The sequence below is a fragment of the Stenotrophomonas sp. 05L413 genome, from assembly GCF_056397945.1.
The window spans coordinates 1-57,671 of the sequence record NZ_JBFTOL010000008.1; the positions used below are offsets into that span (position 1 = coordinate 1).

General features: G+C 66.8%; 48 protein-coding genes, 1 tRNA gene and 1 pseudogene (1 of these 50 running past the window's edge). 34 read left to right on the forward strand and 16 right to left on the reverse strand.

All coding sequences use genetic code 11. The annotated features are described in order from the left end of the window. Positions 1-40 precede the first annotated feature (40 nt). Positions 41-127, forward strand: a tRNA-Leu gene (locus tag AC1DIQ_RS17550). Positions 128-275: 148 nt separating this feature from the next. Further along, positions 276-926 (forward strand): hypothetical protein, encoded by a 651-nt coding sequence (locus AC1DIQ_RS17555; RefSeq protein ID WP_121041535.1) that lies wholly within the window; start codon positions 276-278, stop codon positions 924-926. A gap of 52 nt (positions 927-978) precedes the next feature. Here AC1DIQ_RS17555 and AC1DIQ_RS17560 read toward each other — a convergent pair whose 3' ends face one another. Genes AC1DIQ_RS17560 through AC1DIQ_RS17575 form a run of 4 tightly spaced genes read right to left on the reverse strand, consistent with a single transcriptional unit; the run spans position 979 to position 5,684 of the window. Then, positions 979-2,550, reverse strand: a complete 1,572-nt coding sequence (locus AC1DIQ_RS17560; RefSeq protein ID WP_478050505.1) for a DHA2 family efflux MFS transporter permease subunit — start codon at positions 2,548-2,550, stop codon at positions 979-981. 7 nt (positions 2,551-2,557) lie between these two features. Then, complete coding sequence (gene emrA / locus AC1DIQ_RS17565; RefSeq protein ID WP_121041531.1) at positions 2,558-3,739, reverse strand: multidrug efflux MFS transporter periplasmic adaptor subunit EmrA; 1,182 nt, start codon at positions 3,737-3,739, stop codon at positions 2,558-2,560. Positions 3,740-3,750: 11 nt separating this feature from the next. Further along, positions 3,751-5,235: an efflux transporter outer membrane subunit gene (locus AC1DIQ_RS17570; protein WP_152151786.1), complete on the reverse strand. Its 1,485-nt coding sequence runs from the start codon at positions 5,233-5,235 to the stop codon at positions 3,751-3,753. Positions 5,236-5,240: 5 nt separating this feature from the next. After that, positions 5,241-5,684, reverse strand: a complete 444-nt coding sequence (locus tag AC1DIQ_RS17575; protein WP_121041527.1) for a MarR family winged helix-turn-helix transcriptional regulator — start codon at positions 5,682-5,684, stop codon at positions 5,241-5,243. Between the two features lie 143 nt (positions 5,685-5,827). On the opposite strand from AC1DIQ_RS17575, the gene AC1DIQ_RS17580 reads away from it, so the two are divergent. Further along, positions 5,828-6,706, forward strand: a complete 879-nt coding sequence (locus AC1DIQ_RS17580; protein WP_121041525.1) for an AraC family transcriptional regulator — start codon at positions 5,828-5,830, stop codon at positions 6,704-6,706. A 58-nt stretch (positions 6,707-6,764) separates the two neighbouring features. Then, a complete protein-coding gene (parC, locus tag AC1DIQ_RS17585; RefSeq protein WP_121041523.1) occupies positions 6,765-9,008 on the forward strand; it encodes a DNA topoisomerase IV subunit A in 2,244 nt (747 codons plus the stop codon). Positions 9,009-9,625: 617 nt separating this feature from the next. Here parC and bfr read toward each other — a convergent pair. After that, positions 9,626-10,114 carry a bacterioferritin gene (gene bfr, locus AC1DIQ_RS17590; protein ID WP_121041522.1) on the reverse strand — a complete coding sequence of 163 codons (489 nt, stop codon included), beginning with the start codon at positions 10,112-10,114 and terminating at the stop codon, positions 9,626-9,628. A gap of 153 nt (positions 10,115-10,267) precedes the next feature. On the opposite strand from bfr, the gene AC1DIQ_RS17595 reads away from it, so the two are divergent. After that, positions 10,268-12,610, forward strand: coding sequence for a penicillin acylase family protein (locus AC1DIQ_RS17595; protein WP_461770883.1), 2,343 nt, complete (start codon positions 10,268-10,270; stop codon positions 12,608-12,610). A gap of 16 nt (positions 12,611-12,626) precedes the next feature. Here AC1DIQ_RS17595 and AC1DIQ_RS17600 read toward each other — a convergent pair whose 3' ends face one another. Both AC1DIQ_RS17600 and asnB read right to left on the reverse strand, forming a co-directional pair. After that, positions 12,627-14,009, reverse strand: coding sequence for a cation:proton antiporter (locus tag AC1DIQ_RS17600; RefSeq protein ID WP_478050506.1), 1,383 nt, complete (start codon positions 14,007-14,009; stop codon positions 12,627-12,629). 89 nt (positions 14,010-14,098) lie between these two features. Beyond that, the gene (gene asnB, locus AC1DIQ_RS17605) at positions 14,099-15,790 is read right to left on the reverse strand and encodes an asparagine synthase B (RefSeq protein WP_461770882.1); all 1,692 of its coding nucleotides are present in this window, start codon (positions 15,788-15,790) and stop codon (positions 14,099-14,101) included. A gap of 368 nt (positions 15,791-16,158) precedes the next feature. Between asnB and AC1DIQ_RS17610 the strand changes: the two genes are divergently transcribed. Both AC1DIQ_RS17610 and AC1DIQ_RS17615 read left to right on the forward strand, forming a co-directional pair. Beyond that, positions 16,159-17,037 (forward strand): tetratricopeptide repeat protein, encoded by an 879-nt coding sequence (locus AC1DIQ_RS17610; protein ID WP_478050507.1) that lies wholly within the window; start codon positions 16,159-16,161, stop codon positions 17,035-17,037. A 90-nt stretch (positions 17,038-17,127) separates the two neighbouring features. Beyond that, entirely contained in the window at positions 17,128-17,811 is a 684-nt protein-coding gene (locus AC1DIQ_RS17615) for a pentapeptide repeat-containing protein (RefSeq protein WP_282262698.1), read from the forward strand. Between the two features lie 25 nt (positions 17,812-17,836). Here the strand turns inward: AC1DIQ_RS17615 and dapE are convergent, their stop codons facing one another. Genes dapE through map form a run of 6 tightly spaced genes read right to left on the reverse strand, consistent with a single transcriptional unit; the run spans position 17,837 to position 24,742 of the window. Further along, positions 17,837-18,976, reverse strand: a complete 1,140-nt coding sequence (dapE, locus tag AC1DIQ_RS17620) for a succinyl-diaminopimelate desuccinylase (RefSeq protein ID WP_478050508.1) — start codon at positions 18,974-18,976, stop codon at positions 17,837-17,839. Further along, complete coding sequence (locus AC1DIQ_RS17625) at positions 18,973-19,335, reverse strand: arsenate reductase (protein WP_478050543.1); 363 nt, start codon at positions 19,333-19,335, stop codon at positions 18,973-18,975. The genes dapE and AC1DIQ_RS17625 overlap by 4 nt, the downstream gene beginning before the upstream one ends. A gap of 43 nt (positions 19,336-19,378) precedes the next feature. Then, the gene (locus AC1DIQ_RS17630; RefSeq protein ID WP_478050544.1) at positions 19,379-20,251 is read right to left on the reverse strand and encodes a hypothetical protein; all 873 of its coding nucleotides are present in this window, start codon (positions 20,249-20,251) and stop codon (positions 19,379-19,381) included. Then, positions 20,248-21,327: a 2,3,4,5-tetrahydropyridine-2,6-dicarboxylate N-succinyltransferase gene (gene dapD / locus AC1DIQ_RS17635; protein WP_152151772.1), complete on the reverse strand. Its 1,080-nt coding sequence runs from the start codon at positions 21,325-21,327 to the stop codon at positions 20,248-20,250. The genes AC1DIQ_RS17630 and dapD overlap by 4 nt, the downstream gene beginning before the upstream one ends. Continuing rightward, on the reverse strand, positions 21,327-23,948 hold the full coding sequence (locus tag AC1DIQ_RS17640; protein ID WP_478050545.1) for a [protein-PII] uridylyltransferase: 2,622 nt from the start codon (positions 23,946-23,948) through the stop codon (positions 21,327-21,329). The genes dapD and AC1DIQ_RS17640 overlap by 1 nt, the downstream gene beginning before the upstream one ends. A gap of 20 nt (positions 23,949-23,968) precedes the next feature. Continuing rightward, positions 23,969-24,742 (reverse strand): type I methionyl aminopeptidase, encoded by a 774-nt coding sequence (gene map / locus AC1DIQ_RS17645; RefSeq protein ID WP_121041504.1) that lies wholly within the window; start codon positions 24,740-24,742, stop codon positions 23,969-23,971. A 271-nt stretch (positions 24,743-25,013) separates the two neighbouring features. Here map and AC1DIQ_RS17650 point away from each other — a divergent pair, with 271 nt between their 5' ends. From AC1DIQ_RS17650 to AC1DIQ_RS17765, 24 genes are all read left to right on the forward strand, one after another. Continuing rightward, on the forward strand, positions 25,014-25,538 hold the full coding sequence (locus AC1DIQ_RS17650) for a Csu type fimbrial protein (protein WP_121041502.1): 525 nt from the start codon (positions 25,014-25,016) through the stop codon (positions 25,536-25,538). Positions 25,539-25,547: 9 nt separating this feature from the next. Next, entirely contained in the window at positions 25,548-26,288 is a 741-nt protein-coding gene (locus AC1DIQ_RS17655) for a fimbrial biogenesis chaperone (protein ID WP_478050509.1), read from the forward strand. 13 nt (positions 26,289-26,301) lie between these two features. Beyond that, positions 26,302-28,647 carry a fimbria/pilus outer membrane usher protein gene (locus AC1DIQ_RS17660; RefSeq protein ID WP_461770942.1) on the forward strand — a complete coding sequence of 782 codons (2,346 nt, stop codon included), beginning with the start codon at positions 26,302-26,304 and terminating at the stop codon, positions 28,645-28,647. Further along, complete coding sequence (locus tag AC1DIQ_RS17665; protein WP_478050546.1) at positions 28,647-29,693, forward strand: Csu type fimbrial protein; 1,047 nt, start codon at positions 28,647-28,649, stop codon at positions 29,691-29,693. Before AC1DIQ_RS17660 ends, AC1DIQ_RS17665 begins: the two co-directional genes overlap by 1 nt. 132 nt (positions 29,694-29,825) lie before the next feature. Then, entirely contained in the window at positions 29,826-30,041 is a 216-nt protein-coding gene (locus AC1DIQ_RS17670) for a hypothetical protein (protein ID WP_226956597.1), read from the forward strand. Beyond that, entirely contained in the window at positions 30,041-30,757 is a 717-nt protein-coding gene (locus tag AC1DIQ_RS17675; RefSeq protein WP_461770878.1) for a fimbrial biogenesis chaperone, read from the forward strand. Before AC1DIQ_RS17670 ends, AC1DIQ_RS17675 begins: the two co-directional genes overlap by 1 nt. 214 nt (positions 30,758-30,971) lie before the next feature. Continuing rightward, positions 30,972-31,826, forward strand: a complete 855-nt coding sequence (gene rpsB / locus AC1DIQ_RS17680) for a 30S ribosomal protein S2 (protein WP_152151762.1) — start codon at positions 30,972-30,974, stop codon at positions 31,824-31,826. A 127-nt stretch (positions 31,827-31,953) separates the two neighbouring features. Next, positions 31,954-32,832: a translation elongation factor Ts gene (gene tsf / locus AC1DIQ_RS17685; RefSeq protein ID WP_088433310.1), complete on the forward strand. Its 879-nt coding sequence runs from the start codon at positions 31,954-31,956 to the stop codon at positions 32,830-32,832. Positions 32,833-33,024: 192 nt separating this feature from the next. Beyond that, a complete protein-coding gene (locus tag AC1DIQ_RS17690; protein ID WP_152151760.1) occupies positions 33,025-34,524 on the forward strand; it encodes a GGDEF domain-containing protein in 1,500 nt (499 codons plus the stop codon). 133 nt (positions 34,525-34,657) lie between these two features. Next, the gene (gene pyrH, locus AC1DIQ_RS17695; protein WP_121041486.1) at positions 34,658-35,386 is read left to right on the forward strand and encodes a UMP kinase; all 729 of its coding nucleotides are present in this window, start codon (positions 34,658-34,660) and stop codon (positions 35,384-35,386) included. A gap of 99 nt (positions 35,387-35,485) precedes the next feature. Beyond that, positions 35,486-36,043 carry a ribosome recycling factor gene (frr, locus tag AC1DIQ_RS17700; RefSeq protein ID WP_121041484.1) on the forward strand — a complete coding sequence of 186 codons (558 nt, stop codon included), beginning with the start codon at positions 35,486-35,488 and terminating at the stop codon, positions 36,041-36,043. A 5-nt stretch (positions 36,044-36,048) separates the two neighbouring features. Then, positions 36,049-36,819, forward strand: coding sequence for a polyprenyl diphosphate synthase (gene uppS / locus AC1DIQ_RS17705; protein WP_121041482.1), 771 nt, complete (start codon positions 36,049-36,051; stop codon positions 36,817-36,819). After that, positions 36,816-37,640, forward strand: coding sequence for a phosphatidate cytidylyltransferase (locus tag AC1DIQ_RS17710; protein ID WP_152151758.1), 825 nt, complete (start codon positions 36,816-36,818; stop codon positions 37,638-37,640). Before uppS ends, AC1DIQ_RS17710 begins: the two co-directional genes overlap by 4 nt. Positions 37,641-37,642: 2 nt before the next feature. After that, complete coding sequence (locus AC1DIQ_RS17715) at positions 37,643-38,833, forward strand: 1-deoxy-D-xylulose-5-phosphate reductoisomerase (protein ID WP_121041478.1); 1,191 nt, start codon at positions 37,643-37,645, stop codon at positions 38,831-38,833. 34 nt (positions 38,834-38,867) lie between these two features. Next, positions 38,868-40,226: an RIP metalloprotease RseP gene (rseP, locus tag AC1DIQ_RS17720; RefSeq protein WP_102789229.1), complete on the forward strand. Its 1,359-nt coding sequence runs from the start codon at positions 38,868-38,870 to the stop codon at positions 40,224-40,226. 73 nt (positions 40,227-40,299) lie between these two features. Continuing rightward, positions 40,300-42,666: an outer membrane protein assembly factor BamA gene (gene bamA, locus AC1DIQ_RS17725; protein ID WP_121041476.1), complete on the forward strand. Its 2,367-nt coding sequence runs from the start codon at positions 40,300-40,302 to the stop codon at positions 42,664-42,666. Between the two features lie 343 nt (positions 42,667-43,009). Then, on the forward strand, positions 43,010-44,032 hold the full coding sequence (gene lpxD, locus AC1DIQ_RS17730; RefSeq protein ID WP_121041474.1) for a UDP-3-O-(3-hydroxymyristoyl)glucosamine N-acyltransferase: 1,023 nt from the start codon (positions 43,010-43,012) through the stop codon (positions 44,030-44,032). Continuing rightward, a complete protein-coding gene (gene fabZ / locus AC1DIQ_RS17735) occupies positions 44,029-44,484 on the forward strand; it encodes a 3-hydroxyacyl-ACP dehydratase FabZ (protein ID WP_019184406.1) in 456 nt (151 codons plus the stop codon). Before lpxD ends, fabZ begins: the two co-directional genes overlap by 4 nt. 19 nt (positions 44,485-44,503) lie before the next feature. Next, positions 44,504-45,295 carry an acyl-ACP--UDP-N-acetylglucosamine O-acyltransferase gene (gene lpxA, locus AC1DIQ_RS17740; protein WP_478050510.1) on the forward strand — a complete coding sequence of 264 codons (792 nt, stop codon included), beginning with the start codon at positions 44,504-44,506 and terminating at the stop codon, positions 45,293-45,295. A gap of 59 nt (positions 45,296-45,354) precedes the next feature. After that, a complete protein-coding gene (gene lpxB, locus AC1DIQ_RS17745; RefSeq protein WP_478050547.1) occupies positions 45,355-46,572 on the forward strand; it encodes a lipid-A-disaccharide synthase in 1,218 nt (405 codons plus the stop codon). After that, on the forward strand, positions 46,569-47,231 hold the full coding sequence (locus AC1DIQ_RS17750; RefSeq protein WP_121041468.1) for a ribonuclease HII: 663 nt from the start codon (positions 46,569-46,571) through the stop codon (positions 47,229-47,231). Before lpxB ends, AC1DIQ_RS17750 begins: the two co-directional genes overlap by 4 nt. A gap of 548 nt (positions 47,232-47,779) precedes the next feature. Then, complete coding sequence (dnaE, locus tag AC1DIQ_RS17755) at positions 47,780-51,361, forward strand: DNA polymerase III subunit alpha (protein ID WP_478050511.1); 3,582 nt, start codon at positions 47,780-47,782, stop codon at positions 51,359-51,361. Between the two features lie 31 nt (positions 51,362-51,392). Then, the gene (locus tag AC1DIQ_RS17760; protein ID WP_152151749.1) at positions 51,393-52,265 is read left to right on the forward strand and encodes a hypothetical protein; all 873 of its coding nucleotides are present in this window, start codon (positions 51,393-51,395) and stop codon (positions 52,263-52,265) included. 113 nt (positions 52,266-52,378) lie between these two features. Then, a complete protein-coding gene (locus AC1DIQ_RS17765; protein ID WP_121041462.1) occupies positions 52,379-53,338 on the forward strand; it encodes an acetyl-CoA carboxylase carboxyltransferase subunit alpha in 960 nt (319 codons plus the stop codon). A 115-nt stretch (positions 53,339-53,453) separates the two neighbouring features. On the opposite strand, the gene AC1DIQ_RS17770 is transcribed toward AC1DIQ_RS17765, so the two are convergent. Continuing rightward, on the reverse strand, positions 53,454-53,909 hold the full coding sequence (locus tag AC1DIQ_RS17770; protein ID WP_121041460.1) for a CopD family protein: 456 nt from the start codon (positions 53,907-53,909) through the stop codon (positions 53,454-53,456). Between the two features lie 158 nt (positions 53,910-54,067). Between AC1DIQ_RS17770 and AC1DIQ_RS17775 the strand changes: the two genes are divergently transcribed. Together AC1DIQ_RS17775 and AC1DIQ_RS17780 are read left to right on the forward strand one after the other, a co-directional pair. After that, positions 54,068-54,664 (forward strand): class I SAM-dependent DNA methyltransferase, encoded by a 597-nt coding sequence (locus tag AC1DIQ_RS17775; RefSeq protein ID WP_121041458.1) that lies wholly within the window; start codon positions 54,068-54,070, stop codon positions 54,662-54,664. Between the two features lie 57 nt (positions 54,665-54,721). Continuing rightward, complete coding sequence (locus AC1DIQ_RS17780; protein WP_183073770.1) at positions 54,722-56,077, forward strand: polyhydroxyalkanoate depolymerase; 1,356 nt, start codon at positions 54,722-54,724, stop codon at positions 56,075-56,077. A gap of 73 nt (positions 56,078-56,150) precedes the next feature. Here the strand turns inward: AC1DIQ_RS17780 and AC1DIQ_RS17785 are convergent. Continuing rightward, a pseudogene (locus AC1DIQ_RS17785) lies at positions 56,151-57,047 on the reverse strand (sensor domain-containing protein); the annotation flags it as partial. Beyond that, positions 57,044-57,409: a PadR family transcriptional regulator gene (locus tag AC1DIQ_RS17790; RefSeq protein WP_121041452.1), complete on the reverse strand. Its 366-nt coding sequence runs from the start codon at positions 57,407-57,409 to the stop codon at positions 57,044-57,046. The pseudogene AC1DIQ_RS17785 and the gene AC1DIQ_RS17790, both read right to left, overlap by 4 nt. A gap of 150 nt (positions 57,410-57,559) precedes the next feature. On the opposite strand from AC1DIQ_RS17790, the gene AC1DIQ_RS17795 reads away from it, so the two are divergent. Next, a protein-coding gene (locus tag AC1DIQ_RS17795; RefSeq protein WP_121041450.1) for a peptidylprolyl isomerase crosses the window boundary here: on the forward strand, positions 57,560-57,671 show its beginning. Its footprint extends 788 nt past the window's final position; the window shows 112 of its 900 coding nt (coding positions 1-112); the start codon lies at positions 57,560-57,562; its stop codon lies off the right edge, out of view.

The window sequence follows — 57,671 nt, forward strand, 5'->3', positions numbered from 1 at the left end:
ATTCTCCTCCTGAGTCGCCCAGGTATTCTCCTCCTGAGTCGCCCAGGTGGCGGAATTGGTAGACGCACTAGCTTCAGGTGCTAGCGGGGGCAACTTCGTGGAGGTTCGAGTCCTCTCCTGGGCACCATGACTCAGAAAATGATCAAACCCGCGCAAGCGGGTTTTTTCGTTTCCGGGCCAGTCAAATGACCGCCGTAGGTTGCTAAGGAACCACTCTCCTCAAGTTGCAACCTTCCATGCCGTCATTGGACTGCAGATCTGGATGGAAACTTGAGATGGTTAGCACTGAAAAGACGCACCTGCTTTCTACATCGGATGTTCTTAAGCACCTGCGGCCCGTGCCTCACCCTAAGTCCTGGTATGACTCGTTTGAGAGGATCTCGATTGCGAGCATCGTAGGCTGGTTCGCAATTCTTATCGTCGTGACAATCATCAAACTCGTAAGTGGAAACGAGGACACATCCTTATGGTTTCCCATGGGCTTGGGCATACTCTCGCTGATGTACCTCATGGCCGCCTTATGGCTTGCTGCTCTCGCCATCTTCATCACCATGCCCACGCGATCGTTCCTATATGCGCATATGGACAAAAGGCATGAAGCAGATGAGCAAGTTGCGAAGGGCTTGTCCCACCTTGGGCGAACAGCGCTGCAGAACAAGGCCCGTCATCTAGAGCTTGAAGCCAAGTACGCGGCCACCCGCTTCAATATCGTGGCCATTCTCACCGGCGTCCTGGCAGCGCTTGCTGCGATTTCTCAGGAAGCCACTCAGCTCGAGCTCCTTGATCGCGGCCCGCCTTACAGCATCATCTTAGGCATTGTCGCGATCTGCATACTGCTTGGGGGAGTGAGATCGCTAGGACTAATCTTGCGCCTCACTAGAGGGGCATCTGTCGTCAGTTGGGCAGCGGAGCATGCACAAGTCTGACAAAAAACCCCGCACTGGGCGGGGTTTTTCGTTTCAGCTCACCGCAAGCACTTCAATGCCCACCGGCCGAGGCAGCGCCCGCCCCCGCGCCAAACGGCGGCTTGGCCAGCCACAGGAAGGCGATGATGGCCAGGAAGATCCAGCCCAGCAGGAAGAAGATGTCGTTGAAGCCCATCTGCGAGGCCTGGTGGTTGATCATGTTGTTGAGCGCCGCCGCGCCATGCTGCAGGTCGCCCTGCCCCATCGCGGTCACCTGGTCCTGCATGCCCGGGGTGTAGCCGGAGATGTGTTCGGTCAGATGCGCGTGGTGTTCCTGGGTACGGCGTGCCCACAGCCACGTGGTCAGCGAGGCGGCGAAGCTGCCGCCCAGCGTGCGCAGGAAGGTGGCCAGGCCGGAGCCCGCGGCGATTTCGCGACCGTCCAGATCCGACAGCAGGATCTGCAGCACCGGCATGAAGAACAAGGCGACACCGATACCCATGATCAGCTGGATGCCGGCCACATGGCCGAAGTTCACCTGCAGGTTGAAACCCGAACGCAGGAAGCTGGTGAAGGACAGGAAGATGAAGGCGATCGTGGCCAGCATGCGCATGTCGAACCGCGAAGCGTACTTGCCCACGAACGGCGTCATGATCACCGGCAGCACGCCGATCGGTGCGGTCGCCAGACCGGCCCAGATCGCGGTGTAGCCCATGTCACGCTGCAGCCATTGCGGAATCAGCAGCGCCACGCTGAAGAACGCCGCGTAGGCCACCACCATCGCCAGCGTCCCGGCGCGGAAGTTGCGGTGCCGGAACAGGCGCAGGTCGACGATGGGGTCCTTGTCGGTCAGTTCCCAGATCAGGAACACCGCCAGCGCCACCACCGACACACAGGCCAGCACGATGATCTTGGTCGAACTGAACCAGTCTTCGTCGTTGCCCAGATCGAGCACCAGCTGCAGCGCGCCCACGCCGATCACCAGGGTGATCAGGCCGACGTAATCCATCTTCGGCTTTTCGATCTGTTCCGGGCGCCCCTTGAGCTGGTTGCCCACCACCAGCGCGGCGAAGATGCCCAGTGGCACGTTGATCAGGAAGATCCATTCCCAACTGTAGTTGTCGGTGATCCAGCCACCGAGGATCGGGCCGGCGATCGGCGCGACCACGGTGATCATGGCCAGCAACGCCAGCGCTTGGCCGCGTTTCTCACGCGGATAGAGCGAGACCAGCAGGCTCTGCGTGATCGGGTACATCGGGCCGGCGACGAAACCCTGGATCGCACGTGAGACGACCAGCATGCCCATGCTCTGGGCCAGGCCGCACAGCAGCGAGGCCAATGTAAAGGCCAACGTGGCCCACACGAACAGCTTGGTCTCGCCGAAGCGCCGGCTGAGGTAGCCGGTCAGCGGCAGCGCGATCGCGGTGCTGACCGCGAACGAGGTGATGACCCAGGTGGCCTGCTGCGAACTGGCACCGAGATTACCGGCGATGGTCGGCAAGGAGACGTTGGCGATGGTGGTGTCCAGGACCTGCATGAACGAGGCCATCGCCAGGCCTGCGGTGCACAGGGCGACGTTGGCCGGCCGGAAGGCCGTGCCCGGGGCCGCGGGGGCGCCCGGTGCGGCGGGAGCTTGTGCGGACATGGTCGCCTCAGCTCGCCTTGCCCTGCTGCGGCAAGTTGCGCTGGATGATCTGGTGGATCACATCGTCGGCGCTGTGCAGCTGCTTGGCGTAGACGTCGGTGTCGAACACCTGGCCCTTGGCGATCTCGGTCGGCAGCACGGTGCCCTTCTGGTCACGCAGGCTGACTTCGGCCTTGATCGACAGACCAATGCGCAGCGGATGCTCGGCCAGCTGCTTGGCATCGATGGCGATACGCACCGGCACGCGCTGCACGATCTTGATCCAGTTGCCGCTGGCGTTCTGCGCCGGCAGCAGCGAGAACGCCGAACCGGTGCCCAGGCCGAGGCTGTCGATGCGGCCCTTGTAGGTCACATCACCGCCGTACAGGTCCGAACGCAGCTCCACTTCCTGGCCCAGGCGCATGTGGCGCAGCTGGGTTTCCTTGAAGTTGGCTTCCACCCACATCTGCTCGGTCGGCACCACGGCCATCAGGGCATTGCCCGGCTGCACGCGCTGGCCGACCTGCACCGAACGACGCGCCACGTAACCGGTGACCGGCGCGACGATGCCGGCGCGGGCATTGTTGAGGTAGGCCTGGCGCAGCTGCGCGGCAGCGGCCTGCACGTCCGGCTGGGTGGCGATCACGGTGTCATCGACCAGCGCGTTGCTCTGCTCGAAGGTCTCGCGCGAACCGGCCACGGCGGCTTCGGCAGCCGCCAGTTCGGTGCGGGCGTGCGCCAGTTCTTCATTGGAGATCGCGCCGCTGCTGGCCAGATCCTTACGACGGTTGAAGTCCTCGCGCACGCGCTTGAGGGTGACCTGGCGCGCGTTCAATTCGGCCTGGGCACCTTCCACGCTGCGGTACAGACCGCGCACCTGGCGGACCGTCTTGGCGAGGTTGGCTTCGGCCTGCTGCAGGGCCACTTCGGTGTCGGCCGGGTCCAGCTGGACCAGCAACTGGCCGCGCTCGACGCGCATGCCGTCATCGGCGTTGATCCCGACCACGGTGCCGCTGATCAGCGGGGTGATCTGGACCTGGTTGCCCTGCACGTACGCATCGTCGGTTTCTTCGAACCAGCGGCCGAACATGAAGTACCACAGGGCCAGCGCGGCCAGCAGCAGCACTACGATGACCAGCAGGCCGCGCAGCAGCTTGCCGCGACGGGAGGGAGCTGCCTTCTCGGCAGCGGGGGCGGAGGTCTGACTCATGGGGATGACTCTCAGGAATGCGAGGATTCGGGGGTGGCGGCGACCGTGGCGGCATCGCTGGTCGGGGTGAAACCACCGCCCAACGCCTGGCTCAGGCGGACCGAAACAAGGATCTGACGCGACTGCAGTTCGGCCAGCCGCTGCTGGGAGACCAGCAACTGCTCTTCGACGCTGAGCACATCCAGGTAGCTGCCGATGCCGGCGCGGTAGCGCTGTTCGGCCAGATCATGGGCGGCACGCGCCGTGCTGACGGCCTGGGCCTGGGCATTGGCCTGGTCGGCCAGCGAGCGCACCGCGTTGACCTGGTCGGCGACATCGCGCAGCGCGTTGAGCACGGACTGGTTGTAGTCGGCCACGGCCAGGTCGTACTGCGCGTCGGTCTTGCCCAGATTGGCGCGCAGGCGGCCACCGTCGAAGATCGGCAGGCTCAGTGCCGGGCCGAGGAAAGCGAACGTCGAGCCACTCTTGAGCAGCTGGTCTACTTCACTGGAGACCACGCCGCCCAGGGCGGTCAGGTTGAGACTGGGATAGAACGCGGCCTTGGCCGCGTGGATCTCGCGGTTGGCTGCTTCCACGCGCCAGCGCGCGGCGACGATGTCCGGGCGACGGCCGAGCAGTTCGCTCGGCAGCACGCCGGGCAGCTGCAGGGCCAGCGGGTTCAACACCTGCGGGCGCACGATCTGCAGGCCCCGGTCGGGGCCCTGCCCGACCAGCGCGGCGAGCGCGGTGCGGGCTTCGTCGATCTGCTGCTGCGCGGCCTGCTGTTGCTGCTGCGCGGCCGGAATACGGGCTTCGGCCTGGCGGGTCTGCAGGTCACTGTCGATGCCAGCGGCACGTCGCTGACGGGTCAGCTCCAGCGTCTTCTGCGATCGGGCCAGTTCTTCGCTGGCCACGTCATGCAGCGTCCACGCGTAACCGAGCTGCGCATACGCCTCGGCGATGGCGGCGGAGAGATTCAGGCGTGCGGCCTGGGCGTCCACTTCGGCGGCATGACCGCTGTCCACGGCCGCTTCCCACGCGGCGCGCTTGCCACCCCACAGGTCGATGCCGTAGCTGAAGCTCAGATAGGCCTGGCCGCTGCCGGCATAGCTGCCGCCGAGTTCGTCGCCGACCATCGATTCGGGCAGGCGTACGCCGGTGTAGCCACCGGAGGCGGACACGCTGGGCAGGCGGTCGGCGCGGGCGGTGCCGATCTGGGCACGCGCCTGGCGCAGGCGTGCATCGGCCGCGTCCAGCCCCGGATTGCGCTGCAGGCCTTCGGCGATCAGCGCGTCCAGCTGCGGATCGCCCAGCGCGCGCCACCAGTCCGTGGCTGGCCAGCCGGGCTGGCTCAGGCCGGTGCCGGCCAGGGTGCGCTGGGTCTGCAGGCTGTCGGCATCGAGCAGGCGGCCCTGCGGCTCCAGGCCGCGGCTGCTGGCACACGCGGCCAGCGCAAGCGCCAGCGCGGAGACCAGCACCGGCCGCAGTGGGCGCAGTGAATAAGAACGTTCAAACATGGAAGTCATGGCGTTACCAGTGAGTCGCGTACACGGGTCATGAGGGAAAGCAGCTGCGCGCGTTCGTCCGCAGACAGATCACGCATGGCGTCGTCGATGGTCTGGTCGCCCCGCTGTTTGAGGCGGGCCCACAACTGGCGGCCCGGCTCGGTCAGCACGATCTGCAGCGCCCGCCGGTCCTGGGCATGTGGCTCGCGCCGCACGCAGTCCAGGGCTTCCAGCTTGTCCAGCAGGCGGGTGACCGCGCTGGGCACCTGGTCCAGGGCCTGGGCCAACTCGTTGGCGGTGCACGGGGCACGTGCCGCGAGCACCTTCAGGCCGAGATAGTGGGTGAAGCCAATACCGAGGTTTTCCTCGGCCATCGACGTGTCTAGCTGACGGACCAGGCCATCGCGCACTTGGCGCAGCAGGAGTCCGAAGCTGGGGGGATGGGCATCAGGGCAGATCATGGGTGAGCATTCTCTTCCAAAAAATATATTTCTCAATAGAAATATTTAATTTGGAACCAAATGCTGTGTTGCAGCAATCAGAACAATGGGGAGGTCGCTACCTTAATGGCGCCCGCCACTGGCCGGGTATTACAATTTGGACAATGGATAACACTTTCAGGCCAGCGCTGGAGACCGAGGCCACCCAGATGATCCGCAACCAGGTCCTGGACTGGTTCGAGCGGGATGACGGACTGGGCGTGCTCGGCTTCCGCATCGAGAGCCCCAAGGGGCTGGAACGCGAGATCGACTGGCACCAGCACCGGCGCGCCCAGCTGATCTGCGTGGAGGCCGGGCTGCTCACCACCCGCACCCGCCACGGCACCTGGTCGCTGCCACCGGGCTGTGCCGGCTGGATGCCACCGGGCGAGCCGCATACGGTGGATATCTGCGGGCCGCTGCGTGGCTGGGGCGTGATCGTGAGCGCGCCGATGGCCTGTGATCTGCCCGACGAACCTTGCGTGCTGGCCATTTCCGATCTCCTGCAGGCGCTCTCGCTGCGCGTCACCGCGTGGGTGCCCGCGGCCGAGCCGAGCCTGCGCCAGCAGCACATGATCGAGGTCCTGCTGGACGAGATCCGCAATGCGCCGCGCCAGCGCATGCACCTGCCGATGCCGCAGGACCGGCGCCTGCTGAGGATCGCCTCGCAGCTGATCGCCGACCCGGCCGACGGCCGCAGCCTGGAGCAATGGGCCCAGTGGGCCGGGCTGTCGCCGCGTACACTGACCCGGCACTTCCGCGATGAAACCACGCTCAGCTTCGCGCAATGGCGCCAGCAGGCCCGGCTGGCCGAGGGGCTGCGCCGGCTCTCCGATGGCCAGAGCGTGTCCGATATCGCGCACGAACTGGGGTTCAGCAGCCCCAGCGCCTTCGTTACTGTCTTCCGCCGCCACTTCGGCAGCCCGCCCGGGCGCTATCTGGCGCGCAGCGGACACCCCCTGAACCCATCACGCGGCTTGGCATCCCCGGCCGCATCCGGATAATCATCCGCCTGCGAGGGCGACAGCCGTCGCCGTCCCTTGCCACAGGTAACAATCCCGCATGACCGATCTTGCCCGCCCCGCGTTCCACGGCTTTGAACAGCTGCCCCTGCGCGAGTACGCCGAACGGGCGTACCTGGACTATTCCATGTACGTGGTGCTCGACCGCGCACTGCCGTTCCTCGGCGACGGCCTGAAGCCGGTGCAGCGCCGCATCATCTACGCGATGAGCGAGCTGGGTCTGAACGCGTCCTCCAAGCCGAAGAAGTCCGCGCGTACCGTCGGTGACGTGATCGGCAAGTACCACCCGCATGGCGACAGCGCCTGCTACGAAGCGCTGGTGCTGATGGCCCAGCCGTTCTCGTACCGCTACCCGCTGATCGAAGGCCAGGGCAACTTCGGCTCGACCGATGATCCCAAGTCGTTCGCGGCCATGCGTTACACCGAGTCCAAGCTGACCCCGATCGCCGAAGTGCTGCTGGGCGAGATCAACCAGGGCACCACCGACTGGACCCCGAACTTCGACGGCACGCTGGAAGAGCCGACCTGGATGCCGGCGCGCCTGCCGCACCTGTTGCTCAACGGCACCACCGGCATCGCCGTGGGCATGGCCACCGATGTGCCGCCGCACAACCTCAACGAGATCGTCAGCGCACTGCTGCACCTGCTCGACGACCCCGATGCGACGGTCACCGACCTGTGCGAGCACGTGAAAGGCCCGGACTACCCGAGCTTCGCCGAGATCATCACGCCGATCGCCGATCTGCGCACCATGTACGAAACCGGCTACGGCAGCGTGCGGGCGCGTTCCACCTTCCTGAAGGAGAACGGCAACATCGTGGTCAATGCGCTGCCGTTCCAGGTGTCGCCGTCGAAGGTGATCGAGCAGATCGCCGCGCAGATGCGTGCCAAGAAGCTGCCGTGGCTGGAGGACATCCGCGATGAGTCCGACCACGCCAACCCGGTACGCGTGGTGCTGGTGCCGCGCTCCAACCGCGTGGACGCCGAGCAGCTGATGGGCCACCTGTTCGCCACCACCGATCTGGAGCGCAGCTACCGGGTCAACCTCAATGTGATCGGCCTGGACGGCCGCCCGCAGGTGAAGAACCTCAAGACCCTGCTCAGCGAATGGCTGCAGTTCCGCAGCACCACCGTGACCCGCCGCCTCAACCATCGCCTGCAGAAGGTCGAGCGCCGCCTGCACATGTTGGATGGCTTGCTGATCGCCTTCCTCAACCTGGATGAAGTGATCCACATCATCCGCACCGAGGACGAAGCCAAGCCGGCGCTGATCGCGCGCTTCGCGCTGAGCGAGGAACAGGCCGAGTACATCCTGGAAACCAAGCTGAAGCAGCTGGCCCGCCTGGAAGAGATGAAGATCCGCGGTGAGCAGGACGAGCTGGCCAAGGAGCGCGACAAGATCGTCGGCATCCTGGAGAGCAAGGCCAAGCTGAAGAAGCTGATCCGCGATGAGCTGGTGGCCGATGCCAAGAAGTTCGGGGATGACCGTCGCTCGCCGCTGGTGCAGCGTGGCGCGGCGCAGGCCATCGATGAAACCGAGCTGGTGCCGAGCGAGCCGATGACGGTGGTGCTCTCGGAGAAGGGCTGGATCCGTGCGGCCAAGGGCCACGACATGGACCCGTCCACCCTGTCCTACCGTGATGGCGATGCGCTGCTCGGTTCGGTGCGCGCACGCAGCACGCAGCAGGTGGCGTTCCTGGACAGCGAGGGCCGGGCGTATTCGACCCTGATCCATACCCTGCCCTCGGCCCGTGGCAATGGCGAACCGCTGACCGGTCGCTTCTCACCAGCGCCGGGCAGCGCCTTCATGACGCTGGCCAGCGGCGAGAACAACACGCGCTTCGTGCTGGCCTCCACGCACGGCTACGGCTTCGTGACCCGCTTCGAGAACCTCACCGGCCGCAACAAGGCCGGCAAGGCGATGCTCAACCTGACCTCCGGCTCCAAGGTGCTGACCCCGGCCGTGGTCGCCAATCCGGAAACGGACCGCATCGTGGCCGTGACCAGCTCGGGCAACCTGCTGGCGATCGCGGCCAGCGACCTGCCGGAACTGGACAAGGGCAAGGGCAACAAGATCATCGACATCCCCAAGGCCAAGCTCGCCACCGAGCGCGTGGTCGCGGTGGTGTCCGTTGCGCCGGGCAACACGCTGCTGGTCCGCAGCGGCCAGCGCACGATGAACCTGTCGTTCAAGGATCTGGACACCTACCTGGGCACCCGCGCCACCCGTGGCCATCTGCTGCCGCGTGGCTGGCAGAAGGTGGAAGGGCTGGCGGTGGAGTAAGCGTCGCGGTGTTGACGTGAATCGGAACGGCCGGGGAAACCCGGCCGTTTTTTTGTTCTTCTCCCAACGAAGGGAGCGCCTGCGGTGCATGTTGGATCTGGCGGTGTCTCCGCTCGGGTCTGCCGCGACCGTGAGGCGCCCCGTAGCGACCGGCAGGCCCCTCGGCAAATGTCCCCCGGCCGCCGCCTGACGGCGACGTCCTCCTCCTTGATTTTGCCCAGGAGCCTGCCGGCCGCTACGGGGCTCGGCTCGCGGCGCGCAGGCGTAACACCGGGCATTGCTGTGAAGCGCCAGTGGTCTCTATACGTGGGTCGCGATGCCCTTGTGGGCGAAATAAAGGAGGAGGTGGCGGCCGCAGGCCGACGCCGGGGGACATTCGCCGGCAAGGGCATCGCGGCCCAGCGCTCGACCCACCTGCGGCCGCGACTGAAAGGTTCAGAGCGCTTCAGGCTTGCCACGTGGACGGAGGGAGAACCTTTTTGCCCACAGAAAAGGCCGGGTTTCCCCGGCCTCTCTGTTCGAATCAACGTCAGCTGGCTGGCAGAGGCTGGCGGGCGGACGGGGGTTCAGCAGCTGGCTGGCGAAGGCTGGCTGGCGTGCGGAACCCGATGCCGCACTCAGTGCGCAGCGGTGCCTTTCGCATCCATCTTGCTGGTCTGGTACAGCGCCAGGCCGATGCGCTTGATCAGGCCCAGCTGCTGCTCCAGCCACCAGGCGTGGTCTTCTTCGGTGTCCTTCAACTGCACCAGCAGCATGTCGCGGCTGACATAGTCCTGGTGCTGTTCGCACAGCTTCATGCCGGCGGCCAGGTTGTCGCGGACGCTGTACTCGGTCTCCAGGTCCTTCTGCAGCATCTCTTCCACGGTCACGCCGGGCTCGAACACATGCGGGCGCATGTCCGGGTCGCCGCCGAGGAAAAGGATGCGGCGCAGCAGCGCGTCGGCGTGCTGGGTCTCTTCTTCCATCTCGTGGTTGAGGCGCTCATAGAGCGCGAACAGGCCCTGGTCTTCGTAGCGGCGCGAATGGATGAAGTACTGGTCGCGCGCAGCCAACTCGCCGCGCAGCAGTTCCTTCAAGCAGGCGATGACGTCCGGGTTGCCTTTCATGGGGGGTGCTCCTGATGAATCAATGCGCGCATGGTGCCCTATCTGGAATTCCGGTGATCTAATCGGAATCAGTTGCAGTTGCGCTTCGGTCGGCGTGCACAGGGCGTTCACGCCTCCCTACAATCGAACCACACCTACAGGGGGACGCGCGGGATGCGGCATTGGCTGAAGCGGTTGGTCTGGGGAGTGTTGATACTGACGCTGGCGGCGGTTTTGATGGTGTGGTGGCTGCTGCGCGGCAGCCTGCCCCGCCTGGAAGGCGAACAGCCCATGACCGGCTTGGCGGCGCCGGCGAGCATCACCCGGGATGCCTTGGGCGTGGTTACCATCGAGGCCGGAACCCAGGCCGATGCGATGCGGGCGCTGGGTCTGGTGCATGCGCAGGAGCGCTACTTCGAGATGGACCTCATGCGCCGTACTGCCGCTGGCGAGCTCGCCGAGCTGTTCGGCCCGGCGGCGATCGAGATGGACAAGCGCATGCGCGTGCACCGGCTGCGGGCGCGCACCGAGGCCCACCTGGAGGTTGCCACGGGCAGCAGTGCCGCTGCCCTGCAGGCCTATGTGGACGGCATCAACCAAGGTGTCGCGGATCTTCGGGTACGGCCTTGGCCCTATCTGCTGCTGCGCCAGGCGCCCGCACCGTGGCGGACCGAAGACAGCGTGCTGACCGGGCTGGCGATGTATGCCGACCTGCAGGACCCCACCAATCAGAACGAACTGGCGATGGCGCGGATCCGCGCGGTGGTGCCACCGGCGCTGTATGCACTGCTCAGCCACGAGGGCAGCGAGTGGGATGCCCCCCTGTTTGGCGGGGCGCGCGGCAACGCCCCGCTACCGGACGCCACGGCGCTCGATCTCCGACGGCTCGATGCGGCGCAGGCAACCGGTGCCGCCGCCGGTCATCTGGACCCGGACGTGCTGGGCAGCAACAACTTCGCCGTGTCCGGTGCACTGACCACGGACGGCCGCGCCATCGTCGCCGACGACATGCACCTGGGACTGCGCGCGCCGAATCTCTGGTTCCGGGTACGGCTGCGCTATCCCGATCCGCAGGCGCCCGACGGGCGCGTCGATGTCAGCGGCTTCTCGCTGCCCGGCCTGCCGGCCATCGTCGTCGGCAGCAACGGACACGTTGCCTGGGGCTTCACCAACAGTTACATCGACACCGCCGATTTCCGCAGCGTACCCGCCGATGCCCAAGGCATCACCACGCATGAAGAGCGTATCCGCGTCGCCGGTCAAGCGCCGGTGACGCTGCGCGTGCGCGAGACCGCCTGGGGTCCGGTACTCCACGAACGGCCGGACGGCAGTGGCGAGGCACTGCGCTGGACAGCGCAGCTTCCCGGTGCGGTCCGTCTGGACTTTGCCGAGATGGCGCGCGCAAGGGATCTTGACCAGGCGTTCCAGGTCGCCGACCGCAGCGGTATTCCCGCGCAGAATCTGGTGATCGCCGACCGTAACGGACGCATCGCCTGGCGGTTGATCGGCACACGCCCGGATCGCGCTGCGGGCTGCCCGCCAGACGGCAACACGATCACGGCGCCCGCGAGCTGCACGCCGTGGGCGATCCGCAGCGATAGCGCGCCCGCATTGATCGATCCCCCCTCCCATCGGCTGTGGACCGCCAACGGCCGTGTACTCGATGGGGACGCGCTGGCCATCGCCGGGAACGGGGGCTACGACCTGGGTGCACGCGGGCGGCAGATCCGCGATGGCCTGATGGCGAAAGAGCGCTTCACCGAAGCCGACCTGCTGGCGATCCAGCTCGACGATCGCGCCCTGCTGCTCACGCGTTGGTGGCACCTGCTGCGCGAGATCGTCACCACCAGCGATGACCCTGCCCTGCAGCGGCTTGAGGTCGCAACCCGGCGATGGGAGGGCCATGCGGGCGTCGATTCGGTCAGCTACCGGATCACCCGCGGTTTCCGCGGCATGTTGATCGACCGCGTTGGCGAAGGCCTGCTCGCGCCAGCGAAAGCACAGCTCGGCGAGGCCTATCTGGAGCCGCGACTGGGGCAGTTCGAGGGCGTGTTGTGGCCATTGGTGAGCGAACGGCCGGCGCATCTGCTGCCGCCTCCGTACTCCAGCTGGCATGCGCTGCTGGCCGATACCGCCAAGGCGCTGGAGGCAGACCTGAGCAGTCAGGGACCGCTGGAGGCGCGTACGTGGGGCGAACGCAACACCGCCTCGATCTGTCACCCGGTCAGTCGCGCCCTGCCCAACGTCGCCCGACGATGGCTGTGCATGCCCGCCGATCGGTTGCCCGGCGACCGCGACATGCCCCGTGTGCAGGGGCCCGCATTCGGGGCGTCGCAGCGGATGGTGGTCTCGCCCGGCCACGAAGCCGAGGGATGGATCCACATGCCCGGTGGGCAGAGCGGTCACCCGTTGTCACCGTTCTGGGGCGCCGGACACGACGCCTGGGTGCAGGGAACACCCACCCCGTTCCTGCCGGGCAAGACCGCGTACACGCTGACGCTGGTCCCCGTGGAATGATCACGGGGTCAACGCCCTACTGCCGCTTCCAGCGCTCCATCCCGTTGAGCAGCGGCCCGGTCATGGCCGTGGTCACCAGGGCCATGATCACCAGCACGGCAAACAGGCGGTCGCCGAGGAAGCCCAGCTCGTAGCCCAGGTTGAGCACGATCAGCTCCATCAGGCCGCGGGTATTCATCAGCGCCCCCAGCTTCCACGCCTCATGGTTGTCCATGCCGGCACTGCGCGCTGCGCTCCAGGTGCCGATCAGCTTGCCCAGCGTGGCCACCACGATCACGATCAGGCACAGCGCCAGGTCGCTGGCCTGCAGGGCATCGGCGCGCATGCGCAGGCCGGTCATGGCGAAGAACAGCGGCAGCAGCAAGGTGACCGCGAACGGCTCGACGCGCTCGGCCACGGTATGCCGCAGGGTGGCGTTGCCGGACACCGCCACCCCCGCCGCGAAGGCGCCGAACAGCGCGTGGATGCCCAGCATCTCGGTAACCAGCGCGCAGGCCAGCGCCATCAACAGCATGATCAGCAGCCAGCGTCCTTCCTGGCCCGGTGCGATCACCAGGCGCGAGAACCACGGGCGCACCACGCCCAGCATCAGCGCGACGAAGGCGACCACGCAGACCAGATTGATCGTCGCGGGCACCCAGCCCTGCGATTGCGCAGCCGCCACGATCAGGGCCAGCAGGCACCATGCAGTGGCATCACCGAGCGCGGCGCAGGCGATGGCGGTCTGGCCCAGCGGCGTGCCGGTCATGCCCCGGTCGGCCAGAATGCGCAGCAGCACCGGGAAAGCGGTGATGCTCAATGAAATACCCACGAACAACGCGAAGCCGGTGAAGCCCACGCCCGACGGCGCGTGTGCACCGTACAGCCAGATCGCGAGCAGCACGCCCAGCACGAAGGGCACCGCGATGCCGGCATGGCTGACCACGAAGGCAAAACGACGTCGCCCCCGCAGTCCGCCCAGATCCAGCTCCGCCCCGGCCACCAGCAGGAACATCAGCACGCCGAGCTGGCTGAGCAGACCGAGCGGACCGAGCGATGCCGGCGGGAACAGCACGCCATGTACCTGCGGCAACACGGCGCCCAGCACCAGCGGCCCCATCATCAGGCCGGCCGCCATCTCACCGATCACCCCCGGCTGGCCCAGGCGGCGGAACACCCAGCCCGCGCCCTTGGCGACCATCAGCAACACCAGCAACTGCAGCAGGAACAGACCGAGCGGCGCATGCAGATGCCCAGCCCAGTCGGCCCCCAGCGAGGACTCTGCACGTGCCACCTGCGCGGTCACGGCCGGGCCGGCAAACCGCGCCAGGCCCAGGCCGATCAACAGCGGCAGCGCCACCCAGCCCAGGTAGCGCCAGGCCAGCCCGCTGCGGCGCATGCCGGTGGTGTCAGAGTCCATGACCGATCCCCATCGATTGAAGGGGCGATTCTACGGGCTGCACGCGTCGCCACACCACCGCGGACGACGCGGCGGTGTGGCACATCCGATCAGGCCAGTGCCTGTTCGTGTACGCCGGCGATGGCGCGCCCGGAGGGATCGGCCATCGCGGCAAAGCTGGCGTCCCACGCGATCGCCGCTGGCGAGGAGCATGCGATGGATTTGCCACCCGGTACGGTCTCCGCCGCGGCCTGGGTGGGGAAGTACTGCTCGAACACGTGGCGGTAGAAGTAGGCTTCCTTGGTCTGCGGCGGGTTGTGCACGAAGCGCTTGTCCGCCGCGGCCATCACCCGGTCACTGACCTGGGCTTCGGCATGGGCCTTGAGCCCGTCGATCCAGCCATAGCCGACACCGTCACTGAACTGCTCCTTCTGGCGCCACAGGATCGAGTCTGGCAGGTAGCCTTCGAAGGCCTCGCGCAGCACCGCCTTCTCGATCCGGCGTGCACCGGCGGGGCCCTGCCCGACCATCTTGTGCTTGGCATCGATGCGCATGGCCACATCGAGGAACTCGCGATCCAGGAACGGCACGCGCGGCTCCACGCCCCAGGCCATCATCGATTTGTTGGCGCGCAGGCAATCGTAGTTGTTGAGCGCGTCGAGCTTGCGCACCAGCTCCTCATGGAACTCGCGCGCGTTCGGCGCCTTGTGGAAGTACAGGTAGCCACCGAAGATCTCATCGCTGCCCTCACCGGACAGCACCATTTTCACGCCCATCGCCTTGATCCGGCGCGCCAGCAGGAACATCGGCGTGGAGGCGCGGATGGTGGTGACGTCGTAGGTTTCCACGTGGCGGATCACTTCCGGCAGCGCATCCAGCCCCTCTTCGAAGGTGTACTCGAAACCGTGGTGTACGGTGCCCAGGGCTTCGGCCGCGATGGCGGCGGCCGCCAGATCGGGCGAGCCCTTCAGGCCGATCGCGAAGGAGTGCAGGCGCGGCCACCAGGCTTCACTCTGATCGCCATCTTCGACACGGTGGCGGGCATAGCGCGCGGCGACGGCCGCGACCAGCGACGAATCCAGCCCCCCGGAGAGCAGCACGCCGTAGGGCACATCGGTCATCAACTGGCGGTGCACCGCGCGCTCGAACGCCTCACGCAGTTCGACGCGATCCGCCTCCACGCCTTCGACCGCATCGTAGTCGCGCCACGGGCGCTCGTAGTAACGGGTGAGCGTGTCGGTGGCGCTGTCATACCAGTGCCCCGGCGGGAACTGCGCGGCGTCGGCGCAGATGTCCACCAGCGACTTCAGTTCGGAGGCCACCACCAGGCGGCCATCCTTGTCGTGGCCCCAGTACAGCGGCACCACGCCGATCGGATCACGGGCGATCAGCACGCGCTGCTCGGCGCGGTCCCACAACGCAAAGGCGAAAATGCCGTTGAGGCGGTTCAGGAACGAGGCCGGGCTGTCTTCGCGGTACAGCGCATTGATCACCTCGCAGTCCGAGCCGGTCTGGAAGGCGTACGGCTGGGCCAGCTCGGCCTTCAGCTCGCGGTGGTTGTAGATCTCACCGTTCACCGCCAGCGCCAGCCCGCCGTCTTCGGAGAGCAGCGGCTGTGAACCACCGGCGGGATCGACGATGGCCAGGCGCTCGTGGACCAGGATGGCGCCGTCATCGACGTACACCCCGCTCCAGTCCGGGCCGCGATGGCGCTGGCGCTGCGACAGGTCCAGCGCATGGCGGCGCAATGCGGCGAGGTCGTCGCCGGCCTGGAGGCCGAAAATACCGAAAATCGAACACATGGGAACAGCTCCTGATGATGGGGGAATACACGTATTGCAGGCATTCGACCGGCCACCCAGGCCCGGAAGGGGTAAACCCGGGCCACAAAAAAACCCGCATCGGACGATGCGGGTTTTCTGGGGTCCGGGCGTGTTGCTTGTACTAGCCCTGGTCGCAGTCCCGCATCGGCCGCGCACGATTATTCGCGCGCAGATCAGTGCGGTTGGTATTGCTGACAGCGGTGGCCGGGAACGAGGACATGGACCGACCGTAACCGGGTTTGGGCGGCGGTGCAACTGTTTCGATGGCAACCAAACCGACCGCCGCGGACAACCCGGGGCTGTTGGGGCGGGCGATAATCACCGCCCTTGTGTACCCCCTGGCTGGCATGACCCCTCGCATCGGACGCATCGCTTCACGCCTGGGCGGCATCGCCCTGCTCCTCTTCCTCATCGCCTGCAGCAGCGCCCCCTCGCGGACGCCTCCGAGCATCGTGCAGTCGCTCGAGACCAAGGCGGCCGATGGCGGCTTCGACAGTGCCTGGGACGCCGCGAGAACCTACGAAACCTTCAACGACCCGCGCGCGGTGACCTGGTACGAGCGTGCCGCCGCCGTCACCCCGTGGAGCTTCCACAACCCCCAGGCCGAAGAGGCACTGGGCCGGATCTGGACCCACGGTGAGCTGCTGCATGGCACCGGCCCGAACATCCTCCAGGGCCCTGCGCTGCGCGCGTCACCGCGCAAGGCAGAGCGCTGGTACCGCGCTGCCGCCGACCACGGCAACCCGATGGCGATGCTGATGCTGGCCAAGTTCCATCGCGAACGCGGTGACACGGCCAGCGCGCTGCGCTGGGACCTGCGCGCGACGATCTACCACCACATGCCGTCCGAATCCTCGCGGCTGCCGCAGGCGATCGCCGCGCAGCCGGATGGCACTCTGCATCCGCTGGTCGTCGACATCCAGCGGCGTGCGCAACGTGGCGATGCCGATGCCCAGGTGGATCTGGGTGCGATGTACGAACTGGGCATGGGCCTGCCGCGCGATGGTGCCGAGGCATTGCGCTGGTATCGGCGTTCGGCCGACCAAGGCAACGTGTATGGCCAGTATTTCAGCGGTCTGCTGCTCGGCCGCGGCCGCGCCGGTGTGACGCGTGATCTCGACGCGGCCGCGGGTTGGTTTGCCAAGGCCTATGCGCAGAAGTTCTACCTCGCTGGCGAAACCTATTGGCGCGAGCGGATCAAAGCGCCGTTCTGGACGTTCGGGTAGTGCCGGGCATTGGCGTCGATCCGTTTTGTACACATTCTGCAGCGACCTTCAAGTCTGCCCCTGGTCCGGCCCATCACCCAGAATGGACGCATGAACACTGTCACCTTCCGCGATGAAATCCTCACCCGCGAGCGCATGCAGGCCATCATCGCCGCGCATCCGCGGGCAGCCGTCTTCGAGAGCTGCACGTTCGATCACGGCGACTTCTCGCGGCTGGACATGGATGGGTTCCAGTTCAACCAGTGTTCGGTCACCGGCACGAGCTGGTTGGCGGCCTCGCTGGAAGAAAGCCAGTGGACGAAGTGCCGCGGCAGCCAGTGCGATTTCAGTTCGGCCCTGCTCAGCGATGCACGCTTCTCGCACTGCGATCTCAACAACAGCCACTGGCGCCGCGCGACGCTGTCCTCGGTGCAGTTCCAGGACTGCAAGCTGACCGGCGCGCACCTGCAGGAAGTGACCGGCTGGGCGCTGGAATTCCGCGATTGCCTGCTGGTCAGTGCGGACCTGCGCGGGATGTCGTTCCGCAAGGCGCAGCTGGAGGGTATGGATTTCTCCGAGGCCGAGCTGTCCGGCTGCGACTTCCGCGATGCGGTGTTCAACGGCGGCAGCCTGCGCAATGCACAGACACGGCTGACGCGGTTTGAAGGCGCTGACCTGCGCGGCACTGACATCAGCGGGCTCAACGTGATGGACGCCAAGCTGTTCAAGAAGGCAGTGATTTCACAGCGCCAGGCAGCGGCCGCCTTGGCGTCGTTCGGGTTGATCGTGGCGTAATGGCGAACCGACCAACGGTCGGTTGCTACCTGACGCGGTAGGCGAGCAAACGCTCGATCAACCGCTGGTACAACGCCGGCAGCGCCTCCAGGTCCGCGACGCGCACGTTTTCGTCGACCTGGTGGATGCTCGCATTGACCGGCCCCACTTCGATGCACTGCGCGCCCAGCGGCGCGATGAAGCGCGCATCGGAGGTGCCACCGCCGGTGCTCTCTTCCGGCGGCGCACCGGCAAACTCACCGAGCACGTCACGCGCGACACGGCGCAGCGTGCCTTCCGGGGTGTAGAACGGCTCGCCACTGCGATGCCACTTGAGCGTGTACTCGAGCGCATGACGCTGCAGCAGCGCGGCGATCTCCTGCTCCAGCGCCGGCGCATTCCAGTGCGGGTTGTAGCGCAGATTGAACAACACCTGCAGCTCGCCGGGAATCACATTGTTGGCACCGGTGCCGGCATGGATGTTGGAGACCTGCAGGCTGGTCGGCGGGAAGCTCTCGAAGCCATCATCCCAGTGCCGTGCGGTCAGTTCGGCCAGTGCCGCGGCGGCCAGATGGATCGGATTGCGCGCCTTGTCCGGATACGCGACATGGCCCTGCACGCCCTTCACCGTCAGCGTAGCCGAGAGGCTGCCGCGGCGGCCCACGCGCAGCAGATCGCCGAGCACCGCGGTGGAAGACGGTTCACCGGTGATGCACCAGTCGATGGCCTGGCCGCGTTCGCGGAAGATATCGGCCACGCGACGCACACCATCGATGGCATCGCCTTCCTCGTCACTGGTCAGCAGCACGGCCAAGGTGCCGGGATGGTCCGGATGGGCGGCCACGAACTGCTCGGCGGCCACCACGAAGGCGGCCACACTGCCTTTCATATCGGCCGCGCCACGCCCGTACAGCACGCCATCACGGATCTGCGGATCGAACGGATCACTGGTCCAGGCCGCGACCGGGCCGGTCGGCACCACATCGGTATGCCCGAGCAGCACCAGCACCGGCGCGCCCTGCCCGTGTGTGGCCCACAGGTTGTCGACCTCGCCCAGGCGCAGGTGTTCGCAGTGGAAGCCCGCACGCTCGAGACGGCCGGCCAGCAGTGCCTGGCAGCCGGCATCCTCGGGCGTGACCGACGCACGCGCGATCAGGTCGCAGGTCAAGGCAACGACATCGTTCACGCGCCCACTCCGAACCGCTGCTTGAAGCCGTTGTCCGAGAAGCCCTGCGTCATCATGCCATCGGCGCTCACCACCACCGGGCGCTTGATCAGCTGCGGGTACTCGCGCAGCAGCAGCTTCCATTCGGCCTCGGAGTCGGCCGCTTTGCGGTTCTCCGGCAGTTGCCGCCACGTGGTGGAGGACCGGTTGATCAACGCAGGAAAGCCACCGGCCTGGCCGGCCCAGTCGATCAGGGTCTCCGGCGTCGGCGTGTGGTCGCGGTAGTCGACGAAGGTGTACGGCACCTGGAAACGGTCCAGCCACTTGGTGGCTTTCCTGCAGGTGTCGCAGTTCTTCAATCCGTACAGAGTGGTGGTCATGGCGCGGCGTGCAGCATCGATCAGGAAGGACGCCATGAGGATGTCACAACAGGCGTTCGGACACGACCCGGAATGGTACCTGCGGCACCCGGAAACAGAACGCATCGGCCAGATCGACGCCCATCGCGGCCAGGTGCGGGCAGCACACCGCCCCCTCCAGCCGCAGCGGCTGCACCTCGGCCAGGGTGATCGGCAGATCGATATGGGTCAGGACCAGCCGACCATCCGGGGCGACCGCGAACGCGGCCTCCTGGCAGGCCAGGAACGCCATGGCCTGCGCTGCATCGGTGAACGCCCCGGCCGCCCACGCCGCCGCCAAGGCCGTTGCCGGACGCAACTGCGCCTGCAGTGCGGGCGCACTGCCCTGCCCTGGCTCGATCACGGTGTGCCCGCCGTTGGCATCCACGGCATGCTCGAAACGCGCGGCCAGATGCGGCTGCATGGCGTCGCTCCACAGCCGTGCACCGACTGCGTACACCCCGCTGTCGATCACATTGCGGTCGAACAGGACCCGCGGCGTGGCGGCCCCGGCCGCTGCATCGTCCGGCACCACATACCAGCGCCAGTTGCTCTGCAGCGGCGACGGAAACAGGCCACGCAACGGCCCCGCCAGCGCCGGCCCGAAATGGCCGTGGCGGTAGGTCAGGATCGTGTAGGGCGTGCGCCCGTCATGCACGAACAGGCGATGCCCGGGCGGCGGCGGCGGCGCATGACGCACGTCCACCCACCAGCTCAGGTACACCACCTCACGCACATCACTGATCAACGCCGGGACCGGCAGCACGCGGGTGAGCGCGCGCCGGGCGGCGATCAGGTGCGGGCAGTCCAGCAGTCGCTGCAGCGCGCGTCCCGGCCACCCCGCGAACGGGTGCCGGTAGCGCGCCGCCTGCGCCAGCGCGGGCTGCGGCGTGCTCAGTCGGCCAGGCCGCGCAGCAGCTCGTTGACGCTGGTCTTGCTGCGGGTCTTGGCATCGACCTGCTTGACGATCACGGCGCAGTACAGCGAGTGCGAGCCGTCCTTGGACGGCAGCTGGCCGGACACCACCACGCTGTACGGCGGTACCGAACCGTAGCTGATCTCGCCGGTGGCGCGGTTGTAGACCCGCGTGCTCTGGCCAAGGAACACGCCCATGCCGATCACGCTGTGATGGCCGACCACGAAGCCTTCCACCACTTCCGAACGCGCACCGATGAAGCAATGGTCTTCAATGATGGTCGGGCTGGCCTGCAGCGGCTCCAGCACGCCACCGATACCGGCGCCGCCGGACAGGTGGCAGTGCTTGCCGATCTGCGCGCACGAACCCACCGTGGCCCAGGTGTCGACCATGGTGCCCTCGCCCACGTAGGCGCCGATGTTGGTGAAGCTCGGCATCAGCACCACGTCCTTGCCGAAGTAGCTGCCACGACGCGCGATCGCACCGGGCACCACGCGCACGCCGGCGCGGCGGAACTTGGCTTCATCGAAGCCGGCAAAACGCGATTCGACTTTGTCCCAGAACGGCGCCGGGCGCGCATCGACCACGGCCATGTCGTTGACGCGGAAGTACAACAGCACGGCCTTCTTCAGCCATTCGTTGACCTTCCAGCCACCGTGGCCGTCGGGCTCGGCAACGCGGAATTCACCGGTTTCCAGGCCATCGATGACGCGGCCGACCAGCGGCTTGGTCGAGCCTTCGATCTCGTGCAGGGTCAGCGTGGCACGGCGCTCGAACGCGCTCTCGATGCCGAACTTGAGCTCTTCCACGCCCGGCGTGGCCGGCTTGCGCAGCGACTTGCGCGCGATGGTGGCATCACGGCTGGCACTGCGCTTGGCGGCGCTCTCGGCCGGCGTGGCGGCAACCTTGCGGGCCGGCGCCTTCTTCACGGCAGCCTTCTTCACTGCGGGTGCCGCCTTTTTCGCTGCGGCAGCAGTCTTCTTTACCGCAGGCGCGGCAGCAGGGGTCTTGGCCGCCGCGGTCTTCGCGGCAGTCTTCTTGGCAGGCTTGGTGGCCATCAGTGGGGGTCTCCGGCGTTTCGATCAGGGTCCAGGCAGGCGAGCATCGCGTCTTGCAGCTGCTGCCTGGCGGATTCGGTCAGGGCGTGATCATGCTCATCGCTGATCACGAACATATCTTCGGCGCGCTCGCCGAACGTGGCGATGCGCGCATCATGCACGCGCAGCCGCTGGTTGCGCAGCACGAACGCCACGTCGGCCAGCAGGCCGGGGCGGTCGGGTGCGACGAGGCTGAAACGGGTACTGGTGGTCTGGCCATCGGTGACATCGCGGAACTCGATGCGTGGGGCGAAACGGAAGTGCCGCAGCTGGCGCGGAATGACACGGCGCGACGGGCGCAGCCGGGTCAGATCGCCGGCCAGCGCCTCACGCAGGCCAGCCTCCAGGCGCAGCGCATCGCCATCGGCAAAGCTGTCGGCCGGGGTCACTTCGAAGGTATCGAAAATGGTGTCGACCGGGCCGTCCAGCACACGCGCGCGATGGATGCCGTAGCCCTTGCGGTCCAGCGTCATCACGATCGCCGCGAACAGGCCGTCGCGATCCGGCGAGTGCACGAACACCTCCAGCGCGTGGTCGTCCGGGGTGATCCGGCGCACCTTGACCAGGGTCTGGCCCTGCTTGATCGGCACCAGCGCGGCCGCCTGCCAGGCGAGCTGTTCGGGCCGCAGCCGGATGAAGCTCTCATCGGGCATCACGGTGAACTGGCGCTCGATGGTGGCATCGTCGTAGCCGCGCTCGCGCACCAGCTGGCGCACCGATTCGCGCGCTTCGGCGACCCGCTCGGCGGCCGGCATCTGGTTCTCCAGCCCGTCGCGCAGCGCGCGGCGCGCGGCGAAATACAGGTCGGCCAGCAAACGGTCCTTCCACGCATTCCACAGCTTGGGGCTGGTCCCGGCGATATCCGCACAGGTCAGCAGATACAGGTAATCGAGCCGGTCGCGGCTGCCCACCAGGGTGGCGAAGCGATGGATCACGTCCGGATCGGAAATGTCCTGCTTCTGCGCGGTAACCGACATGCGCAGATGCTGCTCGACCAGCCAGGCCACCAGCTCCGTATCGGAACTGCTCAGCGCCAGCGCCTGGCAGAATTCGCGGGCGTCCACCGCACCGAGTTCGGAGTGATCGCCGCCGCGGCCCTTGGCGATGTCATGGAACAGGCCCGCCAGCAGCAGCAGCTCCGGCTTGCGCAGGCGCGGCCACACTTCATGCGCGATCGAGAAGCGCTCATCCGCGCGGCTGCTGGCGAACAGGCCGATGTTCCGCAGCACCATCAGCGTGTGCTGGTCCACGGTGTAGACATGGAACAGATCGAACTGCATGCGCCCGGAGACCTGCGCGAACGCGGGGATCCACTGGCCGAGCACGCCCAGGCGTGCCATCCGCGCCAGGGTATCGACCGCGCGCGGGCTGCGCAGCAGCGCCAGGAACTGTTCGCGTGCCGCGGCACTGGCATCGGTATACGCCGCCAGCTCCGGCAACGCCTCGGCCAGCGCGCGGGCGGTCAGCGAATGCAGGCCGCGCACATCCGGGTTGTAGGCCCAGCTGGAGAACAGCGCGAATACCTGCTCGATGTCGCCCTGCGGCCACGCGGGATCATTGGCGGCGAGGTAACCGCGGCGCAGCGAGAAACCGACACTCACCGGCTCGGGCACCGCTTCGCCATCGAACTGTTCCTCGAAGCGCTGCAGCAGGCGGTCACTGATCCGGCGTACCACGGTGGCGCTGCGGTAGAACCCCTGCATCATTTTTTCCACGGCCAGGCTTTCGATGTCGTCTTCGAAACCCAGGCGCGCAGCGAGTGTTTTCTGGTAATCGAAGCGCAGGCGCTCTTCGGGCCGGTTGGCGACCAGGTGCAGGCCGAAACGCAGCCGTGCCAGCGCGCAGCGTTCGCGCTTGAGCGCGGCCGCTTCATCCGGGCCGAGATGGCCGAGGCCGACCAGCGCTTCCAGATCGCGCACGCCGAACGCACGCAGTGCCATCCAGCCCAGCGTATTGAGATCGCGCAGCCCGCCGGGGCCGTCCTTGATGTCCGGCTCGAGATTGTCCGCCGTGTCGCCAAAGCGCTGATGGCGGGCCAGCAGCTCTTCGCGCTTGGCGAGGAAGAACTCGCGTGGCGGCCACAGGCCCTCCACGTTCACGGCTGCCTTCAATGCCTGGCGGGCCGTGTCATCGGCAACGACCGGGCGCGACTCGATCAGCGCGGTCAGCACCGTCTGATCGGCGCTGGCCTGGGTGCATTCGGCCGCCGATCGCACCGCGTGGCTGACCGGCAGGCCGCAATCCCAGAGCAGGGCGAAGAAGCGTGCCAGCCCTGACTCGTGCCGACGCTGCTGCTCGGGCGCACCGAGCACCAGCACGTCGATATCCGAGCGCGGGAACAACTCGCCGCGCCCGTAGCCGCCCACCGCGAACAGCGCCATTCCCGAACCGGCGGGCAGGCAGCGATGCCAGGCCAGCCGGATCAGGTGATCGGCCGCGCGTGCGCGCAGGGCGAGCAGGCGTTCGATGTTGTCGCCCTGGTCGAAGCGGCGGTACAGCCGCGCGTCGGTCTGTTGCAGCGACTGGCGCGCCAACGCCGCCCAGTCCGGGTCGGCGACGGAATCGGCCGGCGCGTCCAGCATCGGGCTCGCCGGCAGCATGCTCAGACCTGCGATTCGCCGGGCGAAAGGGTCAGCACGTCGACGCCGGTCTCGGTGACCGCGACCATGTGCTCCCACTGCGCCGACAACTTGCGGTCCTTGGTGACCACGGTCCAGCCATCGGGCAGCACCTTGTTGTAGCGGGTGCCCTCGTTGATCATCGGCTCGATGGTGAAGGTCATGCCGGGCTGCAGCACCAGGCCCTGGCCGGGGCGGCCGTAATGCACCACCTGCGGTTCGTCGTGGTAGACCTTGCCGATGCCATGGCCGCAGTACTCGCGCACCACGCTGAAGCGCTCGGCTTCGGCATAGCTCTGGATCGCATGGCCGATGTCACCCAGCGTCGCGCCCGGCTTGACCGCGCGGATGCCGCGCCACATCGCTTCGTAGGTCGCATCGACCAGGCGCTTGGCCATGACCGACGGCGTGCCGACGTAGTACATGCGGCTGGTATCGCCGTGCCAGCCATCCTTGATCACGGTCACATCGATGTTGACGATGTCGCCGTCCTTGAGGACCTTGGCTTCGCTGGGGATGCCGTGGCAGATCACGTTGTTGACCGACGTGCAGACCGTCTTGGGGAAGCCGCGGTAGCCGACATTGGCCGGCGTCGCCTTCTGCACATTGATGATGTGGTCATGGCAGATGCGGTCCAGCTCTTCGGTCGTCACGCCCGGCTTGACGTGGGGGGTGACGATGTCGAGCACTTCGCTGGCCAGACGGCCGGCGATGCGCATCAGTTCGATTTCCTCGGGGGTTTTCAGATTCACGCTCATGGGGCCCATTATCGCCGATCCGGGGCCAATCTGAACGGGATCGGGTGGAACACCGACAGCCGCGGTTTGGGCGCAAGTTCAGTCAGGTCGATGAATGAATGAGATGGACGTCTCAAATCGCATGTTCATGCCGAAAACGGCCATCGAATCGCCCAAATCTCACGGGTTACCTACAAGACCAAACCTATAACCGGATCAACACCGTTCCATCGCGTCACCGTTCGGCAGCATCGTGTTGTTCAGCAAGGACCCGCGTCCAAGGAGCATGCCCATGCGATTTCTCCGCCCTGCCCTGTTGAGCCTGGCCCTTGCCAGCCTCGCTGCGCCCGCCCTGGCGGCCGATACCACCACCTTCAACGTCAAGATCATCATCACCAAGGCCTGCACGATCACCGCTGCAGCCGCCACGGACGTCGACTTCGGTTCGGCCCTGTCCACGGCCACTACCCCGTCCAACGCGCAGGGCACCATCACCGCGCAATGCTCGGCGCTGACCCCCTACACGATCGCCTTGAACGCCGGTTCCAACGCTGGCACCGCCAACGACGTGACCACCCGGCGCATGAAGAACACCAACGCCGCGGTCACCGCCAACAACTTCGTGGGCTACCAGCTCTACCAGGATGCCGGCCACGCCAACGTCTGGGGCGCCACGACCGGCACCAACACGGTGGCCGGGATCGGCACTGGCTTGGCCGTGCCCTACACGGTGTACGGCCAGATCGCCAACCCGAGCGTCAACAATGCCGCGACGGGTAATTACCAGGATACGGTCACCGCTACCATTTCCTACTGAGGGCAGCCCATGCCAATGACCGCACGGGCCCGCCTCCGGCGGCGCCTGGGACTGGCCTGCGTCCTGTCTGCCCTCTCCATCGGCACCGTCCCGGCCGCCAGCCTTCAGGTGGCACCGACCGGGCTGCAGCTGGGGCCTCGACAGAACGCCGACGCGCTGTGGATCAGCAACAGCGGCACCGCACCGGTGCAGGTGCAGGTGCGGGTCTACCGATGGAGCCAGCAAGGAGGCCAGGACCAGCTGACCCCGACCGACGACCTGCAGGTCAGCCCGCCGATGCAGTCCCTTGCCGCTGGCCAACAGCAGCTGGTGCGGGTGGTGCGCAGCGACTCGCAGGCCCCGGCAGGACAGCTGGCCTACCGGGTGATTGTCGACGAACTGCCGACGCTGGATCCGAACCGGACCGGCATGCAGTTCGTGCTGCGCTACTCGCTGCCGGTCTTCGTCCAACCCGTCCAGGCCGCCCCTGCCAAGCTGCGGGCACGGCAGATCACCCTGGATGATGGCCGCCCGGCACTGGAAGTAAGCAACGACGGCGGCGCGTACGCGCAGTTGGCCGACCTCGCCATCGGCACTCCGGAGCGCCCGCAGACCGTACATCCGGGCCTGCTGGGCTACGTCCTTGGCGGCCAGTCCATGCGCTGGCCGCTGGAGCTTTCGGCAACCCGCCTGGCGGGAGCTACCTTCATGGCCAGGATCAATGGTGAGTCGGCCCAGACACCACTGCCCGTCGCGCCACCGGCTCGCTGAGGCCTGCGCGCGGATGCTGCTCAGCGCCAGCCTGCTGCCTTGGACGATGCACGCCGCGGAGATCGGCCTGGAGGCCTCGGGCGCGTCGGGCGACGCCGTGCTGCCGGCACCGACCCCGTTGACCGCGCCGCAGACCCTGTACCTGGACGTGACCCTCAATCGCGCGCCGCGTGGCCTGCTTCCCTTCACCCAGGAACTGGGGCGGCTGTTCGCCGCGCCGGCCACGCTGCGCCAGCTCGGCTTCCCCGCGCAGGGCGACGCGGCGGTGCCACTGGACCGTCTGGCCGGCGTGGTGCTGCGCTACGACGCCTCCCTGCAGACCCTCGCGCTGGACGTGCCACTGGACCAGCTCGCACTGCCGACCACCCGGCTCGAGCGGGCACAGGAAACTACCCCGCATGCCTCCGCCTCACCCGGAGCACTCCTCAACTACGACGTTTATGGCAGCCACAGTGAGGCCGGCGGCAACCTGGCACTCACAAGCGAACTGCGGCTGTTCGGGCTCGGCAATGGCGTGCTGGAGAACAGCACTGTGCAGCGCATCTACGAGGTTCCCCGGCAAGGCTGGCGGACCGACAGCGTGCGCCTGGACACCCATTGGCAACTGGATTTCCCCGACGCAGCGCTGACCCTGACCGTCGGCGATTTCTACAGTGGCTTCGTCGACTGGAGCCGGCCGGTGCGGATGGGCGGCATCCAGATTGGACGCAACTATGGCCTGCAGCCGTATCGCCTGCTGACCCCGACCCCGACCTTCCTCGGCGAAGCGGTGGTGCCTTCCAACGTCGAGCTGTATGTCGACGGATTGCGCCAGTACAACGGCCAGGTGCCGGTCGGACCGTTCCAGCTGGCCGCACAGCCGGGCATCAACGGCACCGGCAATGCCCAGGTGGTGATCACCGATGCATTCGGCCGCATGCAGACACTGGACTTCGCCTTCTACGGCACCCAGCAGTTGCTGGCGCAGGGCCTGTCGGACTGGTCGCTGGGCGTGGGACGCATGCGCCGGGACTATGGCATCCGCTCGTTCGCCTACGAGGCGCAGACCGTGGGAAGCGGCACTTGGCGTTACGGCGTCAGCGACCGGTTCACCGCCGAACTGCATGCCGAGGGCGGTGGCGGCGTGCGCAATGCCGGCGCTGGCGGCTGGTGGCTGCTGGGCGCCGCCGGGGTGTTCAATGCCGCCTACGTTCACAGCCGCCGGGACGGCCGCGACGGCGGCCAGTACGGGCTGGGGTACAGCTGGAACAACCGCCGATTCAACGTCAACCTGTCCAGCCGACGCACCCACGGCGACTATCGTGACCTGGGTGCACTGCAGGACAGCCTGCCTGCGCAGATCAGCGAACAGGCCACGCTGGGCGTGAACCTGGACGCGGCCGGGGCGATCAGTGCCAGCTACCTGCGCCTGCGCTACCGCGATGGTGAGGACAACCGTTACGCCAGCCTGTTCTGGTCGGCCAACCTCGGACGCCGCTGGTCCACGTACCTGTCGGTCAACCAGAACCTGGACGAGAGCAACGATCGCAGCATCTACCTGTCGCTGTCGGCCGCGCTTGGGCGCAACCGCCAGGCCAGCCTGTCCACCCAGCGCAACGGCGAGAACACCACCTACGTGGCCGACGTGTCCCAGCCGGTGCCCGGCGACGGCAGCCAGGGCGGGGTCGGTTGGCGCCTGCAGGCGCGCGGCGGCGACGATGGCGGCGGCGGCCTGGGTGAAGTGGGCTGGCTCAACCGGGTCGGACGCTACGCACTGGGGTACTCGCGCCAGGGCGACACCGATTACGGCTATGCCAGCGCCAGCGGCAGCCTGGTCTGGATGGGGGGGCACGTGTTCGCCGCACGCGAAGTGCCCGATGCGTTCGCCGTGGTCTCCACCGGCAGGTTCGCCGGGGTACCGGTACGGCTGGAAAACCGCCTGATCGGCAGCACCGACCACAACGGCCTGCTGCTGGTGACGCCGTTGCTGTCCTGGCAGCGCAACCGGCTCTCGATCGACACCCTGGACCTGCCGGCAGACATCCGCGCCGCCGAGGTCGACCGCTGGGTCACGCCGCGCCAGAGCGCCGGAATCGGCGTGGATTTCGGCCTGCGCCGCACCCACCCCCTCACCCTTGTACTGCACGATGACAGCGGCCAGCCGCTGGCACCCGGCAGCGTGGTCCACCTGGCTGGGGCGCGCACGGCGATCGTCGGTTACGACGGCCAGACCTACCTGGAGGACGTGACCCTACCGCTCACCCTGCGGATCGATACCGCGCGCGGCCCATGCACGGTGGCCCTGGAGCCCCCCAGCCCCAGCGAGCCGCATCCGCGCCGACTGGGGCCGCTGCGCTGCATCGCCGGGCCATCGCCGTGATCCGCGCGCTCGCCCTGCTGCTGGTGGCCGCGCTGGCCCTGTTCGGCAGCCGCTCCGCGCATGCCGACACCAACTGCGTGGTCACCACCCCGGTCACCCTCGCGTTCGGAACCATCACCAACGGGTCTGCCAGCGTCACCAACACCACCACTACTTTCACCATCACCTGCAGCACGGCCGCCCTGAGCCTGCTGGCGACCGCGTCGGTGCGCGCCTGCCTGGGCATCGGCAACGGCAGCGGCGGCAGCGCCACCCAGCCCACGCGCAGCCTGCGCAACGCCACGACCGACACCATGGCGTTCCAGCTGTATACCAATTCCACCCGCAGCACGATCTGGGGGCTGACCCCGGGCAGCAACCCGGGCGCGCAGGTGATCGACCTCAACTACAACGTGCCGTTGCTGACCGGCGGCAGCGGCACGGTCACCGTCACCATCTATGGCCAGGTTCCGGCCGGGCAGACGCTCTCCGCAGGAAGCTTCAGCAGCAGCTTCGCCGCCGCCGACACCACGGTTCGCTTCGCCTACAACGAAGTACTGCTCGGTACCGCCTCACCACCGCCCGCCTGCACGACCCCGGCCGGCGGCGGCGCGACCGGCAACAAGACCGTTGCCTCCGGCTTCCCGTTCACGGTCACTGCCAACGTCCTGCCGCAATGCAGTACGTATGTCACCACCGATATGGACTTCGGCAGCAATGCCGGCGCCATTACCGGCAACATCGACCGCACCTCGACCATCGGCCTGACCTGCATCAACCGCACCGCGTACACCATCGGCCTGGACAACGGCCAGCACGTGCTCGGAACGACCACCCGGCGCATGCAGCACGCCACCAATCCGAGCTACTTCATTGCCTACGAGCTGTACCGCGACAGTGGCCGCAGCCAGCGCTGGGGCAACACCATCGGGGTGGACACCGTCCCCGGCACCGGCACCGGCGGCACCCAGACGCTGACGGTGTACGGGCGGGCGCCGCCCACCTCCGGCAGCCTGCCGGCCCAGGGCAGCTACAACGATGTGATCACGGTGAACATTACCTACTGATCCCGCGTCGCCCTCAAGACCGGCGGCAGCCTGGCCGATAATGGGCAGGCCCCTTTCCTGCGATGTTCGATGATCCTGAGACGGCTCCCCCCTGCCCCGGCCTGCCTGCTCCTGCTCGCCGGATTCACGGCATTGCCCGCCACCGCGCAGTCGCAGGGCGGCCTGCGCATCCAGCTCCGCATCGTGGCCGACTGCACGACCACGGCCCTGCGCGGGGCGCGGCCGGACTGCGCGATGCCGCACCAGCGCAGCGATGCTCCCACGCCGGTGCCCATGCAGGTGCAGGCGTTGACCCCGGTGGAACTGCTCCGCGGCGACCGGCCTGACCGGGCTACGGTGACCTACTGATGCGCGGGCTTGCCGCACTTGCCCTGGCCCTGGCCCTGCCTGCAGCCGATGCGAGGGCCGTGCAGCTTTCCACCACCCGCGTGCTGCTGCCTGCCGGGCAGGCCGACGTCGATCTGTGGCTGGACAACCCCGATCCGGTGCGATGGTCCGGCCAGGCCCGGCTGTATCGCTGGGAACAGGAAGAAAACGACGAGCGCCTGCAGCCGGCCGAGGACGTGGCGCTGAGCCCGTCCGTACTGGACATCGCGCCCGGCCAGCGGCAGCGCCTGCGCGTGGTCCGGCTCGGCGCCGCCCCCGAACAGGTCCAACAGGCGTATCGGCTGGTCATCAGCCCGGATCCGGCGCTGCCTGCGGCGACGGCCCCACGCTACTCGTTGCCGGTGTTCCTGGACCCGCTTCAAGCACCCGCAGTGGCACCGGCACTGCAGGCACGGCTCCAGCCGGGCCTGGCCGCGCACGTGCAGCTTTACAATGGTGGCGCGCGCCACGCCCACGTGGCCGACCTGGTGTTCGTCGACCGCACTGGGGCCCGCCAGGCGGTGATAGCGGGCCTTGCCGGCTATGTGCTGCCCCGCCAGACGCGGACCTGGGCGCTTCCCTTCCGCCCCGATCAGTATGTTGGCGGCCACTTCCAGGCCCGCCTGGACCACGCAGCAGAGGCTGCCCTGCCCGCCGCCGCGCCCGAGATTGCAGCCCCGGCCCAGGCCGGGCTATAATCGACCGGATCTCCTGCCTCATCGAAGCAGGGAACACGTCAACACCGGACGTCACCGGTGAATCCACACCTGCCGCCCATATCCGTGCCGGGGTGCTCCGCAAGGAGTTCGGTCACGGAAGCGACAGGGAAGCCAAACCCCGGAACCTCCCGCCTCACGGCGGACCGCCCAACTATTACCCGTGGCGGCCGGTTCCCTATCAGGAGTTACTGCAATGCCCCAGGTCACCATGCGTCAGATGCTGGAAGCCGGCGTCCATTTCGGCCACCAGACCCGTTACTGGAACCCCAAGATGGGCCAGTACATCTTCGGCGCCCGCGGCAAGATCCACATCATCAACCTGGAAAAGACCGTTCCGCTCTTCAATGACGCGATGAACTTCATTTCCAGCGTTGCGCAGAAGCGCGGCACCATCCTCTTCCTGGGCACCAAGCGCAGCGCCCGCGAGTCGATCCGTGAAGAAGCCGAGCGTTGCGGCATGCCCTTCATGAACCAGCGTTGGCTGGGCGGCACCCTGACCAACTTCCGTACCGTGAAGCAGTCGGTTGCCCGCCTGAAGGAACTGGAAGCCGGTGAGACCGACGGCAGCTTCGACAAGCTGGTCAAGCACGAAGTGCTGGGCCTGCGTCGCGAGCGCGACAAGCTGGAAGCCTCGCTGGGCGGCATCAAGGACATGAACCGTCTGCCCGACGCGATCTTCGTCATCGATATCGGCCACGAAGACATCGCCATCAAGGAAGCCAAGAAGCTCGGCATCCCGGTGATCGCTGTTGTCGATACCAATTACAACCCGGAACTGGTCGATTATGCGATCCCGGGCAACGACGACGCCATCCGCGCTGTGCAGCTGTACGCCCGCGCCGCTGCCGACGCCGTGCTGGAAGGCAAGGCTGCTGCGCCGCACGCCGCCACCGTCCGCGAAGAAGAGTTCAGCGAAGCCGCTGCTGGCGAAGAAGCCAAGCCGGCCCGCCGCGCGCCGGCCAAGAAGGCTGCTGCTCCTGCTGCTGCCGCTCCGGCCGCTGAAGCTCCGGCGGCCGACGCTCCGGCCGCTGGCGAAGCCCAGGCCTGATCCAGGCCCGCGGTGGGCGCAGCGCGCCCACCGCTCCTGTCCGCTGCCGTTGGCGCGACGACAGGACACCTGTCACACGGGCCGGCCACCATGCCGGCCCAACCCCTTTCTTTCGTGAGGAAATCCCGTGGAAATCACTGCTTCCCTGGTCAAGGAACTGCGCGAGCGCACTGGCGCCGGCATGATGGAGTGCAAGAAGGCACTCGTCGAAAACGGCGGCAACATCGACGCCTCGGCCGAATGGCTGCGCAAGTCCGGCCTGGCCAAGGCCGACAAGAAGGCTGACCGCGTGGCTGCCGAAGGCATCATCGTGGCGGCCCAGGACGGCGGCAAGGCCGTGCTGGTCGAAGTCAACTCGGAAACCGACTTCGTCGCCAAGGACAGCAACTTCCTGGACTTCACCAAGGCGGTTGCTGCCACCGCGCTGAGCTCGGGCGCTGCCGACATCGACACCCTGAAGGCCGCCAAGCTGCCGTCCGGCGAGACGATCGAAGAAGCCCGCGCTGCCGTCATCGCCAAGGTCGGCGAGAAGGTCGACGTGCGTCGCATCGTGCGCCTGGAATCGACCAACAACGTCGCTGCCTACGTGCACGGCGGCCGCATCGGCGTGCTGGTTGAACTGGCCGGCGGCAACGAAGAGCTGGCCCGTGGCCTGGCCATGCACGTGGCTGCCATGAACCCGCCGCACAACAAGGCCGCCGATGTGCCGGCCGAGTTCGTTGCCAAGGAAAAGGAAATCGAACTGGCCAAGATGTCCGACAAGGACAAGTCCAAGCCGGCCGATATCCTGGAAAAGATCATCAGCGGCAAGATCGCCAAGATCGTCAACGAAGTGACCCTGTACGGCCAGCCGTACGTGCTGGACACCAACCAGTCGGTCGAGCAGGTCCTCAAGGCCGCCGGTGCCGATGTGGTCGGCTTCCAGCGCCTGGCGGTCGGCGAAGGCATCGAGAAGGTGGTGGAAGATTACGCCGCCGAAGTGATGAAGCAGGCCGGTCTGGCCTGATCTTCACCGCTTGAATGTGTTACGAAAGAAGCCGCGGACTCCGCGGCTTCTTTTTTTTGTCCATTGGCTTTGCTTTGTGTGCCGGATCAGGGCAATACTCCCAAACCGATCTGCCGCGTCAACGCAAGAAATCAAGGACGAAACTGTGATGTACCTCAGGTATTCTTGCCCCAACACACTGAAAAGCCCGCCATGCCTCCCGAGCTGACAGCCGCCCTGGCGCTCTGCCGCAACCTGCCCTCCCCGCCCGGTATTGCCCTGCGCATCATCGAACTGGCGCAGGATCCGGAAGCGGACATCACCACCGCCGCCGACATCATCGCCATCGACATGGCGCTGAGTGCCCGCATGCTGCGCATCGCCAATTCACCGCTGTATGCCAGCCGCCGGCGCATCGAGAACCTCGGCCAGGCACTGACCATGCTCGGCCTGAATGCCACCGTCAGCCTGGCACTGGGCTTCACCGTCACCCAGAACCTGACCGCGGCCGGCGACGGCCAGGACCTGCGCGAGCGCGCGTGGCGCCGAAGCATCCTAAGCGCGCTGGCAGCCAGCCTGCTCGGCCAGGCCCGCGGCCTGCGCAAAGCCGAGGAACTGATGCTGGCCGGCCTGCTGCAGGACATCGGCGTGCTCGCCCTCGCCCAGGCGCAGCCGGAAACCTATCTCCCGCTGCTGCGCCAGGCGGCCGACAACGACGCCCTGGTCGCACTGGAGCGCGAACACCTGCAGTGCAGCCATGCCGATGTCGGGGCGTGGGTGGCCGAGGAATGGGGCCTGCCCCGCTACCTGGTGGACAGCATCGCGCACAGCGAATCGCCCGCCACCGGCGACGACAATTTCCAGAACTGCGTCGCCCTGTCCGGCGCCGTGGCCGATATCTGGCTCGGCACCGATGCCGATGCCGCCCGCGAACACGCCCTGCAGCGCGTGCACGACACCCTCGGCCTGGACAGCGCCCAGTTCGACCAGGTGCTGGCCCGCATCGGCGAATCGCTGCCGGATATCAGCACCCTGTTCGAGACCCCGCTGTTCTCGCCCTCGCGCGTGCAGCAGCTGATCGACCATGCCCAGGAGCTGGCCACGCTGCGCAACCTGCGCGAGATGCAGGACGCCGCCCTGGCCCGCCAGCGTGCGGATGAATTCGAGGCGCGCGCCAATCGGCTGGCCGAGCAGGCCCATCGCGATGCCCTGACCGGGGTGCTCAACCGCCGCCAGCTCGAAGCCGTGCTCGAACAGGAATTCCTGCGCGCCACCCGTCATGGCTGGCCACTCTCGGTCGCCTTCATCGACCTGGACGATTTCAAGAAGATCAACGATGCCCACGGCCACCTCATGGGTGACCAGGTGCTGCGCATGTTCGCCACCAAGCTGCAGGAGCAGTTGCGCAACAGCGATACGGTGGCCCGTTTCGGCGGCGAGGAATTCATCGCGCTGCTGCCCAATACCACCGAGCCGGTCGCACTGGAAGTGGTCCGGCGGGTACTGGCCACGATCGTCAACACGCCGATGGCCGAAGCGGCCGGTGGCCCACTGTTCGTGACCTTCTCCGCCGGCGTGGCCACCCAGGGGGGCTACGAGCGTTTCGCCGATGTTCAGGACCTGCTGAAAGCCGCCGACGACGTGCTGTACCGCTCCAAGAACCTGGGCCGCAACCGCGTCATCGCGCGCTCGCCCAGTACCGCGCCGGCCTGAGCCCGACCCGCGCGCGGCGTCGTGATCGGGGCCGTCGCAGCGCCTGCCTACGCCGCAGTGCAGCAAATTTATGCTGCCCGATGGCCCGGCTTCCAGTAGAATCCGGGCGTTTTCCACGCATCCAGAGATCGCCATGTCAAAGCTCGCCTATCGCCGCATCCTGTTGAAAGTTTCCGGGGAGGCGCTGATGGGAGACGAGGACTACGGCATCGACCCCAAGGTGATCCACCGCCTCGCCCGTGAGGTGATGGAAGCGCAGGCCGCCGGTGCCGAAGTGGCCCTGGTGATCGGCGGCGGCAACATCTTCCGCGGTGCCGGCCTGGCCGCAGGCGGCATGGACCGGGTGACCGGCGACCAGATGGGCATGCTCGCCACCGTGATCAACGCACTGGCCATGCAGGACGCCCTGGAGAAGCTGGGCGCCAAGGCCCGCGTGATGAGCGCGATCAAGATCAACGACGTCTGCGAGGATTACATCCGTCGCCGCGCCATCCGCCACCTGGAAAAGGGCCGCCTGGTGATCTTTGCCGCCGGCGTCGGCAGCCCGTTCTTCACCACCGATTCCGGCGCGGCCCTGCGTGCGATCGAGATCGGCGCGGACCTGCTGCTGAAGGCCACCAAGGTGGACGGCGTGTATGACAAGGATCCGAACAAGTACAGCGATGCGGTCCGTTTCGACAGCCTGACCTACGACGAAGTGATCCGTCGCGGGCTGGAAGTGATGGATACCGCCGCCTTCGCGCTGGCCCGTGACAGCGATCTGCCGCTGCGCGTGTTCGACATGGGCCAGCCGGGCGAGCTGCTCAAGATCCTGCACGGCGACAACATCGGCACCCTGGTGCAGGGCCGCGACAACACCTGAGCCTGAGCGGCGCCCCACGCCGGGCGCCCTGAACGGCCCGGCGAAGCCCCTTCTTCGCCTATAATCGCCCGATTCCCAGTTACATCCAGGATTCGGGCGATGCTCAACGAAATCAAGCAGGACGCGCAGACGCGCATGGCAAAGAGCATCGATGCTCTGAAGCACACCCTCACCTCCATCCGCACCGGCCGTGCTTCCCCGGCCCTGCTGGATCGCATCACCGTCAAGGCCTACGGCACCGACACCCCCTTGAACCAGGTCGCCTCGATCAGCGTCTCCGAGGGCCATTCGCTGGTCATCACGCTGTTCGACAAGGGCATGATCAAGGACGTGGAAAAGGCGATCTATGCCTCCGACCTCGGCCTGACCCCGAACGTGGCCGGCACCGTCATCCGCCTGAACCTGCCGCCGCCGACCGAAGAGCGCCGCAAGGAGCTGGGCAAGCAGGTGCAGAAGGAAGGCGAAGGCGCCAAGATCGCCATCCGCAACATCCGCCAGGACGCCAACAAGGCGATCGCCACCCTGATCAAGGACAAGGCGATCAGCGAAGACGACAAGAAGCGCGGCGAAGACGACATCCAGAAGCTGACCGACAAGTCCATCAAGGACGTCGATAGTGTTGTCGCCGAGAAAGAAAAGGAACTGATGGCGGTCTGAGCCCTATGTCCCAGGCCCCGACCAGCAGTTCCGACGCGCCCGTGCCGCGCCACGTTGCCATCATCATGGATGGCAACGGGCGTTGGGCGCAGAAGCGTCGTCGCCCGCGCGTGATCGGCCATCGTGCCGGTGCGCGCGCGGTCAACCGCACCATCGATTTCTGCCTCGACCACGGCATCGCCGCGCTGACCCTGTTCGCCTTCTCCAGTGAAAACTGGGGCCGGCCGAGCGATGAGGTCGACGCGCTGATGAAGCTGTTCCTCAATGCGCTCGACCGCGAAGTGGACGAGCTGCATCGCCGTGGCGTGCGCGTACGTTTCATCGGCGAGCGTGAGCGCTTCGGCGCCGGGCTGGTCAGCCGCATGCAGCTGGCCGAACAGCGCACCGCCGGCAACCGTGCGATGACCCTGAGCATCGCCGCCAGCTACGGCGGCCGCCAGGACATCGCCCGCGCCGCGCGCGAGCTCGCTGCCGAGGTCGCGGCCGGTCGCCTGCTGCCCGAGCAGATCGACGAAGCGATGCTCAGCAGCCGCGTGGCCCTGGCCGACCTGCCACCGCCGGACCTGTTCATCCGCACCGGTGGCGATACCCGCATCAGCAATTTCCTGCTCTGGCAGCTGGCCTATACCGAACTGTGGTTCACCGACGTACTGTGGCCCGAGTTCGACGCCGCCGTCCTGCAGCAGGCGTTCGACGCCTATGCCGCGCGTGAACGCCGTTTCGGCCTGACCAGCGCCCAGATCGCCGCCTTGGCCACCGAGACCTCTTCCCCATGACCAAGACCCGAGTCATCGCCGCGCTGATCATGGCGCCGGTCGCCATTCTCGCCATCCTGATGCTGCCCACCCAGTGGCTGGCCGCCGCGGCGGCCGCCGTGTTCCTGATTGGCCTGTGGGAATGGCTGAAGCTGGCCGACGTGGAAGACACCCTCGCCCGCACCGTGCTGCTGGTGCTGAATCTGGTGCTGATGGTGCTGATCGTGTGGGCCGATGCCGGCTCGCTGGTGCTGTACCAGATCGCCGCACTGATCGGCATCGGCTGGTGGTTGATGGCGCTGCTGTGGCTGCGCTTCTTCAACTTCGGCGCCAGCCCGAGCAGCCCGGCACGTGCGCTCAAGCTGCTGGCCGGCACCCTGGCGATCGTTCCGGCCTGGGCCTCGCTGGTGCTCATCCATGCCAGCGGTGACAACGGTCACCTGTGGCTGCTGACCGCGCTGGCCGTGGTCTGGGCCGCCGATTCGGGCGCCTACTTCGCCGGCCGCACCTTCGGGCGCACCAAGCTGGCCCCGCGGATCAGCCCCAACAAGACCTGGGAAGGCCTGGGGGGCGGCATGGTCGCCGGCCTGATCGTGGCGCTGGGCTTCGGCTGGCTGGCCGGGATCGACAGCGGCCATCTGGTCGGCCTGGTGATCACCGCCGTGGTCACCGTGTTTGCCTCGGTGCTGGGCGATCTCTATGAGAGCCTGATCAAGCGCCACGCCGGTGCCAAGGATTCGGGCCATATCATCCCGGGCCATGGCGGCGTGCTCGATCGTATCGACGGCGTTCTCGCCGCCCTGCCGGTGTTCGCACTCGGCAAGGAAATCTTCGGGTTCTAACCATGGCCAGCGCTTCCGCCCCCCGCCAGGTCGCCGTCTTCGGCGCCACCGGTTCGATCGGCGCATCCGCGCTGGACGTGATCGCGCGCCATCCGGACCGCTACCAGGTCACTGTGCTGGCCGCCGGCCGCCAGGTCGATGCGCTGGTCGCGCTGTGCGCCGTGCACCGCCCGGCGCATGCCGTGATTGCCGATGAATCGCGGTATGCCGCCCTGCGCGACGGCCTGCGTGACGCCGGCCTGGCCACCCGGGCCCATGCGGGCGCTGCGGCGCTGGATCAGCTGGCCGCCAGTGATGCCTGCGACACCCTGGTCGCCGCCATCGTGGGGGCCGCCGGGCTGTCCTCGACCCTGGCCGCCGCGGCGGCCGGCAAGCGGATCCTGCTGGCCAACAAGGAGTCGCTGGTGCTGGCCGGCGAGCTGCTGATGCGCCAGGCCGCGGCCGGCGGGGCGGAGATCATCCCGATCGACAGCGAGCACAGCGCGATCTTCCAGTGCCTGCGCTCCCGCGACGCGAGTCTCGATGGGGCCGGCGTGCGCCGGATCATCCTGACCGCCTCCGGCGGCCCGTTCCGTGGCCGCACCCGCGAGCAGCTGGCACAGGTCACTCCGGCCCAAGCCGTGGCCCACCCGAAGTGGTCCATGGGCCCGAAGATCTCGGTCGATTCGGCGACGTTGATGAACAAAGGGCTCGAAGTCATCGAAGCCCATCATCTGTTCGGCGTGCCCGGCGAGCGCATCGACGTGCTGGTCCACCCGCAGAGCCTGGTGCATTCGCTGGTCGAATTCGTCGATGGCTCCACCCTGGCCCAGATGGGCCTGCCGGACATGCGCACCACCCTGGCCGTCGGCCTGGGCTGGCCGCAACGGATCGAATCCGGGGTCGGCGGGCTGGATCTGCTGACCCAGGGGCGGCTGGATTTCGAAGCCCCGGACACCGAGGCCTTCCCGTGCCTGAAGCTCGCCTGGCAGGCGATGGCCGCCGGTGGCACCGCCCCGGCGATCCTCAATGCAGCCAATGAAGTCGCGGTTTCAGCGTTTCTTCAGGGGCGGGCAGCTTTCCTTGCCATTCCAGCGCTGGTCGCTAACGCTCTGTCAACACTGTCGAGCGAGTCCGCCGATACACTGGAGGGCCTGCTGACCGCCGATCAGCGCGCCCGCCAGATCACCCAAGCCGCCATCGACCACGCCTGAATGCCCCATACGCCCCCTTACAGTGCTGATCACCATGGGTGATTTCATCGGATCCGTCTGGTGGATGATCGTCAGCCTTGGCCTGCTGGTGACATTCCACGAGTTCGGCCATTACTGGGTAGCCCGCCGTTGCGGGATCAAGGTGCTGCGCTTCTCTGTCGGATTTGGCAAGCCGCTGTGGTCGCGCCGCAACCGCGCCGGCACCGAATTCGCGATCGCCGCCATTCCGCTGGGCGGCTACGTGAAGATGCTGGACGAGCGCGAGGTGGAAGTGCACCCGGCCGAGCGCGGCCAGGCCTTCAACCACAAGACCGTGTGGCAGCGGATCGCGGTGGTCGCCGCCGGTCCGGCCGCCAACCTGATCCTGTGCATCGCCCTGCTGTGGGCGATGTTCGTGATCGGGAAACAGGATTATTCGGCCACCATCGGCCGCACCACCGGGATGGCCCAGACCGCCGGGCTGCAGGCCGGCGACCGCGTGGTGAAAGTCGATGGCCGCAGCGTGGCCACCGCCGGCGAGGCCAGCATGGCGCTGACCACTGCGGCGATGGATCGTCACGATGCCAAGGTCGAGGTCCTCGACGGCCTGGACCAGGTGCGCACCCGCACCCTGCCGCTGTCGCAGCTGCCGGCCGGCTTCGATGAACGCCGCGTGCCCCAGCTGACCGGGTTGAGCTGGCAGTTCTGGCTGCAGCCGGCGCTGGTGGACAAGGTACTGCCCGACGCGGCTGCCCAGGGCGTGCTGGTGCCGGGCGACCTGATCGTGGCCGTGGACGGCCAGCGCATCGAAGGCGCCGACCAGGTGCCGGCGCAGATCGCCGCGCTCGGCCAGCGTGGCGGCCCCGGCATGATCGACGTCCTGCGCGGCGGCGAGCGGCTGGCGCTGGAGATCACCCCCCGCCAGGGCGTGGACGGCCGTGGCCAGCCGACCTGGCAGATCGGCATCGGTTTCCCGGAGACCCACGCCCCGGCCTACGATGCCGAACTCAAGTTCGGGCCGTTTGCGGCAGTGCCGGTAGCCCTGCGCGAAACCGCCCGGATGGCGGGCGATTCCCTGGGGATGATGCGCCGCATCGTCACCGGCAACGCCTCGCTGCAGAACATCTCCGGCCCGGTCACCATTGCCCGGGTCGCCAATGTCTCGGCCAAACGCGGCCTGGATTGGTTCCTGTATTTCCTGGCCCTGCTGTCGCTGAGCCTGTGCATCATCAACCTGTTGCCCATCCCCATCTTGGACGGCGGGCACCTGCTGTATTACCTTATCGAGTTGGTCAAGGGCAGCCCGCTGAGCGAGCGCGCCATGGCTGCCGGGCAGTATGTGGGCCTGGCGCTGCTGGCCGGGCTGATGGGATTGGCGTTCTACAACGACATCCTCGGCCTGGTCCCGCGATGAACTTTTTTCCTTTTGTCGTCGTCTTATGCGCCGGCATCCCGCAATGTTGAAATCGACTCCAACCGGACGTGACATGACGCGACTCCCCAATCGCCGCCTGCTGGCCCTCGCACTCGTTGCCGGTTTCGGCGCGCCCGCCCTGGCGCAGGCAGCCGAGCCCTTCACCGTCAGCGACATCCGCGTGGATGGTCTCCAGCGCATCACCTCCGGTACCGTGTTCACCTACCTGCCGGTGGAACGTGGCGACACCATCACCGACAACAAGGTCGGTGAAACCATCCGTGCGCTGTACAAGACCGGCTTCTTCGAAGACGTCCAGCTCAACCGCCAGGGCGACATCCTCGTGGTCACGGTCAAGGAACGCCCGGCGATCAACAAGTTGACCGTCACCGGCAACAAGGACATCAAGAGCGACCAGCTGCTCAAGGGCCTGAGCGACATCGGCCTGACCGAGGGCGGCACCTTCGACCGCCTGAGCCTGGACCGGGTGACCCAGGAACTGCGCCGCCAGTACAACGACCGTGGCAAGTACAACGTGGACATCACCCCGACGGTGAGCCCGCTGGACCGCAACCGCGTGGACATCGCCATCGCGATCAAGGAAGGCAAGGCCGCCAAGATCCAGCACGTCAACCTGGTCGGCACCGAGAAGTTCCCGGCCAAGGACATCCTGGAAACCTGGGAATCCAAGGAGCACAACTGGGCCTCGTGGTACCGCCGCGACGACCAGTACTCCAAGGAAAAGCTGTCCGGCGATCTGGAAAAGCTCAACGGCTGGTACCTGGACCGCGGCTACGTGGATTTCAGCATCGATTCCACCCAGGTCTCGATCAGTCCCGACAAGCGCGACATGTTCATCACCGCCGGCGTGACCGAGGGTGAGCAGTACAAGATTTCCGAGATCAAGGTCACCGGCGACACCATCCTGCCGCAGGAAGATGTCGAGCGCATGGTGATCCAGAAATCCGGCGACACGTTCTCGCGTGCGCTGCTGGAGTTCAGCTCGGACCAGATCACCAATTCGCTGTCCAACATCGGCTACGCCTTCGCCAAGGTGAACCCGATCCCGACCAGCAACCGTGCCGACCGCACGGTGGCCATCAACATGCAGGTCGTTCCCGGCCCGCGCGTGTCGGTGCGCCGCATCACCTTCAAGGGCAACACCCGCACCTCCGACGAAGTGCTGCGTCGTGAAATGCGCCAGTTCGAGAACAGCTGGTACTCGCAGGCCGCGATCGACCGCTCCAAGATCCGTCTGCAGCGCTTGGGCTACTTCGAATCGGTCGACGTGGAAACGCCGCCGGTCACCGGCAGCAACGACCAGGTCGACGTGGTCTACAACGTCAAGGAAACCACCTCGGGCAGCTTCGTGTTCGGCCTGGGCTATTCGCAGTCCTACGGCATGACCACCTCGGTGCAGCTGTCGCAGAACAACTTCCTCGGCGGCGGCAACCGTGTGTCGGTCGAAGCGTCGCGCAGCAGCTACCTGCAGCGTTACGGCTTCAGCTATACCAACCCGTACTTCACCGATGACGGCGTCTCGCTGGGCTACAACCTTTCCTGGCGCGAACTGGATTACTCCGACTTCAACACCGCGCAGTACAACAGCACCAATGGTGCCGCGCAGGTGGTGTTCGGCGTGCCGATCACCGAGAACGACACCGTCTCGCTGATGGTGGGCATCGACAGCAACCAGATCACCACGTACCAGGGGTCGACCCCGCAGGCGATCATCGATTACATCGATGCCATCGGCCAGCGCACGTTCCATTCCTGGCGCACCGAGCTGGGCTGGGCGCGCGATACCCGCAACGACTACTTCATGCCGACCCGCGGTACCTACCAGCGCGTCGGCCTGGAAACCACGCTGCCGGGTTCGACCGTGGAGTACTACAAGCTGAACTATCAGTTCTCCAAGTACTGGCCGATCATCCCGCAGCTGGTCATCAACACCCGCGCCGAAGTCGGCTACGGCGACAGCTACGGCAATGACACCACCCGCGTGATCACCAACCCGGATGGCAGCACCCGCGTGGTGACCGCCGCTGGCCTGCCGTTCTACGAGAACTTCTACGCCGGTGGTACCAACTCGGTGCGTGGTTTCGAGGACAACACCCTCGGCCCGCGTTCGGAACCGACCCTGAGCTACAACCGCGGCCAGCCGCTGGGCGGCTCGCTGAAGACCGTTGGTTCGGTGGAAGCCTACTTCCCGCGCCTGTTCGACAGCCCCTCGGCCCGCATCTCGGCCTTCGTGGACTTCGGCAACGTGTACACCGGCGTGGACAACTTCAAGGCCAACGAACTGCGCGTGTCCACCGGTGTGGCCCTGCTGTGGCGCGCCCCGGTCGGCCCGATCTCGATCAGCTACGCCTTCCCGCTCAAGAAGGAAGACGGCGACGAAGTCGAGCGTCTGCAATTCACGTTCGGCGGTCAGTTCTGACCGCCTAACGTGAATTGCCCAAGGTTTGCGCAGCAAACCTTGGGGCCCAACGATTCCTCCTATCCCCCGCGCCGTCGGCGCGGCCCCCTTAACAGAAGGGGGCCTCTCCACCAGACGCGGTACGCATTCGCCGGGCTTTGCCCGGCGTTTTCGTTTCTGGGTCAGGCCAGCGGCCGGCACTACCCTGCCGCGCTCGCGCTGAACCGTCGGGGGGCGTGGCGGGCTGCCCGCCATGACCCCGCGCGATGGCAACCAAGGCGCCGGAGCCACAGCAAACCGACACACCCACCCCAAAACCCCCGCCCCGCATGACCGTTTCGGCATCACACGGTAAACTCCCCCGGTGAACACTCCTACCTATACCGCCCAGCAACTCGCCGAGCAGTTTGGCCTGCAGGTCCATGGTGATGGCAGCACCGCCATCCATGGCGTGGCTACGCTCGCCCATGCCGGCCCCGGCCAGCTCACCTTCCTGGCCAATCCGCGCTACCGCGCGCAGCTGGCCGACAGCCAGGCGGCCATCGTCGTGCTGCGCGCCGAGGATGCCGAGGCCGCGCCCGGCGCCGCCCTGGTCGCCAAGGACCCGTACACCACCTTCGCCAAGATCGCCGCCCTGTTCGATATCGCACCGCCGCGCGCCCCGGGCATCCACCCCAGCGCCTGCATCGATCCGGACGCCCAGGTCGCCGCCAGTGCCCACATCGGGCCGTTCGTCACCATCGGCGCGCGCAGCGTCGTCGGTGAGAACTGCATCGTCGGCCCCGGCAGCATCATCGGCGAAGACTGCACCCTGGAAAACGGCTGCGAACTGATCGCCCGCGTGACCCTGGTCACCCGCGTCAAGCTCGGCAAGCGCGTGCGCATCCATCCCGGCGCCGTGCTCGGTGCCGATGGCTTCGGCCTGGCCATGGATGCCGGCCACTGGATCAAAGTGCCCCAGCTCGGCGGCGTGCGCATCGGTGACGACTGCGAAATCGGCGCCAATACCTGCGTTGATCGCGGCGCGCTGGAAGACACCGTGCTGGAGAACGACGTGCGCCTGGACAACCTCGTGCAGGTCGCCCACAACGTCCAGATCGGCGCCCACTCGGCCATCGCCGGCTGCACCGGCATCGCCGGCAGCGCCAAGATCGGCCGCTACTGCCTGCTGGGCGGCGCCGTCGGCGTCGTCGGTCACCTCGAAATCTGCGACAAGGTCGTCATCACCGGCAAATCGGTGGTGCGCAACTCCATTCATGAGCCGGGCGAGTATTCCTCCGGCACCCCACTGACCGACAACCGCACGTGGCGTAAAAATGCCGCGCGCTTCAAGCAGCTCGATGCGCTCGCCCGGCGCATCCTGTCTGTGAGCAAGGAGAAAGAATGAGCAACAACCAGAATCTGCCGGACATCAACCAGATCCAGCAGTTGATCCCGCACCGCTACCCGTTCCTGCTGGTGGACAAGGTGATCTCGCTCGATTTCGAGAACCGGAAGATCGTCGCCACCAAGAACGTCAGCATCAACGAGCCATTCTTCCAGGGCCACTTCCCGGGCCAGCCGATCATGCCCGGCGTGCTGATCATCGAAGCCATGGCCCAGGCCGGCGGCGTGCTGACCCAGCTCACCCTGGGCCGCGATGCGCAGTCCAAGCTGTTCTACATGGTGAAAGTCGACAAAGCCCGCTTCAGCAAGCAGGTCGTGCCCGGCGATGTGCTGGAAATGCACGTGGAGATCAAGCGCGTGATCCGCAACATGGCGGTGTACGACTGCGTGGCCAAGGTCGATGGCGAAATCGTCGCCTGCGCCGAAGTGCTGTGCGCCGGCACCCGCGAATGATCCAGGCAGGAGATCTGCAATGAGTGACAACGCCCCTCTCATCCACCCCACCGCGGTCATCGACCCGTCGGCGACGCTGGCTGCGGATGTGCGCGTGGGTGCGTTCTGCCTGATCGGTGCGGACGTGGAAATCGGTGCCGGCACCGAGATCGGTCCGCACTGCTCGATCCACGGCCCGACCCGGATCGGCCGCAACAACCGTTTCATCGGCCATGCCGCGATCGGTGGCGAGCCGCAGGACAAGAAGTACAAAGGCGAGCGCACCGAGCTGGTGATCGGCGATGACAACGTCATCCGCGAGTTCGTCACCATCAACCGCGGCACCGCCGGTGGCGGCGGCATCACCACGGTCGGCAACGACAACTGGATGCTCGCCTACACCCACGTGGCGCATGACTGCCATGTCGGCGACCATTGCGTGTTCTCCAACAACACCACGCTGGCCGGCCACGTCAACGTGGGCGACTACGTGATCATCAGCGGCTTCGCCGGTGCCCACCAGTTCTGCCGCATCGGTGCCCACGCCTTCCTTGGCATGGGCGCGCTGACCAACGGCGACGTTCCGCCGTTCACCATGGTCGGCAGCGATACCCTGGGCCGCCCGCGCGGCATCAACAGCGAAGGCCTCAAGCGCCGCGGCTTCGATGCCGAGCGCATCGCCAGCATCAAGCGCGCCTACCGCACGCTGTACGTGGCCGGCCTGCCGCTGGCCGAAGCCAAGGTGCAGCTGGCCGAGCAGGCCACCCACAGCGCCGACGTGAAGGACCTGCTGGACTTCATCGAAAGCGCCGAGAGGCCCCTGCTGCGATGACGGCTCCAGGCGGGAACCCCCCGGGCATGACGACCGCCGAGATCATTCCACTCGCTGCGATGGCGACCAGCGTTGAACAGACGCTGGCCGTGCGCACCTCCGAGCGCCCTGTGCGGATCGCCCTGGTCGCCGGTGAAGCCTCCGGCGACCTGCTCGGGGCCGGCCTGATCCGCGAATTGCGCCTGCGCTTCCCGAATGCCGAGTTCGCCGGCATCGGCGGCGATGCCATGCGCAGCGCCGGCTGCCAGACCTGGTTCGACGCCAGCGAACTGGCGGTGATGGGCCTGACCGAAATCCTGCGCCACCTGCCGCGCCTGCTCAAACTACGCCGCGCGTTCCGCGCGCGTGCGCTGGAGTGGCAGCCGGACGTGTTCATCGGCATCGACGCGCCCGATTTCAACCTCGGCGTCGAGCGCTGGCTGAAGGAACGCGGCGTGCGCACCGTCCATTACGTCAGCCCCTCGGTCTGGGCCTGGCGTGAGAAGCGTGCCGAGAAGATCGGGGCCAGCGCCGATCTGGTCCTGTGCCTGTTCCCGATGGAACCGCCGATCTACGCCAAGCACAGCATCGACGCCCGCTTCGTCGGCCATCCCATGGCCGATGACATCCCGCTGCACAATGATCGCGAACAGGCGCGTGCCGCACTCGGCCTGCCCTCCAACGCGAAGGTACTGGCGGTACTGCCCGGCAGCCGCCTGGGGGAAATCAGCAAGCTCGGCGAACCGTTCTTCGAAGCCGCCTGGCAGGTTTCCGAACGCATCCCCGGCCTGCACGTGGTGGTTCCGGCCGCCAACGCCGCCTGCCGCACCCTGATCAGCGAGCAACTTTCCGCCTCGGCGTTGCCGGTTGCCCATTCGCACCTGCTCGACGGCAACGCGCGCACCGCGATGATCGCCGCCGACGTGGTCGTGCTCGCCTCCGGCACCGCCACCCTGGAGACGATGCTGGTCAAACGCCCGATGGTGGTCGGCTACCGCGTGGCCGAACTCACCTACCGCATCGTCAAGGCGCTGGGGCTGCTCAAGGTCGACCGCTTCGCCCTGCCCAACATCCTGGCCGGCAAGGACCTCGCGCCGGAGCTGATGCAGCACGACTGCACCCCGGACAAACTGGCCGCCGCCATCCTGCAGTGGTTCGATCGCCCCCAGCGCGTGACCGACCTGCAGGACACTTACCAGCGCCTGCACCTGCAGCTGCGGCGCGACGCCTCCGCACGGGCCGCCGACGCCGTCACCGAGCTGCTTGAACGCGGCCCCCACCACGGCCGCGCCGCATGAGCCGTCGCCACGCCGCCGCCGCTTCACTGGCCCTGTTCGACGGCGCCGCCCTGGCCACCGTCGCCCCGCGCTACGTGGCCGGGGTGGATGAAGCCGGCCGCGGCCCCCTGGCCGGGCCCGTCGCGGTGGCCGCCGTGGTGTTCTGCCCCGACCGACCGCGCCTCAACGGCCTGGACGACTCCAAGCAGCTCACCGCGGCACGCCGTGACCAGCTCTACGACAAGATCCTCGACCGCGCCCTGGCCTGGCACGTGGTGATGGTGGACGTCGGCGACATCGACGCCCTCAACATCTACCAGGCCACGATGCTCGGCATGCGCCGCGCCGTCGAAGGCGTGGCCCACGTCGCCCAGTTCGCCCGCATCGACGGCAACGTCGTCCCCAAAGGCCTGCCCTGCCCGGCCCAGGCCCTGATCGGCGGCGACGCCCTCGACCGCGCCATCATGGCCGCCTCGATCCTTGCCAAAGTCAGCCGCGACCGCTTCATGCAGACGCTGCACGACGCCCACCCCGAATACGGCTTCGACCAGCACAAAGGCTACGGCACCCCTGCCCATCTCGCCGCCCTGCGCAGCCACGGCCCCTGCCCCCAGCACCGCCGCAGCTTCGCCCCCGTCCGCGCGTGCCTGGAACCCGACCGCAGCAGCCTCCCCGCCTGAGCGCTGCACTTGTCGGGCCCTGCCCGGCACGGCACCAAAGAACACACGGCGATTGCTCGCCACCGGGCCTCAGCCACCGGTGGAAAGGTGGGCGGTTACTCGCGCCTGCCTACCTGATATCTGTCGAAGGCTGACTGGTGCCTGCCTCTGCGCACCCGCCATCTATCGAAGAATGGGCCGTTGCCAACCCCAACGCCCCCCTCACCTATCGAAGGATCAGCTGTTGCTCGCCCCAACGCACCGGCCATCTGTCGAAGGGGTGGTGGGGGTAGAGGCGCGGGACCGTTAGGCAGCATGGATGCTGCCTACGAGCTTACAGGGATGTATTCACAGCGCGTCCCGCGACTCTGCCCCCGCCGCCCCAGCCCGCAGCACCACCGGGCCCACCGCTCCTGCACTTGCTTCACCAACGCCAAACCCCGCAACCGCTGGAACCGCCGAAGCAAACCTGAACCCCAGCGCCAACCCGCGCCCCCGCAACACCCCTGTCAAGCCTTGTTAGCGACCACCGCCACCGCTACCCTGACCGGGCATCACATTGGTTCGGCATGTCCACTTCCCGTTTCGTACATCTCCACGTCCACACCGAATTTTCGCTGGCGGATTCGACCATCCGTGTCCCGGCGAAGCCGGATCAGGCTGACCCGAAAAAAGCCAAGCAGGCCAACCTGCTCAGCCGCGCGGTCGAACTGAAGCTGCCCGCACTGGCAGTGACGGATCTCAACAACCTGTTCGCGCTGGTCAAGTTCTACAAAGCCGCCGAAACCGTGGGCATCAAGCCCATCGCCGGCGCGGACATCATGATCGCCGAAGAAGGCATGACGCCCTGGCGCATGACCCTGCTCTGCCGCGACCGCGAAGGCTACCTCAGCCTCTCCAGGCTGCTGACCCGCGCCTGGATGGAAGGCCACCGCCCCGAAGGCGGCGTCGCCGTCCACCCGGACTGGCTCAAAGCCGGCTGCCACAACCTGTTCGCACTGGCCGGCCGCGACAGCCTCGCCGGCCGCCTCGCCGGCGACGGCCGCCACGACCTGGCCGAGCAGCAGCTCGCCGATTGGCAGCGCGTGTTCGGTGACGGCCTGCACCTGGAGCTGACCCGCACCGGCCGCGAGGGCGAAGAAGCCTTCAACCAGTTCGCCCTGCAGGCTGCCGGCCAGCGCGGCCTGCCGGTGATCGCCAGCAACGATGTGCGCTTCCTGCAGCCGGAAGACTTCAGCGCCCACGAAGCGCGCGTCTGCATCTCCTCCGGCCGCGTGCTGGACGATCCCAAACGCCCGCGCGATTACAGCGACCAGCAGTACCTCAAATCCGCCGAGGACATGTGCGCGCTGTTCGCCGACATTCCCGACGCGATCGACAACACGCTGGCGCTGGCTGAACGCTGCAACATCGAGATGCGGCTGGGCACCTACTTCCTGCCCAACTATCCGGTGCCCGAAGAGGAAACCCTCGACAGCTGGATCTGCAGCGAATCGCGCAAGGGGCTGGAAGCGCGCCTCGAAAAGAATCCGCTGGCACCGGGCAAGACCCGCGCCGATTATGTCGAGCGCCTCGAATTCGAACTGGCCACCATCATCAAGATGGGCTTCCCCGGTTACTTCCTGATCGTGGCCGACTTCATCCAGTGGGGAAAGAACCAGGGCATTCCGATCGGCCCCGGCCGCGGTTCCGGTGCCGGCTCGCTGGTGGCCTGGGCGCTGCAGATCACCGATCTGGATCCGATCCCGTACAACCTGCTGTTCGAGCGGTTCCTCAACCCCGAACGCGTGTCGATGCCCGACTTCGACATCGACTTCTGCATGGACCGCCGCGACGAAGTGATCGACTACGTCGCGCGCAAGTACGGCCGCGACCGCGTCAGCCAGATCATCACCTACGGCACCATGGCGGCCAAGGCCGTGGTGCGCGATTCCGGCCGCGTGCTCGGCTTCCCGTACGGTCTGGTCGATGGCGTCTCCAAGCTGATCCCCAACATCCTGGGCATCTCGCTCAAAGATGCGATGGGCGAAGGCAAGGATTCGGAAATGGCCTCGCCGGAGCTGATCCAGCGCTACCAGAACGAAGACGATGTCCGCGATCTGATCGACCTGGCGCGCCAGCTCGAAGACCTCACCCGCAACGCCGGCAAGCACGCCGGTGGCGTGGTGATCGCGCCCGAACCGCTGGCCGAGTTCTGCCCGCTGTTCGCCGAACATGACGAAGGCGGCCGCGGCCGCAACCCGGTCACCCAGTTCGACAAGAACGACGTCGAAGAAATCGGCCTGGTGAAGTTCGACTTCCTCGGCCTGCGCACACTGACGATCATCGACTGGGCGGTCAAGGCGATCAACAAACGCCATGAGCGCGCCGGCATTCCGCCGGTGGACATCACCGCGCTGCCACTGGATGACGTGCCCACCTACAAGGACATCTTCGCCAACGGCAATACCGGCGCGGTGTTCCAGTTCGAATCCTCGGGCATGCGCCGCCTGCTGAAAGACGCGCGTCCTGACCGCTTCGAAGATCTCATCGCGCTGGTGTCGCTGTACCGCCCCGGCCCGATGGACCTGATTCCCTCCTTCAACGCGCGTAAGCACGGGCAGGAAGAAATCATCTATCCCGATCCGCGCACCGAAGCGATCCTGAAAGACACCTACGGCATCATGGTGTACCAGGAGCAGGTGATGCAGATGGCGCAGATCGTCGGCGGTTACTCGCTCGGCGGCGCCGATCTGCTGCGCCGTGCGATGGGCAAGAAAGTGCCGGCCGAAATGGCCAAGCACCGCGAGATCTTCCGCGAAGGTGCGGCCAAGGACGGTGTCGTCGAAGCCAAGGCCGACGCGATTTTCGACCTGATGGAGAAGTTCGCCGGCTACGGCTTCAACAAGTCGCACGCCGCCGCCTACGCGCTGGTGAGTTACCAGACCGCCTGGCTCAAGCGGCATTACCCGGCCGAGTTCATGGCCGCGACGCTGTCCTCGGACATGGACAACACCGACAAGGTGGTCGGCTTCCTTGCCGAAGTGCGCAACCTCGGCCTGACCGTGCTGCCGCCGCGCGTGAACGAATCGGCGTACATGTTCGAAGCCTCCAGCGCCGACACCATCGTGTACGGCCTGGGCGCGATCAAGGGCGTCGGCCAGGGTGCCTGCGAAGCGATCGTGGAGGAACGACAGCGTGGCGGCCGTTACGCATCGCTGCTGGATTTCTGCATGCGTGCCGGATCGGGCAAGCTCAATCGCCGCACGCTGGAAGCGATGATCAACTGCGGCGCGATGGACGGGCTCGGCAAGAACCGCGCCTCGCTGATGCTGCAACTGCCCGAAGTGCTCAAGGCCACCGACCAGATGGCGCGCGAGAAGGCCTCCGGGCAGAACTCGCTGTTCGGCGCGCCCGATCCGGTCAGCACGGCGATGCAGCTGGAGTTGCCGGAAGCCAACGAGTGGGCGCTGGGCCAGTTGCTGGACGGCGAGCGCGAAACGCTGGGCTTCTACCTCAGTGGCCACCCGTTCGATCCCTACGCCGATGACGTCAAGGAACTGGTCGGCACCGACCTGGGCAAGCTGGAAAAGCTGATCCCGCCGGCCCGCCCGAGCAAGGACGGCGAGAAGCGTGCCTGGCGCCAGGAAACGCCGGTGATCCTGGCCGGCCTGGTGGTCGGCGTACGCCGCAAGGGCGAGAGCCAGATCTTCATGCAGCTCGAAGACGGCAAGGGCCGCGTGGAATGCAGCGCCTTCACCGATGGCCTGGCCGAGTTCGGCCACCTGATGACCAAGGACCGGATCCTGGTGGTCAAGGGCGGCCTGCGCGAAGACGAGTTCAACGGCGGCTATGCGCTGCGCATCCGTCAGGTCTGGGATTACGAAGACATCTGCGCCAACTACGCCACGCGGCTGTCACTGCGGGTGGACCTGCGCCATGACGGTGCGGTGTGGAACCGCGTCAACGCCCTGCTCGACCGGCATCGCCCCGGCCGCACACCGCTGCGGCTGGACCTGCTGCTCGGCTCGGAACAGGGCCCGGTGGCCGGCATGCTCGATGTCGCCGGTGACATCGCCGTGCGCGTGGACAGCCACCTGGTCGATGCGTTGCGCGCCGATCCCGCGGTCCGCACGGTGAAGGTGCGCTACAGCCCGCCCTGGGCGAACTGATTTTTTTCTGTTGCAACACAGGTATTTTGTTTTGATCAAGCGTTTTGCCGTGCTGCTGAGTGCAGCCGTCGCCCTCACCGGCTGTGCCGGCCCCGCCCAGACCTTCGAGATCGACAACCCGGGCGATACCCCGCTGACCCTGCGCATCGACGGCAACGAACTGCCGATCGCCGCGCACGCCTCGCGCCCGGTCAAGCTCCAGCCCGGTGAGCATCACCTGCAGACCGACCAGCTCGGCGACGTGCGCTTCATCGTCTACGCCAGCGGCAAGGGCGGGTTGATCAACCCGACCTTGGCCGAGTACGTGATCGCCAACGAGATCTACGTCACCAGCGAAGACAAGCTGCAGAACTTCGGCAGCCTGGACAAGCAGATCGAGCTGGGCGGGGTGACCTTCCAAGGGCCGTACCAGAGCACGCACGACCTGTTCATCGACAAGGCGTGGAGCTTCGGCGTCCGCGAGCCGTTCCCGGAGGTGCAGACCGTGGCCCACGTGGACGCCAGTGGCGGCCGGATCAACGCCAAGATCTTCACCGCCCCGGATTTCATCGCCTACGTCGAAGCAGGCATGGGCCAGCCCGGTGCTTACGCACGCCAGCAGCCCCACGGCTACGCCGCGCCCGCCTACGCGCTGGAAGCCGCCCCGACCGCACTGCCCGCGCTGGACCCGGCCTTCGAGGCCCATGCCGGCCCGCTGCGCGAGCTGTACACCCGCTACCTGCATGCCACCACCGCCGATGCGCAGCTGCAGCTCCAGCAGGAGGCCTTCCAGGCGCAGATGGCGTTCACCGCCGCCACCGCCCGGCTGGGCTCGGGCCTGCCCAAGGAAGCCAACGAGGGCTACAACACCTTCGTGAAGACCCGCAGCACGCTGATGGGCAGCGCGGCGCTGGTCGTCCCCTGAGCTGACTGGCGCGCCTGGCCCCGCTGCGCTAACGTCGGTTTCCAGACGACGGCGTACGGGGCTTTTCGGCGCATTCGGCTACACTTTCCCTCTTTTCTTCACGACGGTTTCCGATGAATCCGAACTACCTCGACTTCGAGCAACCCATCGCTGATCTGGAGGCGAAGATCCAGGAACTGCGCAGCGCCAGCGCCGGACCTGCGGTCAATGTCGAGGCCGAGGTCAATGCCCTGCAGGACAAGCTGCGGGTGCGCACTGCACAGATCTTCCGCAACCTGACCTCCTGGCAGGTGCTGCAGCTGGCCCGGCATCCGTCCCGCCCGTATACCGAGGACTACATCCGCATCATCTGCGATGAGTTCCAGGAACTGGCCGGCGACCGCGCCTTCGCCGACGACAAGGCGATCATCGGCGGCCTGGCCCGTATCGGTGGTCGCTCGGTGATGCTGATCGGCCATCAGAAGGGCCGCGACACCAAGGAAAAGATCAGGCGCAACTTCGGCATGCCCAAGCCGGAGGGCTACCGCAAGGCGCTGCGCCTGATGAAGATGGCCGAGCGCTTCGGCCTGCCGGTGTTGACCCTGATCGACACCGCCGGCGCCTGGCCGGGCATCGATGCCGAATCGCGCGGCCAGTCCGAAGCGATCGCACGCAACCTGATGGAAATGGCCGAACTGAAGGTGCCGGTGGTCTGCACGGTGATCGGTGAAGGCGGTTCGGGTGGCGCACTGGCACTGGGTGTGGGCGACCGCACCGTGATGCTGGAGTACAGCGTGTACTCGACCATCAGCCCGGAAGGCTGCGCCTCGATCCTGTGGAAGGACCCGGCCAAGGCCAAGGACGCCGCCGAACAGCTCGGCCTGACCGCCCCGCGCCTGAAGAGCCTGGGCTTGGTGGACAAGGTCCTGCGTGAGCCCACCGGTGGCGCCCACCGCAACCCGAACCAGATGGCCAAGCGCCTCAAGGCCGTGCTGCTCAACGAGCTGGACGTGCTGGAGAAGCTGCCGGTCGATGAGCTGCTGCAGAAGCGCTACGAGCGCCTGCGCAGCTACGGGACCTACGAAGTGGCCTGACCGGGCTGCGGCGGAAACGGAAAAGCCGGACGCGTGAGCGCCCGGCTTTTTTTTGTGCAGCACACCGGCGGCGTGGCGCGGCTATAGGGCCGGCCGCTGGCCGGTTTTGACTGACTCAGAACGGCTTGGCGATCACCAGCCAGACCACGCCGATGAACAGCACCAGCGGCAGTTCGTTGAACCAGCGCAGCGCACGCGAGGACGGCAGCAGCTTGCCCTTCACCGCGCCTTTCAGCAGCCGCCCGGTCCACGAGTAATACACCAGCAGCAGCACCACCAGGCCGAGCTTGGCATGCAGCCAGCCCGCCGCACCGGGCGCGACCATGGTCGGAAAATCGGGAATCACGCGGTAGCCCAGCCACAGCACCACGCCCAGGATCAGCGCGAGGCCGAACATCATGTGGCCGAACTTGTACAGGCGCAGGCCCATCAGCTGCAGCCGCTCGGTCACCGGCAGCTGGCCGGCGGTCTCGCTGAGGTTGACCAGGATCCGGGGCAGATAGAACACCGCCGCCATCCACGCCACCACGAACAACAGGTGGAAGGTCTTGACCCAGTAGTAGGACTGCATGTGCTTGCTCCGGCGGCTGGCATGGGTTGGCCGCCATTCTCGCATGCCCGGCAGGGCCGCCCATGCGTGGCGGGCGCGACCCATCGCCACACCTCAACTACGCATCCGCGCGCCCACGCCGTACGATAAGCGCCGCTTTCACCCACGTGCATATCCCCATGGACAAAACCTACGACGCCGCTTACTTCCAGCGCTGGTACCAGCCTGACCAGACCGGTGGCGCCGCGCGCCTGGCGCGCAAGGTGGCGCTCGCGGTGGCCAGCGCCGAGTACTACCTGGAACGCCCGATCCGCAGCGTGCTGGATATCGGCTGTGGCGAAGGCGCCTGGCGTGCCCCGCTGCTCAAACTGCGCCCCCGCGTGCAGTACCTGGGCTTCGACAGCAGCGATTACGCCGTGCACCGCTACGGCCGCAGCCGCAACCTGCACCCGGCCAAGGTCGGCGATTTCGCCTGGCTGCGCCCGTGCGCACCGGTGGATCTGCTGATCTGCTCGGACGTGATGCATTACGTGCCCAGCCGCGAGCTGCGCCCGGCACTGGAGGGCTTTGCCGAACTGACCGCCGGCGTGGCCTTCCTGGAGGCATTCACGGCCGAGGATGACTTCGATGGCGACAACGAAGGCTTCCAGCCGCGCCCGGCGCGCTGGTACCGCAGCCAGCTCAAGCGCGTGGGGTTCACAGCGTTGGGCTCGCACTGCTGGCTGTCGCCCGCACTGGCCGGGCACGCGGCTGCACTGGAACGCGGCACGCCCTGAGTCTCGATAACAACTGAGACAGGACCCGCATTAAGGCGCCCGCGCGACGGGTACGCTATGCTGCGCGGCAACATAAGACCATACATATTGGACGTCATGCTATATCAGCTGCATGAGTTGACCCGCAACCTGCTCGCCCCGTGGGTGCACCAGGCCCAGGCCAACGCGAAGTTCTTCGCCAATCAAGGTCATTGGTGGTCGCAGATGCCCGGCGCGGATCGCCTGGCCGCTGTGAACGAGCTGTTCCACCGCATCGGCAAGGATTACGAGAAGCCCGAATGGGGCATCAACGAAATCGACGTCGAGGGCGAGCGCGTGCCGATCGTCGTCCACGAAGAGATCAGCAAGCCGTTCTGCAAACTGCTGCGCTTCAAGCGCCACAGCAATGAAGCCGACCAGCTGCACACCATGCTCAACCAGCCGTTCGTGCTGGTGGTGGCGCCGTTGTCCGGCCACCACGCCACGCTGCTGCGCGATACCGTGCGCACCCTGCTGCGCGATCACCGCGTGTACGTGACCGACTGGGTCGATGCGCGCATGGTGCCGGGCAGTGAAGGCGAGTTCGGGCTGGATGACTACATTGCCTATGTGCAGGAATTCATCCGCCACCTTGGCGCGGAAAAGCTGCACGTGATCAGCGTCTGCCAGCCGACCGTGCCGGTGCTTGCCGCCGTCTCGCTGATGGCCAGCCGTGGCGAAACCACGCCGCGGTCGCTGGTGATGATGGGTGGCCCGATCGATGCGCGCTGCAGCCCGACCGCGGTCAACAACCTGGCCACGCAGAACCCGATGTCGTGGTTCGAGAACAACGTCATCCACACCGTGCCGGCGACCTTCCCCGGCGCCGGCCGCCGCGTGTACCCGGGCTTCCTGCAGCACGCCGGGTTCCTGTCGATGAACCCGAGCCGCCACTTCAGTTCGCACTGGGATTTCTATGCCGACCTGGTCAAGGGCGACATGGAAGATGCCGACGCCCACCGTCGTTTCTACGATGAGTACAACGCGGTGCTCGACATGCCGGCCAAGTACTACCTGGACACGATCCGCGTGGTCTTCCAGGAGTTCCTGCTGCCGCGCGGCGAGTGGTACGTACAGGGTGAACGCGTGGATCCCAGCGCGATCACCGGCACCGCACTGCTGAGCATCGAAGGCGAGCTGGACGATATCGCCGGCCTCGGCCAGACCGAAGCGGCGCAGGACCTGTGCACCGGCATTCCGGCCGCGCATCGCGAGCATTTCATCGTCGAAGGCGCCGGCCACTACGGCATTTTCAGCGGCCGCCGCTGGCGCGAAACGGTCTACCCCAAGGTGCGCGATTTCTTCGCGGCCCATGCGCAGAGCGTGGCCAGCAAGCCGAAAAAAGCCGCGAAGATCGCGAGCAACGTGACCCCGTTGCGCCGTAAAGCGGGCTGACGCCCGCTTGCCGACCGCCCCCCCGACCAGGGGGCTTACGCTGTGGGTAGTGCCGGCCGCTGGCCGGCTGCGCTTTCATCCAGCAGCTTGGGGGGCCGGCCGTGACCCAGAGCGGCAGCATCTGAATGCCGTCGATGTGGATGCCCACGTAGTCACTGGAGAACAGCGCCGCCACCGGTGCCCAGATGAAGCCGATCGAGGTCGACAACAACGTGGTGGCGATCGTGAAGTAGACGATGCCCAGCGGCAGCATCAGCACGAAGTACAGCAGCGTCAGCCAGGTCCGGCCATCGGTGAACATGTCGCCGATGCGCTGCAGCCAGCTGCGGCTGCGGTCGGAATACGTCGGCCGGCGCGGCATGCGCTCGCCGAGCAGGGCTTCGACCAACCGCCCTTCCAGCAGCGACAGACCGCGCACCGAGCCGAAGAACACCACCGCCACCGGAATGCCGATGATCAGCACCATCAGGCCCAGCGACAGCGACAGGCCGGTAACCACCCAGGTGAAGAAGAACGTACCGGTGGCCAGCGACAGGAGCATGTAGAAGAGCGCGCCATAGGTGCGTGCCTCCAGGGCGACACCGAAGAAGCGGGCCACGGCCGAGCGTGGCTTGGGCGGCGCCTGCAGCGGTGGTACCGAGGCGATGCCGGGGCTGCTGGCCGCTGCACGTCGGATCGGCGCAGCACCCGCGCTCGGCGTGCGCAGCGCACGGTTCACGGTGATTTCCGTTTCGCGGTAGATCTCGGCCACTTCTTCCGGCGCACCGTAGCTGCCGGCCACATCGGCGATCACCTCGGCCTCGCTGCGGCCCGGCTGTGCGGCCAGCTCCGAGCGCAGGTATTCCTCGGCGTCGTACAGGGCGTCCTGCACCATCGCCGGATCGGCGTCGTGCAGCGCCGCGCGCAGCTGTGCCAGATACGCCGGGATGGTGGTCGGCAAGGCCCGACCGGCCACGGATTCGATGTTCATGCAGTTACCCCTTCCAGGACGGAATCGACGGAATCACGGGTGGCACGCCACGCGGCGGTCCATTGGCTGAGCACTTCACGCCCCGTGTCATTGATGCGGTAATAGCGGCGCGGTGGCCCGGCCACCGACGGTTCAACATGGCTTTCCAGCAACCCGGCCCCTTCCAGGTTGCGCAGCACCGGGTACAGCGCGCTCTGCTTGCCGCTCAGCACGCCCTCGCCGACCCGCTCCAGCTCCTTGGCGATCAGGTAGCCGTACAGCGGCTCGCCGGCCTTGGCCAGTACCGCCAGCAGGGCCAGGGAGACCGTGCCGGAGCTGAGCTCTTTCTGGAACTTCTTGAGGTGGACTTCGTGGTCGCTCATGGCGGTCTCCGCTAGCGTGGAGTCCACACTAGTCGGAACTTCGCTATAGCGGATGTGTCGTTAGTCACCGTGCCGCAGGACATCCCCTGGCTGGCCGTAGCCGGTGCGCTTCGCGCACAATCGGGCACTCCCTTCCTGAACGGGTCTGCCATGTCGCCACGTCGTCCTGCCCTGCTCACCCTCGCTCTGGCCTGCCTGCTGCCCAGCCTGGCCAGCGCGGCCACGCCTTACCGCAGCCCGCAGCAGATTCTGGACGCCTCGC

Coding starts and splice junctions, on each gene's coding strand:
- AC1DIQ_RS17555 (WP_121041535.1), top strand. CDS start 276: ATGGTTAGCACTGAAAAGACGCACCTGCTTTCTACATCGGATGTTCTT.
- AC1DIQ_RS17790 (WP_121041452.1), bottom strand. CDS start 57,409: ATGAGCGACCACGAAGTCCACCTCAAGAAGTTCCAGAAAGAGCTCAGC.
- AC1DIQ_RS17580 (WP_121041525.1), top strand. CDS start 5,828: ATGGATAACACTTTCAGGCCAGCGCTGGAGACCGAGGCCACCCAGATG.
- AC1DIQ_RS17765 (WP_121041462.1), top strand. CDS start 52,379: ATGAATCCGAACTACCTCGACTTCGAGCAACCCATCGCTGATCTGGAG.
- rseP (WP_102789229.1), top strand. CDS start 38,868: ATGGGTGATTTCATCGGATCCGTCTGGTGGATGATCGTCAGCCTTGGC.
- bamA (WP_121041476.1), top strand. CDS start 40,300: ATGACGCGACTCCCCAATCGCCGCCTGCTGGCCCTCGCACTCGTTGCC.
- parC (WP_121041523.1), top strand. CDS start 6,765: ATGACCGATCTTGCCCGCCCCGCGTTCCACGGCTTTGAACAGCTGCCC.
- frr (WP_121041484.1), top strand. CDS start 35,486: ATGCTCAACGAAATCAAGCAGGACGCGCAGACGCGCATGGCAAAGAGC.
- dapD (WP_152151772.1), bottom strand. CDS start 21,327: ATGGCCACCAAGCCTGCCAAGAAGACTGCCGCGAAGACCGCGGCGGCC.
- fabZ (WP_019184406.1), top strand. CDS start 44,029: ATGAGCAACAACCAGAATCTGCCGGACATCAACCAGATCCAGCAGTTG.
- AC1DIQ_RS17710 (WP_152151758.1), top strand. CDS start 36,816: ATGACCAAGACCCGAGTCATCGCCGCGCTGATCATGGCGCCGGTCGCC.
- AC1DIQ_RS17560 (WP_478050505.1), bottom strand. CDS start 2,550: ATGTCCGCACAAGCTCCCGCCGCACCGGGCGCCCCCGCGGCCCCGGGC.
- lpxB (WP_478050547.1), top strand. CDS start 45,355: ATGGCGACCAGCGTTGAACAGACGCTGGCCGTGCGCACCTCCGAGCGC.
- AC1DIQ_RS17660 (WP_461770942.1), top strand. CDS start 26,302: ATGCTGCTCAGCGCCAGCCTGCTGCCTTGGACGATGCACGCCGCGGAG.
- rpsB (WP_152151762.1), top strand. CDS start 30,972: ATGCCCCAGGTCACCATGCGTCAGATGCTGGAAGCCGGCGTCCATTTC.
- AC1DIQ_RS17675 (WP_461770878.1), top strand. CDS start 30,041: ATGCGCGGGCTTGCCGCACTTGCCCTGGCCCTGGCCCTGCCTGCAGCC.
- AC1DIQ_RS17775 (WP_121041458.1), top strand. CDS start 54,068: ATGGACAAAACCTACGACGCCGCTTACTTCCAGCGCTGGTACCAGCCT.
- dnaE (WP_478050511.1), top strand. CDS start 47,780: ATGTCCACTTCCCGTTTCGTACATCTCCACGTCCACACCGAATTTTCG.
- asnB (WP_461770882.1), bottom strand. CDS start 15,790: ATGTGTTCGATTTTCGGTATTTTCGGCCTCCAGGCCGGCGACGACCTC.
- map (WP_121041504.1), bottom strand. CDS start 24,742: ATGAGCGTGAATCTGAAAACCCCCGAGGAAATCGAACTGATGCGCATC.
- lpxA (WP_478050510.1), top strand. CDS start 44,504: ATGAGTGACAACGCCCCTCTCATCCACCCCACCGCGGTCATCGACCCG.
- uppS (WP_121041482.1), top strand. CDS start 36,049: ATGTCCCAGGCCCCGACCAGCAGTTCCGACGCGCCCGTGCCGCGCCAC.
- AC1DIQ_RS17595 (WP_461770883.1), top strand. CDS start 10,268: ATGCGGCATTGGCTGAAGCGGTTGGTCTGGGGAGTGTTGATACTGACG.
- AC1DIQ_RS17615 (WP_282262698.1), top strand. CDS start 17,128: ATGAACACTGTCACCTTCCGCGATGAAATCCTCACCCGCGAGCGCATG.
- AC1DIQ_RS17750 (WP_121041468.1), top strand. CDS start 46,569: ATGAGCCGTCGCCACGCCGCCGCCGCTTCACTGGCCCTGTTCGACGGC.
- AC1DIQ_RS17715 (WP_121041478.1), top strand. CDS start 37,643: ATGGCCAGCGCTTCCGCCCCCCGCCAGGTCGCCGTCTTCGGCGCCACC.
- AC1DIQ_RS17625 (WP_478050543.1), bottom strand. CDS start 19,335: ATGACCACCACTCTGTACGGATTGAAGAACTGCGACACCTGCAGGAAA.
- AC1DIQ_RS17610 (WP_478050507.1), top strand. CDS start 16,159: ATGACCCCTCGCATCGGACGCATCGCTTCACGCCTGGGCGGCATCGCC.
- AC1DIQ_RS17770 (WP_121041460.1), bottom strand. CDS start 53,909: ATGCAGTCCTACTACTGGGTCAAGACCTTCCACCTGTTGTTCGTGGTG.
- AC1DIQ_RS17575 (WP_121041527.1), bottom strand. CDS start 5,684: ATGATCTGCCCTGATGCCCATCCCCCCAGCTTCGGACTCCTGCTGCGC.
- AC1DIQ_RS17640 (WP_478050545.1), bottom strand. CDS start 23,948: ATGCTGGACGCGCCGGCCGATTCCGTCGCCGACCCGGACTGGGCGGCG.
- AC1DIQ_RS17690 (WP_152151760.1), top strand. CDS start 33,025: ATGCCTCCCGAGCTGACAGCCGCCCTGGCGCTCTGCCGCAACCTGCCC.
- AC1DIQ_RS17600 (WP_478050506.1), bottom strand. CDS start 14,009: ATGGACTCTGACACCACCGGCATGCGCCGCAGCGGGCTGGCCTGGCGC.
- AC1DIQ_RS17570 (WP_152151786.1), bottom strand. CDS start 5,235: ATGTTTGAACGTTCTTATTCACTGCGCCCACTGCGGCCGGTGCTGGTC.
- pyrH (WP_121041486.1), top strand. CDS start 34,658: ATGTCAAAGCTCGCCTATCGCCGCATCCTGTTGAAAGTTTCCGGGGAG.
- AC1DIQ_RS17650 (WP_121041502.1), top strand. CDS start 25,014: ATGCGATTTCTCCGCCCTGCCCTGTTGAGCCTGGCCCTTGCCAGCCTC.
- AC1DIQ_RS17655 (WP_478050509.1), top strand. CDS start 25,548: ATGCCAATGACCGCACGGGCCCGCCTCCGGCGGCGCCTGGGACTGGCC.
- AC1DIQ_RS17780 (WP_183073770.1), top strand. CDS start 54,722: ATGCTGCGCGGCAACATAAGACCATACATATTGGACGTCATGCTATAT.
- bfr (WP_121041522.1), bottom strand. CDS start 10,114: ATGAAAGGCAACCCGGACGTCATCGCCTGCTTGAAGGAACTGCTGCGC.
- emrA (WP_121041531.1), bottom strand. CDS start 3,739: ATGAGTCAGACCTCCGCCCCCGCTGCCGAGAAGGCAGCTCCCTCCCGT.